The 57,671-nt window shown below is 65.4% G+C and carries 49 protein-coding genes, 2 pseudogenes and 1 riboswitch (2 of these 52 cut by a window edge); of the genes and pseudogenes, 25 read left to right on the top strand and 26 right to left on the bottom strand.

All coding sequences use genetic code 11. The annotated features are described in order from the left end of the window. Positions 1-35, bottom strand: partial view of a hypothetical protein gene (locus tag OHB26_RS17185; RefSeq protein ID WP_330185160.1) — the 5' end (the start) only. It extends 199 nt beyond the left edge of the window; the window shows 35 of its 234 coding nt (coding positions 1-35); its start codon is at positions 33-35; its stop codon lies off the left edge, out of view. Between the two features lie 189 nt (positions 36-224). Between OHB26_RS17185 and OHB26_RS17180 the strand changes: the two are divergent. Next, positions 225-1,010, top strand: a pseudogene (locus tag OHB26_RS17180) (alpha/beta fold hydrolase); the annotation flags it as partial. Between the two features lie 5 nt (positions 1,011-1,015). Continuing rightward, a complete protein-coding gene (locus tag OHB26_RS17175) occupies positions 1,016-1,795 on the top strand; it encodes a hypothetical protein (RefSeq protein ID WP_330185159.1) in 780 nt (259 codons plus the stop codon). Positions 1,796-1,872: 77 nt separating this feature from the next. Here the strand turns inward: OHB26_RS17175 and OHB26_RS17170 are convergent, their stop codons facing one another. The 3 genes from OHB26_RS17170 to OHB26_RS17160 are packed head-to-tail and all read right to left on the bottom strand — an operon-like array spanning position 1,873 to position 5,878. Next, entirely contained in the window at positions 1,873-2,325 is a 453-nt protein-coding gene (locus OHB26_RS17170; RefSeq protein ID WP_330185158.1) for a TY-Chap domain-containing protein, read from the bottom strand. Then, complete coding sequence (locus OHB26_RS17165; RefSeq protein WP_330185157.1) at positions 2,322-2,870, bottom strand: DUF6301 family protein; 549 nt, start codon at positions 2,868-2,870, stop codon at positions 2,322-2,324. The genes OHB26_RS17170 and OHB26_RS17165 overlap by 4 nt, the downstream gene beginning before the upstream one ends. Positions 2,871-2,878: 8 nt before the next feature. Beyond that, the gene (locus OHB26_RS17160) at positions 2,879-5,878 is read right to left on the bottom strand and encodes a hypothetical protein (RefSeq protein ID WP_330185156.1); all 3,000 of its coding nucleotides are present in this window, start codon (positions 5,876-5,878) and stop codon (positions 2,879-2,881) included. Between the two features lie 321 nt (positions 5,879-6,199). Between OHB26_RS17160 and OHB26_RS17155 the strand changes: the two genes are divergently transcribed. The 3 genes from OHB26_RS17155 (at position 6,200) to OHB26_RS17145 (ending at position 10,859) form a co-directional block, all read left to right on the top strand. Further along, positions 6,200-6,862, top strand: a complete 663-nt coding sequence (locus OHB26_RS17155; protein ID WP_330185155.1) for a DUF6301 family protein — start codon at positions 6,200-6,202, stop codon at positions 6,860-6,862. A gap of 1,563 nt (positions 6,863-8,425) precedes the next feature. Then, on the top strand, positions 8,426-10,360 hold the full coding sequence (locus tag OHB26_RS17150; protein WP_330185154.1) for a DddA-like double-stranded DNA deaminase toxin: 1,935 nt from the start codon (positions 8,426-8,428) through the stop codon (positions 10,358-10,360). Further along, entirely contained in the window at positions 10,338-10,859 is a 522-nt protein-coding gene (locus OHB26_RS17145; protein ID WP_330185153.1) for an Imm1 family immunity protein, read from the top strand. Before OHB26_RS17150 ends, OHB26_RS17145 begins: the two co-directional genes overlap by 23 nt. 306 nt (positions 10,860-11,165) lie before the next feature. On the opposite strand, the gene ychF is transcribed toward OHB26_RS17145, so the two are convergent. From ychF to OHB26_RS17130, 3 genes are all read right to left on the bottom strand, one after another. Next, the gene (gene ychF, locus OHB26_RS17140) at positions 11,166-12,266 is read right to left on the bottom strand and encodes a redox-regulated ATPase YchF (RefSeq protein WP_330185152.1); all 1,101 of its coding nucleotides are present in this window, start codon (positions 12,264-12,266) and stop codon (positions 11,166-11,168) included. A 55-nt stretch (positions 12,267-12,321) separates the two neighbouring features. Next, positions 12,322-13,569 (bottom strand): GDSL-type esterase/lipase family protein, encoded by a 1,248-nt coding sequence (locus OHB26_RS17135; protein WP_330185151.1) that lies wholly within the window; start codon positions 13,567-13,569, stop codon positions 12,322-12,324. A 98-nt stretch (positions 13,570-13,667) separates the two neighbouring features. Beyond that, positions 13,668-14,297, bottom strand: a complete 630-nt coding sequence (locus OHB26_RS17130; protein WP_330185150.1) for a TIGR03086 family metal-binding protein — start codon at positions 14,295-14,297, stop codon at positions 13,668-13,670. Between the two features lie 101 nt (positions 14,298-14,398). Here OHB26_RS17130 and OHB26_RS17125 point away from each other — a divergent pair, with 101 nt between their 5' ends. Then, entirely contained in the window at positions 14,399-15,361 is a 963-nt protein-coding gene (locus OHB26_RS17125) for a helix-turn-helix transcriptional regulator (protein WP_330185149.1), read from the top strand. A gap of 58 nt (positions 15,362-15,419) precedes the next feature. Here the strand turns inward: OHB26_RS17125 and OHB26_RS17120 are convergent, their stop codons facing one another. From OHB26_RS17120 to OHB26_RS17105, 4 genes are all read right to left on the bottom strand, one after another. Continuing rightward, the gene (locus OHB26_RS17120; protein WP_330185148.1) at positions 15,420-16,037 is read right to left on the bottom strand and encodes an HAD domain-containing protein; all 618 of its coding nucleotides are present in this window, start codon (positions 16,035-16,037) and stop codon (positions 15,420-15,422) included. Between the two features lie 95 nt (positions 16,038-16,132). Continuing rightward, positions 16,133-16,966, bottom strand: coding sequence for a carbohydrate ABC transporter permease (locus OHB26_RS17115; RefSeq protein WP_330185147.1), 834 nt, complete (start codon positions 16,964-16,966; stop codon positions 16,133-16,135). Next, positions 16,963-17,841, bottom strand: coding sequence for a carbohydrate ABC transporter permease (locus OHB26_RS17110; RefSeq protein WP_330185679.1), 879 nt, complete (start codon positions 17,839-17,841; stop codon positions 16,963-16,965). Before OHB26_RS17110 ends, OHB26_RS17115 begins: the two co-directional genes overlap by 4 nt. An 8-nt stretch (positions 17,842-17,849) precedes the next feature. Next, a complete protein-coding gene (locus OHB26_RS17105; RefSeq protein WP_442942962.1) occupies positions 17,850-19,169 on the bottom strand; it encodes an ABC transporter substrate-binding protein in 1,320 nt (439 codons plus the stop codon). 417 nt (positions 19,170-19,586) lie between these two features. On the opposite strand from OHB26_RS17105, the gene OHB26_RS17100 reads away from it, so the two are divergent. The 4 genes from OHB26_RS17100 to OHB26_RS17085 all read left to right on the top strand — a co-directional run bounded on the left by OHB26_RS17100 (position 19,587) and on the right by OHB26_RS17085 (position 24,387). Next, entirely contained in the window at positions 19,587-21,923 is a 2,337-nt protein-coding gene (locus OHB26_RS17100; protein ID WP_330185146.1) for a carbon starvation CstA family protein, read from the top strand. Positions 21,924-21,939: 16 nt separating this feature from the next. Next, positions 21,940-22,179: a YbdD/YjiX family protein gene (locus OHB26_RS17095; RefSeq protein ID WP_330185145.1), complete on the top strand. Its 240-nt coding sequence runs from the start codon at positions 21,940-21,942 to the stop codon at positions 22,177-22,179. A 208-nt stretch (positions 22,180-22,387) separates the two neighbouring features. Next, entirely contained in the window at positions 22,388-23,875 is a 1,488-nt protein-coding gene (locus OHB26_RS17090) for a DNA-3-methyladenine glycosylase 2 family protein (RefSeq protein WP_330185144.1), read from the top strand. Then, the gene (locus tag OHB26_RS17085) at positions 23,872-24,387 is read left to right on the top strand and encodes a methylated-DNA--[protein]-cysteine S-methyltransferase (protein ID WP_330185143.1); all 516 of its coding nucleotides are present in this window, start codon (positions 23,872-23,874) and stop codon (positions 24,385-24,387) included. The genes OHB26_RS17090 and OHB26_RS17085 overlap by 4 nt, the downstream gene beginning before the upstream one ends. 207 nt (positions 24,388-24,594) lie before the next feature. Here the strand turns inward: OHB26_RS17085 and OHB26_RS17080 are convergent, their stop codons facing one another. Beyond that, positions 24,595-27,759: an SMC family ATPase gene (locus OHB26_RS17080; RefSeq protein ID WP_330185142.1), complete on the bottom strand. Its 3,165-nt coding sequence runs from the start codon at positions 27,757-27,759 to the stop codon at positions 24,595-24,597. A gap of 361 nt (positions 27,760-28,120) precedes the next feature. Further along, positions 28,121-29,251: pseudogene (locus tag OHB26_RS17075) on the bottom strand (exonuclease SbcCD subunit D); the annotation flags it as partial. A gap of 364 nt (positions 29,252-29,615) precedes the next feature. Between OHB26_RS17075 and OHB26_RS17070 the strand changes: the two are divergent. Together OHB26_RS17070 and OHB26_RS17065 are read left to right on the top strand one after the other, a co-directional pair. After that, a complete protein-coding gene (locus OHB26_RS17070; RefSeq protein WP_330185141.1) occupies positions 29,616-30,764 on the top strand; it encodes a DNA recombination protein RmuC in 1,149 nt (382 codons plus the stop codon). Positions 30,765-30,841: 77 nt separating this feature from the next. Beyond that, positions 30,842-31,801 (top strand): DUF6542 domain-containing protein, encoded by a 960-nt coding sequence (locus OHB26_RS17065; protein WP_330185140.1) that lies wholly within the window; start codon positions 30,842-30,844, stop codon positions 31,799-31,801. Positions 31,802-31,868: 67 nt separating this feature from the next. On the opposite strand, the gene OHB26_RS17060 is transcribed toward OHB26_RS17065, so the two are convergent. Next, complete coding sequence (locus OHB26_RS17060) at positions 31,869-32,870, bottom strand: 4-hydroxy-3-methylbut-2-enyl diphosphate reductase (RefSeq protein ID WP_330185139.1); 1,002 nt, start codon at positions 32,868-32,870, stop codon at positions 31,869-31,871. 324 nt (positions 32,871-33,194) lie between these two features. On the opposite strand from OHB26_RS17060, the gene OHB26_RS17055 reads away from it, so the two are divergent. From OHB26_RS17055 to OHB26_RS17045, 3 genes are all read left to right on the top strand, one after another. Then, positions 33,195-33,869, top strand: coding sequence for a lipid droplet-associated protein (locus OHB26_RS17055; RefSeq protein WP_330185138.1), 675 nt, complete (start codon positions 33,195-33,197; stop codon positions 33,867-33,869). Between the two features lie 188 nt (positions 33,870-34,057). Beyond that, on the top strand, positions 34,058-35,284 hold the full coding sequence (gene xseA / locus OHB26_RS17050) for an exodeoxyribonuclease VII large subunit (RefSeq protein WP_330185677.1): 1,227 nt from the start codon (positions 34,058-34,060) through the stop codon (positions 35,282-35,284). Continuing rightward, positions 35,281-35,505 carry an exodeoxyribonuclease VII small subunit gene (locus OHB26_RS17045; protein WP_330185137.1) on the top strand — a complete coding sequence of 75 codons (225 nt, stop codon included), beginning with the start codon at positions 35,281-35,283 and terminating at the stop codon, positions 35,503-35,505. Before xseA ends, OHB26_RS17045 begins: the two co-directional genes overlap by 4 nt. A 3-nt stretch (positions 35,506-35,508) precedes the next feature. On the opposite strand, the gene OHB26_RS17040 is transcribed toward OHB26_RS17045, so the two are convergent. Next, on the bottom strand, positions 35,509-36,060 hold the full coding sequence (locus OHB26_RS17040; RefSeq protein WP_330185136.1) for a DUF4245 domain-containing protein: 552 nt from the start codon (positions 36,058-36,060) through the stop codon (positions 35,509-35,511). Between the two features lie 186 nt (positions 36,061-36,246). On the opposite strand from OHB26_RS17040, the gene glpX reads away from it, so the two are divergent. Together glpX and OHB26_RS17030 are read left to right on the top strand one after the other, a co-directional pair. Further along, the gene (gene glpX, locus OHB26_RS17035) at positions 36,247-37,290 is read left to right on the top strand and encodes a class II fructose-bisphosphatase (protein WP_330185135.1); all 1,044 of its coding nucleotides are present in this window, start codon (positions 36,247-36,249) and stop codon (positions 37,288-37,290) included. A gap of 284 nt (positions 37,291-37,574) precedes the next feature. Further along, positions 37,575-38,981, top strand: coding sequence for a class II fumarate hydratase (locus OHB26_RS17030; protein WP_330185134.1), 1,407 nt, complete (start codon positions 37,575-37,577; stop codon positions 38,979-38,981). A gap of 57 nt (positions 38,982-39,038) precedes the next feature. Here OHB26_RS17030 and OHB26_RS17025 read toward each other — a convergent pair whose 3' ends face one another. Continuing rightward, positions 39,039-40,223 (bottom strand): FAD-dependent monooxygenase, encoded by a 1,185-nt coding sequence (locus OHB26_RS17025; RefSeq protein WP_330185133.1) that lies wholly within the window; start codon positions 40,221-40,223, stop codon positions 39,039-39,041. 105 nt (positions 40,224-40,328) lie between these two features. On the opposite strand from OHB26_RS17025, the gene OHB26_RS17020 reads away from it, so the two are divergent. Beyond that, the gene (locus tag OHB26_RS17020) at positions 40,329-41,048 is read left to right on the top strand and encodes a TetR/AcrR family transcriptional regulator (protein WP_330185132.1); all 720 of its coding nucleotides are present in this window, start codon (positions 40,329-40,331) and stop codon (positions 41,046-41,048) included. Between the two features lie 149 nt (positions 41,049-41,197). Next, entirely contained in the window at positions 41,198-41,620 is a 423-nt protein-coding gene (locus OHB26_RS17015; RefSeq protein WP_330185131.1) for a limonene-1,2-epoxide hydrolase family protein, read from the top strand. Between the two features lie 93 nt (positions 41,621-41,713). On the opposite strand, the gene OHB26_RS17010 is transcribed toward OHB26_RS17015, so the two are convergent. The 4 genes from OHB26_RS17010 to OHB26_RS16995 form a co-directional block, all read right to left on the bottom strand. Then, a complete protein-coding gene (locus OHB26_RS17010; RefSeq protein WP_330185130.1) occupies positions 41,714-42,568 on the bottom strand; it encodes an acyl-ACP desaturase in 855 nt (284 codons plus the stop codon). Positions 42,569-42,729: 161 nt separating this feature from the next. Further along, entirely contained in the window at positions 42,730-43,254 is a 525-nt protein-coding gene (locus tag OHB26_RS17005; RefSeq protein ID WP_330185129.1) for an LGFP repeat-containing protein, read from the bottom strand. A gap of 201 nt (positions 43,255-43,455) precedes the next feature. Then, positions 43,456-44,856: a PhoH family protein gene (locus tag OHB26_RS17000; RefSeq protein ID WP_330185128.1), complete on the bottom strand. Its 1,401-nt coding sequence runs from the start codon at positions 44,854-44,856 to the stop codon at positions 43,456-43,458. Between the two features lie 229 nt (positions 44,857-45,085). Next, the gene (locus OHB26_RS16995; protein WP_330185127.1) at positions 45,086-45,472 is read right to left on the bottom strand and encodes a DUF488 domain-containing protein; all 387 of its coding nucleotides are present in this window, start codon (positions 45,470-45,472) and stop codon (positions 45,086-45,088) included. A 21-nt stretch (positions 45,473-45,493) separates the two neighbouring features. Between OHB26_RS16995 and OHB26_RS16990 the strand changes: the two genes are divergently transcribed. After that, entirely contained in the window at positions 45,494-45,769 is a 276-nt protein-coding gene (locus OHB26_RS16990) for a hypothetical protein (protein WP_330185126.1), read from the top strand. Positions 45,770-45,775: 6 nt separating this feature from the next. Here the strand turns inward: OHB26_RS16990 and OHB26_RS16985 are convergent, their stop codons facing one another. Beyond that, positions 45,776-46,090 (bottom strand): hypothetical protein, encoded by a 315-nt coding sequence (locus OHB26_RS16985; RefSeq protein WP_330185125.1) that lies wholly within the window; start codon positions 46,088-46,090, stop codon positions 45,776-45,778. Between the two features lie 80 nt (positions 46,091-46,170). On the opposite strand from OHB26_RS16985, the gene OHB26_RS16980 reads away from it, so the two are divergent. Beyond that, positions 46,171-46,521: a glutaredoxin domain-containing protein gene (locus OHB26_RS16980; protein WP_330185124.1), complete on the top strand. Its 351-nt coding sequence runs from the start codon at positions 46,171-46,173 to the stop codon at positions 46,519-46,521. A gap of 178 nt (positions 46,522-46,699) precedes the next feature. Here the strand turns inward: OHB26_RS16980 and glyA are convergent, their stop codons facing one another. Then, complete coding sequence (glyA, locus tag OHB26_RS16975; protein ID WP_330185123.1) at positions 46,700-47,995, bottom strand: serine hydroxymethyltransferase; 1,296 nt, start codon at positions 47,993-47,995, stop codon at positions 46,700-46,702. A 126-nt stretch (positions 47,996-48,121) separates the two neighbouring features. After that, positions 48,122-48,206: riboswitch (ZMP/ZTP riboswitch) on the bottom strand. A 374-nt stretch (positions 48,207-48,580) separates the two neighbouring features. Further along, entirely contained in the window at positions 48,581-49,777 is a 1,197-nt protein-coding gene (locus OHB26_RS16970; RefSeq protein ID WP_330185122.1) for a DUF885 domain-containing protein, read from the bottom strand. Positions 49,778-49,946: 169 nt separating this feature from the next. Here OHB26_RS16970 and coaA point away from each other — a divergent pair, with 169 nt between their 5' ends. Continuing rightward, positions 49,947-50,879, top strand: a complete 933-nt coding sequence (gene coaA / locus OHB26_RS16965; protein WP_330185121.1) for a type I pantothenate kinase — start codon at positions 49,947-49,949, stop codon at positions 50,877-50,879. Positions 50,880-50,883: 4 nt separating this feature from the next. Here coaA and OHB26_RS16960 read toward each other — a convergent pair whose 3' ends face one another. Next, complete coding sequence (locus OHB26_RS16960; protein WP_330185120.1) at positions 50,884-51,477, bottom strand: hypothetical protein; 594 nt, start codon at positions 51,475-51,477, stop codon at positions 50,884-50,886. Between the two features lie 246 nt (positions 51,478-51,723). Beyond that, complete coding sequence (locus tag OHB26_RS16955) at positions 51,724-52,503, bottom strand: isoprenyl transferase (protein WP_330185119.1); 780 nt, start codon at positions 52,501-52,503, stop codon at positions 51,724-51,726. Positions 52,504-52,789: 286 nt separating this feature from the next. On the opposite strand from OHB26_RS16955, the gene trhA reads away from it, so the two are divergent. From trhA to OHB26_RS16940, 3 genes are all read left to right on the top strand, one after another. Then, the gene (gene trhA, locus OHB26_RS16950; protein ID WP_330185676.1) at positions 52,790-53,446 is read left to right on the top strand and encodes a PAQR family membrane homeostasis protein TrhA; all 657 of its coding nucleotides are present in this window, start codon (positions 52,790-52,792) and stop codon (positions 53,444-53,446) included. Between the two features lie 149 nt (positions 53,447-53,595). Further along, positions 53,596-55,185 carry an adenylate/guanylate cyclase domain-containing protein gene (locus tag OHB26_RS16945; protein ID WP_330185118.1) on the top strand — a complete coding sequence of 530 codons (1,590 nt, stop codon included), beginning with the start codon at positions 53,596-53,598 and terminating at the stop codon, positions 55,183-55,185. Between the two features lie 175 nt (positions 55,186-55,360). Further along, positions 55,361-55,828: a hypothetical protein gene (locus OHB26_RS16940; RefSeq protein ID WP_330185117.1), complete on the top strand. Its 468-nt coding sequence runs from the start codon at positions 55,361-55,363 to the stop codon at positions 55,826-55,828. A gap of 161 nt (positions 55,829-55,989) precedes the next feature. Here the strand turns inward: OHB26_RS16940 and OHB26_RS16935 are convergent, their stop codons facing one another. Then, positions 55,990-57,671 carry the 3' portion of a thioredoxin domain-containing protein gene (locus OHB26_RS16935; protein ID WP_330185116.1) on the bottom strand. The gene runs 415 nt beyond the window's last position, so the window shows 1,682 of its 2,097 coding nt (coding positions 416-2,097); its start codon lies off the right edge, out of view — the gene reads right to left on this strand; it ends in the stop codon at positions 55,990-55,992.

The following is a 57,671-nucleotide window of genomic DNA, read 5'->3' as shown; positions in this document are numbered from 1 at the left end:
ACCTGGCCGAGCACGCGTTGTGCCTCGTCGCGCACCTCCAGGTACCGAGCTCGAGCCTGCGGCTCGACGGGGCGGCGTTCCAACGCCAACATCAGCCCCAGCCGCACGAAGTCCGGAAATTCCAGCACGGCCTTCGCGGTCTGCGCGGCCAATATCTCGACACGCTCGATCGAGGAGCCGTCAGCGGGGAACTCCCACGCATCGAGCCACGTCCGAAAGCTGCGCTCGATGACGGCGGCGAGCAGGGCGTCCTTATTTCGAATTACTCGCGCGATATCGACGCTCTGGCCAAGCGATTTCGGGTCATCGTGCCCGACCTGCCCGGCTACGGGCAGTCCACGAAGAAGCCCGATCACGCCGATCCCGTTCGCTACCTCGCCGACATGATCCGCGGCTTGCTCGATCAGTTGGGCATCGACACCGCTCACCTCGTCGGAAACTCCCTGGGCTGCGCGGCCGCACTGCGGCTGGCGCTGGACACTCCCGACCGGGTGGGCAAGCTGGTGTTGATGGGCCCCGCTGGCATCGGTACCACGTGCGGCCTGCCCACGGCCGGAATGAACAGCCTGCTGAACTACCACACCGGCAGCGGGCCCAGCCGCGACAAGCTTGCCACATTCATCCGCACTTACCTTGTCTACGAAGGTGATTCGGTTCCCGACGAGCTCATCGAGCGGCGCTACCAAGCCTCGATCGACCCCGAAGTCGTCGCCGATCCCATCCTGCGCCGACCCACGTCGCCGCGGACTTTGTGGCGCGCGGACCTCACCCGAGACGGCGGCCTCAAAAATCTGCGGACCCCGACGCTGGTGTTGTGGGGCAAGAACGACAAGGTCAACAAGCCCTCGGGCGGGCCAGCCCTGCTCAATATCCTGCCCAATGCCGAACTGGTGATGACCGCGGAGACCGGGCATTGGATGCAGTGGGAACGCGCCGAACTCTTCAACCAGCTCGTGCGGGACTTCCTCACCCCTACCGCCGCCTGGGCCCGCTCCCAGCCGGGGAGGTAAACGTCATGACACCCAACACAATTGGCCACTCGGTGTTCGGCAACGTACACATCGGCTACATCGTGATCGAAACCAATCGGTTCGCCGACTGGCGGCGCTTCGGACACGACGCGATCGGCATGCACCTGGATGAGACCCTCACCGACGTCATGCGATTTCGGCTGGACGACAACCGATGTCGCTTCCTGCTACAACGCGGGCCCGCGGAAGATGTGACAGCCCTGGGTTGGCATATCGACGATCACGCGACATTCGACGAGATCTTGTCGCGGGTGACCCGCCATGGGGTCCCGATCGTCGAGGGCAGCTCGGAAGAAGCGGCGTTGCGCGGTGTGGAGCGACTGGTCCGCTTCCCCGGCCCGAATGGGCTGGCACAGGAAGTGTTCGCCCGTGCCACCGTCAGCGACACACCGTTGCGGATGGCGAATCGGGGCGGGTTCGTCACCGGCGACGCCGGGCTGGGCCACGTCGCGATCATCACCAAGAAGCCGCATCAGATGCGCGTCGGCCAGCACACCAACGACAAGGAGCTGTCGTTCTACGCGGTGGCACCATCGGGATTCGATTGGGAGGTCGGCTGGAACCCCATCGTCGTGAACGAAATCACTTGGGAACCAACCACATACCAGGGCATCAGCATCTGGGGACACACCCCCGAGGGCCGAACCATCATCGACAAACTCGATCAATTCAGGCTCGGCATCAAATCCCTACTGCGCGACGAGGATTCCGTTCCCGCCCTGGCGGGCTCCGGCATACCCGACAACCAGCGGGACCTGTTGTAACTCACTCGATCCCCTGGCGCCGTCCCGCATGCAACATCAGGCTGTCCCGCGGTGCTGCGCTCAGGCGATGTATCAGTTCAGCTCATCGGGGGCACGACCTTGACACCGAGCTTGGTGGCATCGGGCGCATTATCTGGATTGGCAGGCCAACCTTTCAACGTCAACCGGTCAGGCTGCTCAACGCCTAGAACATCTCTGAGCGCGGTCACTACGCGATCCGTGAGGTCCCGGTAGGCGGCTCTCGGAGCAGGCCAAGCCAGGAAGCGGATCCAATTGTGCCCCCGCTCGGGATCACCCCAGCCATCCAATCGCATCCGCACCTCATCGTCCGGCGTCATGCGATAGTCCGGTTCCAAATACCGGTTGCACACCACCTCGCAAGCCAGTACTCGATCGGACATCAGGAACGCGACGAACCGGTTCCCCTCCGCTTCGAAAACGAGGTTGCTCCACGCGGGCAGCCGCGCCACGAAAGACGCCAGCGCAATCGAAAACTCCTGCCACACTTCATCATTCACCGCAGCAGTCATTGATCCTCGCCCGCCGCTTTCTCTTCCGCATCCAGCCACGGCCGAACCTCGCTGTCGTAGTGGTCCTCCTTCTCCTGATACGCGGGATTGATCAACCGCAGGCGAACCTGCGTGCCCAGCGTGGACAGGGAGACAACCAGATTCGGCAGATCCCATCGGATGGAAGACTCCGCACCGGGAGTCCGTCGGGCCGGTCGCCCCAGTTCCGTCATCATCCAGACACCGAGCGCCGCGAAATCATCGACAACACCTTCGGGATCGCTGGGCGGCTCGCCGAAATTCGTGTCAGTCACCGCGATACTGAAGTATTTGAGCTGGTCACCACTGGTGTATACAGATGCCTTTGGGAGTGGAACCATCAGATCCGTCTGCATGGTCGCCCCATAGGTCGAACGACGTAGCACAGCCCAGCCGGTCGCCGAAGAAAACCGGTCGATGTCCGCTATCGTCCATGTCCAATCAAGCCGTGCCGCAATGCGGACAATCTCCTCGGCACGGTCCATACCTGAGCGCATGGCCCGATAGTACAGCTGGCGGTTCGTCATTCTATTGCCTATCTGAGAAAACGGGCGCCGTAGCCCAACGCTTTTCGAGCTTCGATCTGCCCGATGCTCATCGGTGCAGGAATCGCAATCTGCAAACTATATGCCGCCGACTGAGTCACAGGCTGACCGTCCGGCCGATTTTGAGGCAAGTTGATCGGAAGAGAACGAGGAATCAACATTGATAGCGACGCCATCGTTGCCGCCAAGGTTTGGGACAGTATGTTGTCACCAGATGAGCTAATACTGTCCGCATGGGGATTGTTCTCCGGAGGTACAGGTTCTTGATAGTCGGGATGCGCTGGATTCGCCTTACCGGGCTTGGATTTGAAGTCCCAAAACTGGATCTTCCCGTTTTTATCGGTCTGGATGGCCTGGTAATCGATTCCGGACGTATCGCCATTTATCGCGCGCTCCAGGTCACCCTTCAGATTCCATCCTTTCTCTGCGTCAAGTTGCTCAATTCTCTCTAGTAGCCCAGGATCCTTCTCCAGCTGCTTTTTGAGATACGCAGATAGATATTCAGGACTTCCCTCCCGCGCCCGGACCCGAGGGCCTCCTCGCGGGTTGTCGATCATTGCACCGTCGCCCAGATTGGGAGGACCACCACCCTTGGCATCCCAGACTACGAGTTTTCCGTCCTTAGAGGCGAATACCAAATCCAGAACGCCCGGTCCACTTTCCTCAGACAGTGGATGCCCGCCTTCTGCGTCCCTTTCCGCTCGAGCCCCTGCCATACCAAGGTCTTCACCGGCTTTGCGGTAACCTCCCTCCAAGCCGTGGAGTTTCTCTACCGCCTCGCGAATTGCTTCAACTTTGCCTTCTTGCCCAGGGTTGGCGAGCTCCAATTGGTCGAAAGCATCGTGACGTTTACTGCCATTGAGCTTGGCGAAGTCAGCATCTTTCAGCTCGGCAAGCTCACCCTTTATCCTCGCCCGCTCATCTTCGACTTTTTTTGCTTCATCCAAGTATTTTTGTACGTCCGCACCCTCTTTTGGAAGCGAAGTAAGAGCGGTCTTGGTCTGACCTTCGACCCTCAGTGCATTGGCATCGAAGTAAATATCTTTTGTCGACCATGGGTCTTCCGCAACCTGCCCGCCGATTGGTTTCCCATCAGGTGATTGGGCCCCTTCCTTCCATCGGGGTTGCCCACGTCTGGTATCCCAGTTGGTGTTGTCCCAGAAGTAGTCCGGGTAACTCGGCGGACGCTTGAAATTTGGAGGAGGCCAATCTGGAGAAGCCCAGTCCGGAAGATCCGCCGGCGGGTCCGTGAGACCACCATCACCGGGTTTCGGAGGTTGTTTGCCACCACGGTTTTGTTGCGCTCTGGGGCCACGTGGCTCCCATGGGAGCCCGTCTACCGTCAATCCTCCCCCAGGAGTCGCCGGGCCATGATCGCCCAATTGCTCGAGCACTTTCGCCAGTTCGCTGTCGGGTGCGAGGGAGTGGACGATCGCCGCCAAGTCGGCGGGCACAGCAAGGTGTGCCTCCGGACCGAGGACAACCGTGGCTGCCAGGAGCAGTCGGGCCAGCATGGAATTGAGAGGCGACTGTGCCTGGGGGCCAACGCCTTCCGGAGAGCTGGGCACAAGCCCCGGGGGCCGCTGTTCGAGGCCCGCGCCGGGTGATCCGGCACCTGGAGCAATACTTGCCGAGTTCGGTTTGGGGATGCCGTCCTCGCCGAGATTAAGTCCGCGCATGGTGTCGTTCAGCGCGTCTTGTGCCGCGGCGGCGCGGAGTGCGTCGCCGAATCCGATCAGACCGGGGACCTGGTCTGCGGCTTGGATCAGCTGCCGGAGGGTTGCGTCGCCGACCGTGGTGAGATGTGCACCTTCGGTCAGGCCCTTGATCCCTTTGAACAGGGGGACTGCGATCCGATCCCACGGCATGATCATGGCGGCGTCGATCGCGGCGTCCGACATGCTGGGCTTGCTGTCGTTGTAGTTGTGGCCGAGGTCGGCCAGGCTCTGCACGCCGGGATCACCAGGTGCGATCGCCGCGGGAATTGACGCCAGCCCTTGCACGACGGGTCCGGTCAGGAAGTGTGCGACGTCGACGTACGGTGCCAGGATGAGCTGGTAGTCGAGTTTCAGGGCGCTGGTGAGGATGCCACGGAATTCGTTGAAATAGGGGTCGGTGTGTACTTGCTCGTTGTTCAAAACAGCGGCTGGATTGCTCAGATGCAGTAGACCGGTCTCGAGACTGTCGCCGAGGTCATTTATCTTCCGGTCCAACCATCCGGGCTTCGGTGGCTCGTTGATGAAGGATGACGTCGGCGCGCTGAACGAGGTCGGAAATCCATTACTGTCGGGAGTAATGGTGATCTGGTACTTGCGATTGTTCTGTGGATCGGTACTGATGAAGTGATTCGGGATGGGATTGTTCTTGTCGTCGTATTCCTGAACGAATGCCTGCGGGGCGCTTTTATCGTTCTTGTTCGCGACCGTGAAACTCAGCAAGTGATGGTCCGAGCCGAGGTTCAAGTCCAGGATCGAGCCGTTGGGATTCTCCTGGTGGACCTCCATTCCGGTCAGCAAGCCTTGTCCGACAGGGCCGGAGTAGTGGGAGGTGACCGTATTGCCGGGTGACACGGTCAGTGTTTCGTTCCGCATGATGATCGGCTGGTCCAGGCCGGGACCGGTGATCGTCCGGACCTCCCGAAGGAGACCTTCTTCAGTGCTGACGTCGACTTGGACCTGTGTACCGGTCGCCATATGCTGCGGTGCGAGAGCAGGGACCAGTTGCTGCTGTTCTGGAGTCAGGCCAACCGCGTCGCCGATCGTGGGACCGGCGTTCTTGAGTGACCCATCAGGGTTGTACATCGCCTGCAGGATCGGGTTTTGCTGTACAAGTCCGGGGTCTATGTGTTGTGGCGGTTGGGAATTCGCGGGCTTCTGTTGAGGCTGCGGCCCGGTGACGGGGTTGGTCTGGAACTCCGTGGTGGTCCACGGGCGACCGGCGCCGTCGCTGCCACCATGCTGGGTGTCAATCCGCGTTGTTCCGTCGGGCATAGGAGTACTGACAATTCGTTGGCCCCATTGGTCTGTGCCGGTAGTCGGGGGACCTATCGGATCCGCCATCGCAAGCTCCAGTTCGTGATATGGAAAATCGAAGGAACCCGGCTTACGCTGGGCACCTTTGGTTTTGGGATTCCGAATACGACGCGCAGTTCCTCGCGAGTGCGTTTTCGCAGCAGGCGGCGGGTCGAAGATGGAGGGTTTCTCGAACACCGAGCGAGCGCCGCCCCGAGTCCACACAGGGTGATGAGCGACTGATGCCGACTCTTATTGCGGCACAACCATTTCTGCTGCACCAAGCGTAGCGCCTAAGGTGTGACAGCCTGGCTGACCGACCAACATTCTCATTCTCGGTACGGCCTGAAACGACAGAGCTCCGCCCGGATCACCGAACGGGGCCCCGAGTCCTGTCCCACCAGGAAAGAGCAGAGTGCACCGATGCGAGTAGATTTCGACCGAGCCATTCGGGTCATACAGGCCGCTATGGTCTTCGACTGGACCTGGACAGCCGATGACCTGCATGCCTTCACCTCGCGGGTCGGCTGGCAACTCGAAGACCTCGACAAGCGCCCTCCAACAATCAACACCGATCTCGATATCAACCGCACCGACGTCATGGTCTTCCTCGACAACACGGTCCTGCCCGGGAGACCGCGCCCGATCAAGCAGATCTGGTTCTACTACGCCGATGTCGTCGATGACCCGGCCGTAAAACCACTGCTGCTCAACGCATTCGACGACCTTGTCCAACGGGCATTCGATCTGGTGGGGCAGCGACCGACAGAGTGGTGGAGCGTACCCGGCTTCGGAGTGCGATGGGACCTGCCAAACCTTGTACTGACGCTGACCGTCGGTGATGGATCGGGCAATGTGGCGCTGGTCAGTCCTGCATACCAAGCCTGGCGGGATGAGATCGATGCCCAACTCGATCCCGAGGAAACACCCGACGTGGACCATTACTGGCCGTGGAACCGATGAACATCTGGGCGCGAAAACGACTGAGCCCCATCCGCGTTCGGACGGGGCTCAGGTGACTACGGGTTGTGCCGCAGCAAATTAGACGTTGAAACGGAATTCGACCACGTCGACGTCCAATATCTGCACGTCAAACGCGCTGCTCATACATCGAGTCACGTTCCGAACCGAAATAACCTCTGCATCCTGAGATCCGCCGCTCCTGCCGTGCAGATTCGATGAATGTCGACGGTGGCGCACCAGGTAACCACATCGATGTCGTTGGTACGCAATACATCCCGACGGCAAAACCGGCCGTCACCTGGAGATTCGGGCTACCCGATCACCCGCTCTTGACAAGTCATGTTCGCTTCGGTGATGCTAGGTACAGCGCCACGGTTGTGCCTCCACCCAAATTCCAGGGTGCTGAGACCTGACAGTTCGGAGCGCTTCCACTCAAAAACCAGCGCTACCACAGCTTTCGGCTGTGGTAGCGCTGTGCTCATGTCCAGTGGAGGAATAGCCCAACGCGAATCACGATAAGGCTGCTGCACTCGGACTTCGGCCATAAGTGGTTGCAGCACAACGGTTTTCATGATCCTCTCCCGATCGCCGGTCCCGCCCGCACTTCTGTTCACTGAGAGTGCGCGAGCCGCGCCTTTGTAGAGCCAGGGTCTTGACCTCACGATCGTCGTGCATGTGTCCGCGTCGCAGGTCCCAGTGACAGCACCCATCGATCTCCGACGCAATCCCTCACATCGGCCCCACCCCCTGGGGCTTGGTGACCCCCCTGCGACCCCGTTCCCCTGTGTGGGCCGGGGTCGTTGTTGTTTCCGCCCTCGGAAGGCCCTGATACCTGATGACCGACACCCAATCCATCGGACCGGTGCGCCACGGCACCCACCGTCTTGGCCAATCACCTGGCGGGAAAGGTCGGTCATGACTGCCCCAGCCTTGGACTTTCGTCGGCGCTCGGACTGGCTCAGTTCCATGACCCCGGCCAACCCGGACGGCTTTGCCGAACAAGGCTCGCGGGGAAACCAAAGCCCCCGCGTCGTCAACGTGAACGTGCGCGACGCAGCTGGCGCCGCGCGTGCCCTCGGACGAGTCCTCGCCGCGCAGGACCTGGTGCCCGAGACGACCGCATCGCCGTCGGTGGTGCGTGAGATCGCTGCACCGATCATGCCGGTGCGACCGAACCCGCATCGGATCGACAAACTCGAAGAACAGATCAACGGGGTTGGCACACAACCCAATACCACTTCGCCCGCCGCCACTCAGCCCGCACCGGTGACTCCCCCGCATCCCCACCGACCACGCCACCGAACCCTCTGCTGTTCCCGAACCTCTACAACCCCGATGGCACCCGCATCACCCCTGGACAGTCCGTGCCAACGGTTCCCACCGTGCCCAAGTCGATCGATCCCGGTCTGGCGGTCCTCTTTCCCGCCTCCTACAACCCGGACGGCACCCCGGTCACTCCCGAAACAACCACCCGTAGTGCCAGTACAGCCCCCAGTCACGACTCTGCTACCCACGATCAGCCTCGCACCCCAACCCCCGGTATCGCACGAGGACACCCTCACTATGCCCGACGGGACCACCTATCCCGTCACGGTCGTCGCGACCGCGAAGCTCGTCGCATTCCCCGGCATGGCACCGGTTCTGGTCTCCACCAGCACAGCCACGGTCAACCAGCCCCATCCCCTCTACGGCGGAACGAGTTGGACAGCCACATTCGACAACGACGAGCGTCTGACTCGTATCGATATCACCAGCCCGACAACAGGAATCGCCTCAGTCGCCGCCAGCAGCACCGGATTGCGGATCACCAACACCGCCGGCACGACCTTGACCGTCAACGACAAAGGCGTGCCCTCGGGCCCGTACGAGAACCCCGCCACCGGAGAGAAAGGAATCGCCGAAGCACTACCCGGCGGCGGCTACCGCACCCTCTCCGCCGACGGCGCCATCACCGAATACAACGCCGCCGGCGGCATCGTCAACCACCTACCCGCCCCCGACACCAGCGATGACGGATGGTGGGCCAAGACCGGCAACTTCGTCAAAAACGGGATCGCCACCACCCTGGGCACCGTCCAACACTCGATCGCCAATATCGGTGCAGGTTTGGGCGCGGCCGCCAGCGGCGGATCACTCACGCCACAAGGCCAAGCCTTCATACAAGCCGCCGCAGTGGACCCGGACCACGACCCCGCCAAAGCATGGCGGCAATGGCTCGACAACCTCACCGTCAAAGGCACTCTCAGCGCCGCGGGCAACGTCGTCAGCGGCTTCGTCGGATGGAGCGGCATCGGCCAGAACATCAACGCCGCCGCAGGAGTCTTCGACCTCCACCCCAACCTGCCCACCCCCGACGACGTCGGGAAAGCCATGGGCGACAACGCCAAAGCCGCGAAGGTCGAATACGACAAAGGAAACATCCCCGGAGCCCTGAACCACCTCGGCATGGCAACCGGACTATTTCCCAACTTCGGCAACATCAACGACGTTGTGGTCTGGCTCGCTCTATTCGGGCTCGGTAAAGCCGCGGCGGGGCGTTCGGGCCCTCCCGAAGCGCTACCGCCCACACCGGTCGAACCCCTGCCGACACCAAAAACCCTCGGACCCGGCGCATCTCATCCCGCCACCGTGTCTCCTGTCGGGTCGATAAAACCTGTGTTGGATTCCCACCCCCAGCTCACCGCGTCCGAATTCGCGCAACTGCACGAACACCTCACAGAGCTCCGAGCCGCCGAAAGAGTATTCGCCGACCAAGTCGTTGGTTTCGTCGAATCCCTGACCCAGGCCGAAATCGCACAATTAACCACCACCCGGGCCATGGCACACACCGGCCCAGGCGGCACACCGCCCCATCCCCAAGGCCCCACAACACGCGGCACCGACCCGCATCTCGCCGCAGGCCGAGACAGCTCGGGTACCGGACACCAGCCACCACCAAGCAACAGCGGATCGAGTAATAACGGTCGCCCCACTCTGGACCATGGGTCTAAGAGTAGAGCTCTCGGTCCCGACCGTGACGGTCGCTTCCCCGACGACATCGATACGCCGGGCGTACGACAAGCGTTCGACGATCTTCCAGATCGTACTGCGGGTCCTACTAGCGGCTTTGCGCTGGACGCCGCAACCGACCGGCAGATCCCCTACCCTTACGGGAAGGATCCGGCCGCTGCCATCACCAGCGACCAGAAAGCGCCGTGGAAACGAGCAATGGCACTGATCAAGCAAATGCCCTTCACCCCGGTTCTGTACCGCAATGCAGATCCTAAATTCGCGGCGGATGTAGAGATGAAAGCCGCCATCGTCGCCAGAGACCTCGGGATCAAGAACCTCAAGATTGTCATCAATAATTCAAGTGGCCCTTGCCTCCGAGGTTGCGACCTCGCCTTGCCCTATCTCGTGGATCCCGAGGGATCAATTACCGTGATTTACCCTGGCGGGTATAGGATTTATAAAGGATCGAAATTTAAGGAAATTGATGGGAACAGTGGAAGTTTATAAATTCGATGCCGGATATCTTCCTCGGCATGTCGACGATCCGATAGTCCCGTCCTCCGGCAAGGACCTCGCCGCGATCATCGATGAGATGTACTCCTCTACCAACGAGGAGTGCAGCCTCCTGTCAATAGCAGTGCGCAACTCCGAAGGAATCTATGTCGTTCAAATGGATATAGGCGTTCGAGCGGCCGAGCCTCTAGGATGCCTCCGCTACATTGCTGCCGAAGGTGACGTCTACAGCAAAGGGAAATACCTTAGCAATGAACCTGTCGCATATTATGACTTCGGCAACGAGAGACTTTTCGCACCGGGTTCACAAATCCCCCTTGATGCCGTGAAAGCCGCTGTAATTCAACTGTTTGACAGTAATGGCGGGAAACCAGATTGTGTGGAATGGCAGGAGTGGCACGGCTGGATCCTCGACGACGATGATGACGACGACAAGTATTTGAACTCCGAATCTCAAGCGCCCAGTCCCGATTACTCGGATCCGCCATTCTGACGCAATGTGCGGCTTTCTCACTGCAGAAGCATCGAATATGCCGGCCTGACGTCGTGACTACAGAGGTGCTGCGCACAACTTCTTGCGAGGAATCTACGTAGTTTACTTCTAGACCTGGCGTGTCTCAGTCGCATGTTTCTGATCAACGCTCCCCGAGCGAGAACGACAACGCCTACATATCGAGGTGCTACTGCGCCTTGATACGGAGCACCTCCGTACACGGCCAACAGCACTGAACCGAACGACAGAACCCTACCCAGATGGGCAGGGTTCAACCAGTCTGTGCAGGTAGCGGTTTCGCGCGACCTACTTGTTCTTCGACGGTGATGCTACTCCGCTTCGGAATTCGACGACGTCGCCGTCGGCCATGACGTAGTCCTTGCCTTCCATGCGGACCTTGCCCGCGGCCTTGGCTGCCGCCATGGAACCGGCTGCCACCAGGTCGTCGAAGGCGACGATTTCGGCCTTGATGAAGCCGCGTTCGAAGTCGGTGTGGATGACGCCGGCGGCCTTGGGGGCGGTGTCGCCCTGGTGGATGGTCCAGGCTCGGGATTCCTTGGGGCCTGCGGTGAGGTAGGTCTGCAGGCCCAGGGTGTGGAAGCCGGCGCGGGCCAGGGCGTGCAGGCCGGGTTCGGATTGGCCGATGGACTCGAGGAGCTCCAGGGCGGACTCGTCGTCGAGTTCGATGAGTTCGGATTCGATCTTGGCGTCGAGGAAGACGGCGTCGGCGGGGGCGACGGCGGCCTTCAGTTCGGCCTTCTTGGCCTCGTCGGTGAGGACGGCTTCGTCGGCGTTGAAGACGTAGAGGAAGGGCTTGATGGTCAGGAGCGAAAGTTCCTTCAGCAGCTCGACATCGAGCTCCTTCTGGGCGGCGAAGAGGGTGCGGCCGCTGTTGAGGATGGCCTGCGCCTGGGCGGCGGCATCGGCGACCGGCTTGCGGTCCTTCTTGATGCGGGCTTCCTTTTCGAGGCGGACGACCGCCTTCTCCAGGGTCTGCATATCGGCGAGGATGAGCTCGGTTTCGATGACCTCGATATCGGCGAGGGGATCGACCTTGCCGTCGACGTGCACCACATCGCTGTCGGCGAAGACGCGCACGACCTGGCAGATGGCGTCGGCCTCACGGATATTGGCGAGGAACTTATTGCCCAGACCCTCGCCCTCGGAGGCGCCCTTGACGATGCCGGCGATATCGACGAACGTCACCACAGCGGGGAGTTGGCGCTCGGAACCGAAGATTTCGGCGAGCTTGGCCAGCCTCGGATCGGGCAGCGGCACGACGCCGGTATTCGGCTCGATGGTGGCGAACGGGTAGTTCGCCGCCAGCACGTCGTTGCGGGTCAGCGCATTGAAGAGCGTCGACTTTCCGACGTTGGGCAGGCCGACGATTCCGAGGGTGAGACTCACGAGAACGAGAGTTTACCTGCGCACTTACGACCGAACGGACCCGGGCCGCGCCGCATCAATTCAGCACGGCGGCGACGGCGGCCGCCAGCGCCGCGTATCCGGCGTCGTTCGGGTGCAGGTGGTCACCGCTGTCGAAGGCGGGGGCGAGTCGATTCGGATCCGCCGGATCGGCGAGCGCGGCGGCCGTATCCACCGCGGCGTCGTACTCGCCCGAGGTGAGAATCCAGTCGTTCACCGCCCGGCGGACGCGATCGCGTGCGGTGTAGAGCGCGCGGTCGCCATTGCCGAAAGCCGAGCCCGCGGCGGGCAGCATTGTCGCGCCGAGCACTCGCAGCCCGGCGGTGTGCGCCTGCGCGATGAGTGTGCGATATCCGGCTATCAGCTGTTCGGCGGAGGCTCCCGGGACAGGAGCGCTCTGCGCCATGACCCGGCTGTCGAGCCAGATGTCATTGATCCCCTCCAGGATCACCACGGTCCCGACGCCCGGTTGCTCGAGCACCTCACTACGGAAGCGGGAGAGCCCGCTGTCCCCGAGCCATCGGGAATCGACGGTCAGACAGTTGCCACCGATGCCGAGATTGAGAACCGGACGCGGATTACCCTGTGCGGCAAAGTATTCGGCCAGTCGATCCGGATAGTTGCGATGCGTGTCATAGGTGGAGCCGACGCCCTCGGTGAACGAATCCCCGAACAGTGCCACCGCCGGCCTGCGCGGTAACCCGATCTCGGACTCCACACCCGCCAGGTAGTACCAGGACGACGAATTCACCGTGAAGGCGTTACCGGAGGCATCGGCGCGATGATCATCCCAGGCGAGATATGAAGTGTTCTGCGCCTGAGCGTGATACGTCGCCGGACCGGTGGCGTCGGCGAAGTAGAGGGTCACCGTCAACCGTTCCAGTGCCCGCACCGGCAGTGGGATCGGATCGGTGACGGCGTCCTCGCCGGGCTCGATCCGAAACGCGGTGGCGGAGTCGATTGTCAACGGCCGCAAGCTGTCCGGATACACGGCCGCACCGCCCGCACTGCGCGCGATGGTCGCACCCCGCACCCGCAGCGGCTGGGTGCCGAACCGGTTCGACAACCGCAGTCGCAGTATCGATCCCGCATCGCTGACCCGAATCGCCTGGCGCACAGTCTGATTCCCGAATCCGACACCGGACCAGTTGGGTGCGAAGCTTTCACCGGGGCGTTGCAGGGCGCTGACCCAGATCGGCTGCCACCCCGGCGCGACGACCGGCGCCGAGGCGGTGGCGGCAGCGAAGACCAGAAACAGACCGAGGACGGCGGCGATGACACGCACGGCGGCATTCCGCTTCATCGGCCCCGGGCCGTTCCAGCGAAATGAACACCGCGCATGTACACCAGCCTCGCATCGAGCCGCCGAATTCTCGTGGCGATTCAGGCGCGGGGCTCGCGGCCGAGGTATCCGAGCAGCTCATCGACTACGGGAGTGGCGCTCGCGGAGTCGGATTCGATGACGGCCGCGTACGCGCCCCACTGTCGCAGCGGCTCCACCAATCCGCGCGAGGCGGTGAGCAGGTGCCCCGCCAGCTCCTCGGTGAGCGGGGAGGGCTGTCCGGTGGCGATCGCGATATCCCAGGCGTGCACGGCGGCGTCGAGGGCGCACATGACGGCCGCGACCGGGGTGGGGAGTTCGCCGTGCGGCAGCGGGGTGGGGACGGTTTCGGCATCGTCGGCGACGGTGGCCCAGGCGGCGGCGGTCTCCTCGATCGCGGCGGCGACCAATGCGGCCGGGGTGCCGTCGACGGTGCCGGACGGGGAGAAGGGGTCGTAGGCCGGGCCGTCGCCGATGCCGAGGAATTTGGCGTAGGCGAGCTGATCACCGGCGGCGTGCTGGACGACCTGGGTGACGGTCCAGTCCGAGCAGGGGGTGGCGAGCTGCCACTGGTCGTCGGCGACACCGGCGACGGCGTCGGTAAGGGCGCGGTAGGAGGTGGCGAGCACATCCCGCCAGACCGGGGCGAGGATGGCGGCGGGGGTGGCGGTGGTCTGCGAATCGGCGCTCATTGTTCTTGCCTCTCAGGTTGTTTCAATCCGTTGAGATAAAGGTATGAGGCAATTAGGCTAATTTCGTTCCTAATAGTTCGGCCGATTCCGAAGAGGTGGATGTGACCTCGACCACAACCCGGCTGCTGCGGCTGCTTTCGCTCCTGCAGGACCGCACCCATACCGGTCGTGAGCTGGCCGAACGTCTCGCGGTCACCGATCGAACCCTGCGGCAGGACATCGCCCGGCTACGCGAACTCGGCTATCCGGTACATGCCGAACGCGGGCCGATCGGCGGCTATCGGCTCGGACAGGGCGCGAATATGCCGCCGCTGCTGCTCGATGACGAGGAGGCGGTGGCGGTCGCGGTCGCCATGGGGCTCACCGAGAACGGGAGTACAGGGGTCGCGGATATCGACGCGACCATTACGCGGGCACTCGCCAAATTGCAGCGCATTATGCCGAAACGGTTGCAGCACAAAGTGAATGCGCTGCGCAGCAGTACCGAGGTGGGTCCGTCCGTCACCGGCTCACAAGAACCGGACGCGCCGGTACCCGCGGAGACCCTGACCACCATCGCCACCGCCATTCGCGGCACCACGACCCTGCGCACCGGCGGGCACGAAAGCGAGCTCGAGCCGTACCGGCTGATCAGCTGGCAGCGCCGCTGGTTCCTGGTCGCCTACAGCCTCGAAACCCACTCCTGGCGTGCGCTTCCCGTCGCCGATCTGCCGCAGGTGGAGCGGACGAGTCGGGTATTCGCCGCCCGCGCGCTCCCCGAAGCGGATCTGGTCGCCTTCGTCCTGCGCGAAATCGCCTCCGCCGGTTGGAAAGTGCATGCCCGCGTCACCGTGCTGGAGTCCGCCGAAACGGTGATCGCCCGGGTCAATCCGACGGTCGGCGTGGTGGAGCCCATCGACGAGCACTCCTGTGTACTCCTCACCGGCGCGGACCGATTGGAGACCATCGCCATTTATCTGAGCATGCTCATGATGGATTTCCGCGTCGACGATCCGCCCGAGTTGGTGGCGCACCTGCGGACACTGGCTCGCCGCTACGCCGCCGCCACTCCCCCGGAGCGCTGAACCCCGCATTCCGTGACATGGAACGCGATGCCGTACACCGCCGAGCTGCGGGCCAGGGCTATTCGGCTCTGGGCCCGGTGAGGTATTCGTCGAACTCACCTCGATCCGCCATCTCACCCAGCCGAGTGAGAGCCTGCGCGCGTTGATGACGTAGGAGGAAATCCCGGGCGTTGTCGAGGTCTGCGGCCGCGAGGCCGATGGACGGATCGATCGGGACTATGCGCGTGGGGGCGGTGTCTCGGGATCGGTCGACAGCCCAGTCCTCGTCGCCGGGCTGGAATTGGTCGTCGAACCAGACAAGGGGGCGGGTTCCGGCCCAGGCGGTAATACCGGGGAGTTTCGCGTGGTGGCCGTTGGCGTGCCGGAAGGCAGTGCCGTCGAAGGCGATCACCTCGAGGTGCGGTAAGCCCAGCGGCACGGTGAGCAGGCGGTTGGCCTCGTGTTCCCACAGGGTGGCCCAGACCAGATCGGCCTGAGTTTCGGCGGCCAGCTCCAGGAGTTGACGGCCGTGCGCCGGATCCAGCCAGACGGTGCGGTTCTCGGCAGGGCGGCCGGGAAAGATCTCGGGGCGCAACAGGTGTGCCCGATACCCCGGGGCGCGAGGTGTTTCGCTATCTGCGAATGGGTTCAGCGGCCCATCCACGTCGAGCAGAATCGCGGGTCTCGTCTCGGCCATATGTCTCCCCCTCGGCCCGGGCGTGAAACGCTTCGGCCCGCCCAGCATGGACCAGCGGCCGCGCCGGTGCCAGCGGATTTCGCGAAGCCGACCGCTCAACGACCGCCCAGGCCGGACATGGCAATGCCGCGGATGAAGGCGCGTTGGGCTACGGCGTAGATGAGGAGCAGGGGCAGCAGGATGAGGGTGGCGGCGGCCATCAGTAGTGGCCAGTTGGTGGTGTACTGGCCTTGGAGGCGGACCAAGCCGAGGGTCGCGGTGGCGTATTCGTTGCGCTGGATCATGATCAGCGGCCAGAGGAAGTCGTTCCAGACTGTGATCCAGGTCAGCACAGCCAGGACCATGACGGCAGGGCGGGCGTGTGGGAGCAGGACGCGCCAGTAGATCTGCCAGGGAGTGCAACCGTCGAGGGTGGCGGCCTCCTCCAATTCGGTTGGGAGCGTGGCGAAGAACTGCCGCATGAGATAGGTGCCGAAGGCGCTGCCGAAGAGGCCGGGGACGATCATGGCCCAGGGGGTGTCCATCCAGCCGAAGGCGCGCATGAGCAGGAATTGCGGGATCACGGTGACGGTGAGCGGAACCATCAGGGTGGCCAGGTAGGCCAGGAACAGCGCCTCGCGTCCGGGAAAACGCAAGCGCGCGAAGGCATATCCGGCGAGGGAGCAGAAGAAGACCTGACCGGCGGTGACGCAGAGGGCGTAGACGGCGGTATTGAGCAGCATGCGGCCGAGCGGAATGGCATCGAAAACGTCTGTGTAATTGGACCATTGGGGGTGCGCGGGCAGAGCCGACGGATCGATGAGCTCACCCTCGGATTTCAGCGAGGCCGAGACCGCCCACAGGATGGGAGCCAAGGCACACCAGGCGACTGCGATCAATGCGACGTAGATGAGCAGGACGCGGATGACTCGCTTCGCGGACCGATTCACAGCTCCGCCTCCGCACGCCGCGACAGACGCAGCTGAATCAGCGTGAGCGCCAGCAGGATTGCGAAGATCACCCAGGCGAGCGCCGAGGCGTAGCCGATTTCATAGAAGCGAAAAGCGTTCTGGAACAGCATGATCCCAAGAACATAGGTGCCGGTCTCGGGTCCGCCATTGCCACCGGTGAGCGCATACGCCTGATCGAACGCCTGCACCGAATTGATGATGGTGATGACGAAGACGAAGGACAGCGCTCCGCGAATCAACGGCACGGTGATCGACCAGAACCGCCGCAGCGGTCCCGCGCCATCGATCTCCGCTGCCTCATAGAGGTTTTCGGGCACGCCCTGCATGGCTGCCAGCAGAATGACGGTGGCGAACGGCACGCTCTTCCACACCGTCACCAGACCGAGCGAGACCAGCGCCCAATCCGGATCGGTCAGCCACGGCACCGGGGAGATGCCGAACCAGCCGAGGAAGAGATTGGCCAGCCCGTCATCGCTGGCGAAGACGAAGCGGAAGACCACCGCCATGGCGACCGTCGAGGCCACCAGCGGCAGGAAGGCGATGGTGCGAAAGATGCCCATCCCCCGGAGTTTTCGATTCAGCAGTCCGGCCACGGCCAGGCTCACCACCACGGTCGGTACCAGGGTCAGCAGGGTGAAGACGGCTGTATTGCGCAGCGCGATGAAGAACAGCGGATCCTCGGAGAACAGCCTGCGATAGTTATCCACACCCACGAACAGGGGTGGACTGAACAGATCCCACGAGTGGAAGCTCAGATACAGCGAGAACCCGAGCGGGAAGAGCAGAAACACCGCCACCGCGGCCAGATTGGGGGCGATGAACCGTACTCCGGCGCGGGCCCGTCGCCGTGCCAGGGCATTGGTCATATCGCCGCCCGCAGGACGGCGTCGATATCGTCGGCGGTCTGCCCGCTCAGTGAATCCGCCGTCGCCGCACCGCGCAGTACCCGATTGCAACCGCGTTCGAGCAGCGATTCGACCTTGCCCCACTGGGGTGTGACCGCCATTTGACGGGAGTTGGCCGGGCCGTCGGTGAAGACCTCCAAGTTGCGGATACCGCGATGTGCCGCGGCGAAACCCGTTGCGTGCATGGCTGATTCGAGCACCGGAACGAAGAGTCCGGAGGCCGCGATGAGTGCCTGCCCCTCCGGTCCGGTCGCGAATTTCACGAATTCCCAAGCCTGTTCGCGGCGCGGGCTGGCGGCGGCGATGGCGAGTCCGGTGCTGCCGACATCGGTGATCGCGCCCGGACCTCCATGCGGTCCGACCGGCAGTACGGTCACATCGAAGTCGAGATCATCGCGCCCGGTGAACTCCGAGTACAGCCAGTGTCCGCCCATGAGCATGGCCGCACGACCACTCCGGAACAGGTCCTGCGCCGAAACCGATTGCCGGTCACCGACACTCGGGGCGACGCGGTGCCGGACCGCCAGATCGGCGTAGAACTGCAGCCCCTCCGCGAACCGCGGATCGCCGATATTGGTGCGCTCGGGCCGCACCGGCGGGGTGAACCATTGCGCGCCATTGTTCATACCGAAGCAGGCGGCCGAGAAGTACGGCACCCAGGCATCGACGAAACCCCATTGCCCGGTGTGGCCGTCGGCATCACGGTGGGTGAGCGTCTGTGCGGCGGTGAGGAATTCAGCGAAGGACCAGGCGTCGGACCAGCGCGCGGGCGGCTGAATTCCCGCCTGTTCGAACAGCTTCCGGTTGTAGTACAGGAAAACCCCGGACCACTGCTCGGGCAGCGCGTACTGCCCGCCCCGCCAGCGGAAGGTTTCGCGCAGCGGTGCGTACCCGTCCGCCGCCAACTCGGCGGCGTATCGCGGATCGCGGTCGAGGAATTCGCGCAGATCCACCAGCACCCCGCGCTCGGCCAACTCGGCGTAGAGCAGCTCCCACGACATCAATACATCGGGGCACTTCCCGCCCGCGCAGTAGGTGAGCATCTGCTGGAGCGGATCCGGCCCGGACATGATCGTCCGAATCTTGATATCGGGCCGCCGCTTCCGGAATTCGTCGATGAGCAACAGCCGGGAGCGCGCTTCCTCCGGCCGCGCCTGGAAGAAGAAGGTGACCGCATCGTCGTCGCCCCCGCCGCAGCCGCCGACCGCACCGGCGAGGGCCGCAGCCGCCGCGCCGCCGAGCAGCGTGCGACGCGAGACGACGGGATCAATACGCACGGCGCGCTGCCCGGTCACCGTTCATCGTGGATTTCCTACCGTTTGCCGCAGCGAATCCACCGTTCGTCGCATATCGGTCGGCGGCACCAGTCCAGCGCCGAAAGTACGGGCATGAATGAAACGACCTCCCGGTCAAGAGGGTCTCCTCCGGTCTCGGACCCTGTGGCCCAGGTCTCAGATCAGCATGGCAGCATACGGAGAGCAACCTGCGACACGCGGAGAACACGCGGACTCGCGGGAGCCCGAGCCGGATTGCGTCACCTCGTCTCCCGGCACACAGCGTCCACCGGGTCACCCATACCCGTCGGTCCGACACTTGATGAACGGCTGCCGAAAGCCGCATTTCAGGCGTGTCGATTCCGCTACGTTGGGCTCGAAATCAGTTAGATCCGCTGTACCGCACGGGAGAGTTGTCGCATGGCGACCATCGAATACCTCCGGACGGACCCCGACCTGCCTCCGGTCGGTGTCGTGGACCGGACGCCCCTCACGCCCGCCAAAAAGGGCATCTTCCTCGCCATCGCCGTACTCGGCGCGATCGCCTGGGCGATTCTCGCGTTCATGCGCGGCGAAGATGTCAATGCCGTCTGGATCGTGATCGCCGCGGTCTGTACGTATGTGCTGGCGTACCAGTTCTATTCGCGGCTGATCGAATGGAAGATCACCAAACCGCGGGATGACGTCGCCACTCCGGCCGAAGAGCTGGAGAACGGCCGCGACTACATGCCGATGGACCGCCGCGTGCTGTTCGGGCATCACTTCGCCGCCATCGCCGGCGCGGGCCCGCTGGTCGGACCGGTGCTGGCCGCGCAGATGGGATATCTGCCGGGCACCATCTGGATCATTGTCGGCGTCGTGTTCGCCGGTGCGGTGCAGGACTATCTGGTGCTGTGGGCTTCGGTGAAGCGCCGCGGCCGCAGCCTCGGGCAGATGGCGCGTGACGAACTCGGTGTGGTCGGCGGTGTCGCCGCCATCGTGGCCGTGCTGGTCATCATGATGATCCTGCTCGCCGTGCTCGGCATCGTGGTGGTGAATGCCCTTGCGGCGACACCGAATGCGAAGACCGGCGTACTCGAGGGTGGCAGCCCGTGGGGCGTGTTCTCCATTGCCATGACCATTCCGATCGCCCTGTTCATGGGCGTCTACCTGCGCTTCGTGCGCCCGGGCAAGGTCGGCGAGATCTCGCTGGTCGGCTTCGCACTGTTGTTGCTGGCCATCATCTCCGGCAACTGGGTCGCCGGGTCCGGTTGGGGCCGTGACCTTTTCACACTGTCGGGCACCAGCATCGCCTGGATGTTGATCATCTACGGTTTCATCGCCTCGGTGCTGCCGGTGTGGCTGCTGCTCGCCCCGCGCGACTACCTCTCGACCTTCATGAAGATCGGCACCATCGGTCTATTGGCGATCGGAGTACTGGTCACCATGCCGGTGTTGCACGCGCCCGCCATCTCGCAGTTCGCGAGCAACAGCAGCGGTCCGGCGTTCGCGGGCAACCTGTTCCCGTTCCTGTTCATCACCATCGCCTGTGGCGCGCTCTCGGGATTCCACGCGCTGGTCTCCTCCGGCACCACGCCGAAGCTGCTGGCCAAGCAGTCGCAGGCGCGCATGATCGGCTACGGCGGCATGCTGATGGAGTCGTTCGTCGCGGTCATGGCGATCATCACCGCCAGCATTATCGATCAGCACCTGTACTTCGCCATGAACGCCAGTCCGGCGGTCACCGGGGGCACTGCGGAGAAAGCCGCCACCTATGTGAACAGCCTTGGACTGCAGGGTGATCCGATCACCCCGGATTATCTGAATCAGGCCGCTGCCGATATCGGCGAGAGCAAGATCGTCTCGCGCACCGGTGGTGCGCCGACGCTGGCCATCGGCATGTCCGAGGTGCTGCACAAGCTGTTCGGCGGCTCGGGGCTGAAGGCGTTCTGGTACCACTTCGCGATCATGTTCGAGGCGCTGTTCATCCTCACCACCATCGACGCGGGAACCCGCGTGGCGCGGTTCATGCTCTCGGATTCGCTCGGCAATCTCGGTGGCGCGGCCAAGAAGTTCAAGGATCCGTCCTGGCTGCCCGGCGCGTGGCTGTGTTCGGCGATCGTGGTCGCGGCCTGGGGCTCGGTGCTGCTCATGGGTGTCACCGATCCGCTGGGCGGCATCAATACGCTGTACCCGCTGTTCGGTATCTCCAACCAGCTGCTGGCGGCGGTGGCGTTGACCGTGGTGCTGGCCATCGTGGTGAAGAAGGGCCTGGTCAAGTGGGCCTGGATTCCGGCGCTACCGCTGGTCTGGGATCTGATCGTCACCATGACGGCCTCGTTCCAGAAGATCTTCTCGGGTGATCCGAAGATCGGCTACTGGACGCTGCACCACAACACCATCGTGAAGCGGGACGCCTACCTCGCCGCGCAGGACTCCGGGCAGCTGCCCAAGGGAGTGGCGGACGCGGCGGCGCTGCAGACGCAGATCGACAACCTGGAGAAGACGATTCGCAATACCTTCATCCAGGGCACGCTGTCGATCGTGTTCGCGGTGCTGGTGCTGATCGTCGCCGTCGTAGGCGTGTGGGTGTGCCTGCGCGCCATTCGCAAGGGGGTCGCGGAAACCACCGAATCGCCCGAGGAACCGTCGAAGATCTTCGGGCCGAGCTCCTTCCTGGCCACGAAGGCGGAGAAGGAAGTCCAGCAGGAGTGGGACACCCTCGTCGCCGAAGGCAAGATCAAACCCACCGGTGCGGCCACGGCACACGCGCACTGAGTCACACTTGTCCTCGATGAACGAATCCACCGCCCCGTCGCCCGCAGCCCCGCTGCGGACGGCGGGGCGCGCGGTTCTCCGTGCCCTGCGCGCCGTGATCTGGTGGTTCAACTCGATCCTCGGCGGCAACGACTACCAGCGCTACGTCGACCACCTGCGGTTCCAGCATCCGGACGCCCCGGTCCCCAGCGAACGCGACTACTGGCGCGACCGCCACGACGCGGCGGCCCGCAACCCCGCCAACCGCTGCTGCTGAAGGTTGTCCGTACGTCAACGCAACAACTGATTTCGCGACGGTCGGGGTAACTCCCCGGGTACGCCCATAATCGGGCCGGCTCCCCAGGTAGGTGCGCGTGCCCAACGATCGACGGCTCCAAGCCTGGCGCTGAAGGTTCGGGGAGGCGGGCGTGCTCGTGTCCATTTTCCGCTAGCGCGCGGTCTCCCGGGCTGCGATTGTGGTTCTTGTGAGTGCGAACGAGCTGGACTTCGAACGGTGCTACCGCGCCGTGGCCACCCGGGATGCCCGCTTCGACGGGCAGTTCGTGACCGCGGTGCGCACCACCGGAATCTATTGCCGCCCTTCCTGTCCGGCGATCACCCCGAAACCCGCCAACGTCACCTTTCTACCTACCGCCGCGGCGGCACAACAGTCCGGCTTCCGGGCCTGCCGTCGCTGCCTGCCCGATGCGGCACCCGGCTCACCGCTCTGGAATACCCGCGCCGACCTGGCCTCCCGGGCCATGCGACTGATCGCCGATGGCGTGATCGAACGGGGCGGGGTGCCCGCCCTGGCCGATACGCTCGGCTATTCACAGCGCCAGCTGACCCGGGTGCTCACCTCCGAACTCGGGGCCGGACCGCTGGCCCTGGCGCGGGCGCATCGGGCGCATACCGCCCGGCTGCTCATCCAGACCACACACCTGTCCATGTCGGATATCGCGTTCGCGGCGGGCTTCGCGAGCATCCGGCAGTTCAACGACACGGTGCGCGAGGTATTCGCGGTCAGCCCGACCACCCTGCGGGATGAATCGCGACGCCGCAATGGCGACACCCTGCCCGCCACGAATGGCCTACTGACACTGCGACTTCCGTATCGCGAACCGCTGGACAAGCCCTGGCTGGAGTGGTTCCTGTCCTCGCACGCCGTGCCCGGAATCGAACTCTGGGAGGACGGCCACTACAGCCGCAGCCTGCGAACCCCGCACGGCCACACCACTATTCGCATGTCCATCCAACCCGGGCACGTGCGTGCTTCACTGGCCCTGCACGATATGCGTGACCTGGCCCCCACCGTCGCCCGGCTCCGACACTTCCTCGACCTGGATGCCGACCCCATCGGCATCGACGAGGCACTCATGGCGGGAATTACCGGGAAACCGCGTGCGCTGTCACCGGGCATTCGGGTTCCCGGATGTCTCGACGGTCCGGAACTGCTGCTGCGCACCATGATCGGGCAGCAGATCTCGGTGGCGGCGGCGAATACGCATACCGCTCGGCTGGTGCAGACGCTCGGGGAATCCATTCCCGGCGCGATCTCACACCTGTTCCCGACTCCCGCCGCCATTGCCGCCCACGGCGCGGAGGTCCTGACCGGACCGGCGCGACGAGTCGAGGCGATCGCGGCCGCGGCACGGGCGATCGCGGACGGTGAGCTGATTCTGCATGCCGGGCGCACCGCCTCCGAATTGCGTCGCGACCTGCTCACCCTGGATGGGGTGGGGCCGTGGACCGCCGACTACGTCACCATGCGACTACTCGCGGATCCGGATGTCCTACTGCCCTCCGATCTGATCGTGCGCCGGGGTGCGGCCCTGCTCGATATCGACCTGGCCGATACCGCCCGCTTCGCGCCCTGGCGCTCCTACCTGACCATGCACATGTGGAAGCACGCGCTGGCCGCGCCCACCCCCGATGGCGCTCCTGTCGCCCGGAAAGTGAGAACAGCACCGTGAATACCCAAACCGTCACCGCGACCGCAGATTTCGCCACCGTCACCACTCCGGCGGGGCCCTTCACCGCCCTGGTCGATCCCGACGGCGCGGTACTGGCCTCCGGCTGGACTGCCGACGCCGAGAACCTCCGCGGCCTCATCCACGCGACCCTGCGCCCCGGCGCTCTGCATGAGCGGACCGAACTGGGACAGGTCACCAAGGCCGTCGAGGCATACCACTCGGGTGATCTGACCATCATCGATTCGATTACGGTGCGCCAGCTTTCGGGCCCCTTCCTGGTCCACGCCTGGGAGGTGCTGCGCAAGATTCCCGCCGGCGACCCGGTCACCTACACCGATTTCGCCGCCGCCTCCGGTCGCCCCGCCGCCACCCGCGCCGCCGCGAATGCCTGCGCCCGCAATGCCGCGGCCCTGTTCGTCCCCTGCCACCGGGTCATCCGCACCGACGGCAGCCTCGGCGGCTTCCGCTGGGGCCTGGACATCAAGCGCTGGCTCCTGAACCACGAAGCCTGACGCCCCCAAGGCATTTGAACGAATGCTCAGCAGGAACTGATGGCGGCAATCGCGGTACCCCGTCGCCGCCAGTTCCTGGTGAGCAACCGTCCAGGCGCATTGGGAATACCGGACGGGTGATCACGGGTACCGACGGTGCGGGTTTCGGGTGGTTCGATGCCACATCGGTACCGCTGGGCGCACAGGCAGCTGGGTGCGGGCGACGGATCAGGCGCTCAGGGAGGTTTCCAGGTGGGAGCCGGTGCGGCCGCGGATTACGTGGAGGCGGCTCGGGATTCGCTGGCGCATTTCGTCGACGTGGCTGACCACGCCTACGACTCGACCGCCCGAGCGGAGTTCGTCCAGGACGCCCATGACGGCGTCGAGGGTGTCGGCGTCGAGGCTGCCGAAACCCTCGTCGATGAAGAGGGTGTCCAGGACCAGGCCACCGGATTCAGCTGCCACCACATCGGCGAGGCCGAGGGCCAGAGCCAATGAAGCCATGAAGGTTTCGCCGCCGGAGAGGGTCTTCGCCGGACGGATGGCTCCGGTGTAGTCGTCTCGGATATCGAGGCCGAGGCCGCCGCGCCGACCGCGCGGTCCCGCGGCGTCGGTGTGCACGAATTCGTAACGGCCACCGGACATTCGGCGCAGACGTACCGAACCGGCCACGGCCACCTCTTCGAGGCGGGCCGCGAGAACGTAGGACCGCAGCGACATTCGGCGATTGTTCTCACCGCGGCCCGCGACCACCTCCGCGAGGCGTGCGAGTTCGTCGTGAGCGCGCTGGATGGGGGCCAAGCGGTCGACGGCCGCCCAGAGCTGGGAGCAGAGCTCTTCGAGTTGCTCCACGCGCCGGGTCGCCACCGTATGCGCGGAGACGGCACGTTCGAGGGCCGATTGTGCTTCGGCGACAGCGGTTTCCAGGGATTCCAGATCGCCGAGGGCGACCTCCGCCACGGCCTGGATCTCAGGTTCGGCGAGGACGGCTTCGGCGTGCGCGCGGGCGCGGTCCGCGGCGATCAGTTCGGCTTCGATATCGGCCTGGCGCTGCGCGGGCCGGGAGGCGGCGTCGACCGCGCGGGCGTACTCGGCCAGGACGGTGTAGTCGGGGCCGGTCTCGCCCATGACCGGTGGCGCGGTCTCGACCAAACCGGCGTCGTAGGAAAGCTTTTCGACGCGTACCGCGAGCGAGGCGACCTGTTCGCGCGCCAGCGCCGCTTCGGTTCGCGCCTCACGAACCGCCGTGGCTCCCGCGACCAGGGCGTCGAGGCGAGCTCGGCGACGCTCCACCGTGCCATCGGCACCGGCGGCGGTGGTGAGCCGCTCGGTGAGTTCCGCGAGCCTGCGATCGGTGGCGACCACGCGTTCCATCGTCGCGCTGGAACGGCTTTCACAGTCGCGCAGTTCGTCCTGCAGGCGAGTGTCCTCGGTCCGCAAGCGCTCCAACTCGGCGGTCAGGCCATTGGCGAGCTCGGCACGGTCGCGCGCTGCGGCCCAGCGCGTTTCGGCCTCGGCCAAACCACCGGCGAGCTCGGCTTTGTCGGCGTCGCCGCCCCGCTCAACCAGCACCTCGATGGCGCGCTCCAGCTCCGCGACCTGCTGCCCGGCGCGATCACGAGCGGCTTCGGCGGCCCGTTCCGCGGCGAGCGCGGTCTCCTCTGCCTGCTTGGATACAGCCTGCGTGGTGGGCCGCGCGGGCGCGGGATGCTCGGCCGACCCGCACACCGCACAGGGCTCCGAATCCACCAGCGCCCCGGCCAATTCCGCGGCCATACCCGCCAGCCGCTGCTCCCGCAGCGAGAGCGTGTGTTCCCGCGCATCCAGATGCCGCACCCGCGCCGACTCGAAACCCGTTGCCGCACGCGTCAACTCACCACGCCGCTGCTCCAACTCCAGCGCGGCCTTGGCAGCCGACTTCAACCGCTCCCGCTCGGCCTCCAGTACCGGCAGTCCGGCCGCCGCATCGGTGGCCTCCCGCAGCCGAACCTCCACCCCCGCAATAGCTTGCGGCACCTGACGACGTCGCTCAGCCAGTTTCGTCAGCCGTCCCGACAGCTCCCGCTGCTCCCCGCGCAGCCGCTTCAACTCCCCCATGAGCCGCTTGGCCGAATCCGCATCGGCCAGCACCTCATCGAGCGCACCCATCTGCGCACTCCACCGCTGCACGGCGGCCTCCAACCCGCGCCCCCGCCCACCGGGCGAACTCACCTCCGGCTCCCTCTCGCGATCGGCCGGGACGGGCTGCTCGATCGCTTCGAGGTCGGCCGCGTAGTCGCTGTTCGACAGTTCGGATGCGGCAAGATCTGTTGCGGCCCAGGTGGTTCCGTCGAGTTCGGCGGAGGCGGGTTCGAGCAGGCGGGTGGCGAGGTGTTCGGCGGTGCGGGTGGCCTCCTCTTCGCGGCGGCGCAGGGTTACCGCGGCGGTACGGGCTTCGGTGAGGGCGGTGGCGACCGGTTCGGCGCGGCGGGCGCGGTCGAGTTCGGACTGGAGGTTTTCGCGGTGGGGGGCGGATTCCGCGTGGGCGGCGAGGTGGGTGGTGGCCTCGGTGCGGCGGCGGTGCAGCGTATGCAGGCGGCGCTGCTCCTCGGCGGCGGCGCGGGCGCGGGCCGAGATCTGCTGGCGCCGTTCGCGTTCGGCGGCGGTGGCGGTGAGGTCGGCGCGGGCGGCGGTCAGCAGGGTGCGGGACCATTCGCCGGATTCGAGCAGGCCCGCGGTTTCGGTGGCGGGGAGGCCGGCGGCCGTGACGACCTGGCCGATGAGGCGGTCGATGGTGCTTTTGCGGGTGTCGAGGTCGGCCCCGCTGGCGCGGCGCTTATCGATCAACCACTGTTCCGCGGTACCGAAACGTTCGGTGTCGAAGAGCTTTTCGAGGAGCTTCTCGCGATCCTCGTTATCGGCGCGGAGGAAGCGTGCGAAATCGCCCTGCGGCAGCAGTACGACCTGGAAGAACTGATCGGCGCTCATACCGAGCAGGCGGAGCACCTCATCACCGATATCGGGAATTCGGGACAGGTGCTGGCCGCGGCCGTCCAACCACTCCAGGGTCGCGGACGCGTTCTCTTTGACCCAACCGCTCTTCGCGCGCGTGCTCGGGCGCTGAAACTCCGGTGAACGCGTCAAACGCAGGCGGCGACCGCCGAGCGTGGCCTCCAATTGCACACGCGGCGGGGTCTGTTCATCGGCGTGATCGGAGTGCAGCCGTTTCTCACCGCGCGCCCCGGGCACGCTCCCGTAGAGCGCGAAGGCGACCGCGTCCAGCACGGTCGTCTTGCCCGCACCGGTCTGGCCATGCAGCAGGAAGAGCCCGTCGGCCCCCAATTCGTCGAAATCCACCACGGCGGTCTCCGCGAACGGCCCGAAAGCCGTCAGCTCCAAACGATGCAGCCGCACGCTCGATCCCCTTCCGCCGCCACACACCATCCAACATCCCGGCGCATACGACTGCCCTCGGGACACGCCGTCGCGCCTCCGCGATAACCCGTCATGCACTCAACTCGGCTGCGCCACCATCGGATTCGGGCGGCGTGAGACCGAAAAGTCCTAGATCGCCATCCAATTCGCCGTCACCCGATAGCCGCGTGCCGCCATCGTCCGCGACCGGCCGCCGCTCCGGCGACTGCTCCGACCGCACGTTTTCGCCGAGGGGGGCGGCGGCTGCCGGAGCCGCTTGCGTGCCGGAGCTCGGCTCGCTCACGTCCGGGCGGTCGACGCGAACATCCGGCCCCGCCGCGGGGGCCCGCACCGGACCATCCTTCTCGCGCGCGGCCGCGCCGAGGGCCCGTTCGAGCCACGTCATCTCGCCCGAGGTGGGTGCGCCGCGCACATCGGTGAGGAAGCTCTGGGCGATCTCGGTGTCACGGCGACCGTGTACGCGTTCGCGGTAGTGCAGCTCCGGATTGCCTTCCGGGCGTGCCCATTCCACATGGACCGCGTGCGGGAAACGCTCCCGCAGTTTGCGCAGCGCGTCGACCGGCCGGGCCTGATCGGTGAGGGTGGCCGAGACGTAATCCGCTTCGGCGGCAGCGTGTTCCGGCGCTTGGAGCAGCTCTTCCATAGTGCCGCTGAGCTGGCTCAGCCCGCGCACCACCGGCAGCTCATGCCGGGTCACCTCCGACAAACCGTCGGCGTCGAGATCGACGATCCACACCGATTTGCGATGCGAACGCTCACCGAACGAATAGGGCAGCGGCGATCCGGAGTACCGCACCGACTCCGACAACGTCTGCGGCGAGTGCAAATGGCCCAGCGCCACATAGTCGATATCCGCGAATGCGCCGAGCGGCACCGTCTCCACCCCGCCCACCGAAATCGAACGCTCGGATCCGGTCGCCTCCCCGCCGACCACGAAGGCGTGCGCCAGCACCACCGAGCGCACCCCGGCGCGGGCCGCGAGATCCACGCGAATCAATCCCATGGCCGCGTCCAGAATCTCCGCGTGCGAACGCGCCTGTGGCACGCCCAGTTCCGCGCGGGTGATTTCCGGCTCCAGATACGGGATTCCATAGAAAGCCACCTCTCCGTGCGAATCGGACACCATTACCGGCCGTGCCACTTCGGCTATGCCGCATCGAAGATGCAATCCGCCCGCCGCGGCGAAGGTGCCCAGCGCCCCGAGCCGAGTCGGCGAATCGTGATTGCCCGAAGTCGCCACAATGGTCGCCCCCGCGGCGCGAATCGCCTCGAATCCCCGATTACACACCGCGATCGCATCGGCGCTCGGAATGGAGCGGTCGTACACATCCCCCGGCAGCACCACCACATCCACCCGCTCCGCGGCCACGAGTTCGGCAATGGCGCGCAGCGAACACTCCTGATCGGACAGCAGATCGACACCGTGGAAGGTGCGTCCGATATGCCAGTCGGAGGTGTGCAGGATTCGCATGCCGCCGACGGTAGGCGATCCCCCCGACAGTTTCATCGGCACCCAGGCGCGCCGCCACGAACTCGCCGATGTATTGCCGGGCACGTGCACAATGGCCGGTTCAGCAAGCCTCTCGCCATCCGGCCCATCCTCTACGCCTTCCCAGCCCCTCCGTCAGCCCGGCGCGAGCCCTTCGTCACCCCGGCGCGCTTTTGGCCGGGATCCATACGATTCGAATGCGTACTCCCGGTGTTGATCCCGGCCAAAAGCATGCCGGGATGACGGCATCTTTCCCGCCCCAGTCGCCGTTGGCAAAAGGTGCCGAGCGGCGGGTTTGCCGCCGCTTTCACGGAATTGTCGGTGGCATGCGGCAAACTCGCCTCCCATGACCGCACCGATGCTGTTCGCGCTGCTGTTGGTCTTCATCGCCGGGCTCGGCGTGGGATGGCTGGGCCATTCCGCGCGCGCGGGGCAACGGGCCGCGGTCGCCGAAGCGCGCTTGAATTCGATGCATGACAACGAACGGTTGTTACGACAGTCACTGGGTGCGGCGAGTGAGGATGCGGCACGGCGGCATTCGCATCAACTCGGGGCGATGATGGAGCCGCTGCGCGAGGCGGTCGGCACGCTCAATCGCCATATCCAGGAGGTCGAGCACAATCGCATCAACGCGTATTCCGGTCTGCGCGAACAGGTTGCGGGAATGCAGCACATCTCCCATCAGCTCTCCACGCAGACCTCACAATTGGTGGCCGCGTTACGCGCCCCGCAGGTGCGCGGGCGCTGGGGTGAGATCCAATTGGAGCGGGTGGTGGAGCTCGCGGGTATGACCCGGCACTGCGATTTCGACACCCAGGTCACCCGGCGCGCGGGCACCACCGGCAGCACCGAGGGGGTGGTGCGCCCGGACATGGTGGTGCGGCTGGCGGGCGGTCGGCAGATCGTGGTCGATGCCAAGGTGCCGTGCACCGCGTATCTCGAGGCCGCCTCCACCGAGGATCCGCGCGAGCGCGATAACCAGCTGAGCCGGCATGCCAAACATCTGCGCAACCATGTGGATCAGCTGGCGGCCAAAGAGTACTGGGCCGCCTTCGACCCCTCCCCCGAATTCGTCATCCTGTTCGTCCCCGGTGATCCGTTCCTGGATGCCGCACTGGGCGCCGATCCGGGACTGCTCGAATACGCCTTCGGTCGCAATGTGGTCCTGGCGACCCCGACCACCTTGATGGCGCTGCTGCGCACGGTCGCACTCGGTTGGCGACAGGAGGCCATGTCGCAGGATATGGCGCTGATCCAGCAGCTCGGCCGTGAGCTCTACGCACGGTTGGGCACGACCGGCCGCCATCTGGACCGGCTCGGCGCGCAATTGGGCAAGGCGGTGGATTCGTTCAATTTCACCGTCGCCTCCATGGAGACGCGCGTGATGGTGACCGCCCGCAAACTTCACGATCTAGAGATTTCGGACACTCCGGTCGAGGAAATCCAGCGCGTGGAAACCTGGCCCAGGGCGGTGGGATTCGCCGATTCCGAGTAATGCCCTTGACTCGCTCGGGGATCTCGGCATGATGTCGCCTACCTCGCGGAACGGCCACATGCTTTAGTGTGCTTGACGTGGCAGTTACCCAGCGCGAGCGAGCAGAGGTGCCCCCGTCGCACCGTTCGATCCTGCCGACGGTCCCCGGCGTCTCCGCCGGGATCGCGGTGCTCACTGCCGTGACCTGCACCTTCATCGGATTCTTGATCGACGCCATGGGTGGCGACGAGCTGACCGGTACCTTCGCCTCGCTGTATGTGATCGGCTGTGTCCTGGCCGTGCTCATCGTGCGGTACCGCGGACTCTTCACCACCGTGGTGCTGCCGCCACTGCTGCTCTTCCTGGCCGTACCGCTGGCGTATCAGCAGATGCTCGGCAACTCCGGCGGATTCAAGATCAAGGAAATCCTGCTGAATCTGGCCATCCCCCTGGTGAATCGCTTCCCCACCATGGCGCTGGCAACCGTACTGGTGCTGATCATCGCCGCGGGTCGGGTATTCCTGCACCGCCGTGAGCAGAGCGGCGAATCCGGCAGTCCGTTCGGCACACCGCGCGCCCGGTCCACCCGGCCCGTGCGCACCCCGCGTGCCGCGACCGATACCAAGGATTCCGCCAAACGACGCTTTCGATCCTCCCCGGCGGATCAGGGTGGCGCGGACGCATCCGAATCGACTTCGGGCAATCGCCGTCCCGCCGGTCGCGTGGCGGCCCGCCCGCCGCGGGTGGGTGCGGATCGCTCGGCCGCGGCGGGGCAGACCGGCAATCGGCAGTCGGGCGGTCGCCAGCCCGGCACCGATCGCAAGCGCACCCCGCCCGCCGACCGCAAGGCGAATCCGGACCGTAAGCCGAATCCGGATCGCAAGCCCACCGGTGAGCGCAAGCCCCCGCCTGAGCGCCGCGCCAATCCGGCCGAGCGCGCCAATCCGGCGGGCGCCGCCGAACCGCGCCGCCGCCGCGCGCAGAACCCCGAGGTGCCGCCGCATCCGCGCCCGAATGTGCGCTACCGCGAACGCGATTCGGGCCGCATCGAGCGCTGAGAACACCCCCCATGAGCAAAAAGAATCCCCGTACCTCGCAGGTACGGGGATTTTCGTATAACCCGAATCAGCTACGCGCGGAACGCAATTCGCGCGGCAGCGAGAAGACCAGCGTCTCATTTGCGGTGGTGACCGGCTGCACATCGCCGAAGCCGTGCTGGGCGAGCATCTCCAGCACACCCTCGACCAGGATCTCCGGCACCGAGGCCCCGGAGGTGAGACCGATGGTCCGCACCCCGTCGAACCACGCCGGATCGACCTCGCGCGCATAGTCGACCAGATGCGCGGCACCCGCGCCCGCGGTCAGCGCCACCTCGACCAGGCGCACCGAATTGGAGGAGTTGCGCGAGCCGACCACGATCACCAGATCGCAGGCGGGGGCCATGGCCTTCACCGCGGTCTGCCGATTGGAGGTGGCGTAGCAGATGTCATCGCTCGGCGGATCCTGCAGATTCGGGAACTTGGCCCGCAGCCGATGCACCGTCTCCATGGTCTCGTCCACCGAGAGCGTGGTCTGCGAGAGCCAGATCACCTTGTTCTCATCGCGCACGGTGATCGCGTCGACCGCATCCGGACCATCCACCAACTGGACGTGATCGGGGGCCTCTCCGGCGGTGCCCTCGACCTCCTCATGCCCCTCGTGGCCGATGAGCAGAATGTCGAAATCATCGCGCGCGAAGCGCTTGGCCTCCTGGTGCACCTTGGTGACCAGCGGGCAGGTGGCGTCGATGGTGTGCAGATTCCGTTCGGCGGCCGATTCGTGCACCGCCGGGGAGACACCGTGCGCGGAGAACACCACGAGCGCGCCCTCGGGCACCTCGTCGGTCTCGTCCACGAAGATCACCCCGCGGTCCCGCAGGGTCTCCACCACGTGCCGGTTGTGCACGATTTCCTTGCGCACATAAATAGGCGCACCGTGCTTTTCGAGAGCCTTCTCCACCGTCACCACCGCCCGATCGACACCGGCGCAATAGCCGCGAGGCTCAGCGAGCAGAACCCGCTTCGGGGCGTCGGCATCCACACCAGCGGACCGGACGATTCCGACATTCAAAGGGATAGCCGAGGACATGCACCTCAGAATACTGGCCCCGACGGCGGCCTGCCCCCCGGCTATAGGCGACACCACACCCGCCTACCCCTTGTCCAAACAACCAACGTTCGCAGATCCAAAGCACTCAAGGTTCGCGGGTCCAAAGCATTCAAGGTTCGCGGCCGTCCCGGTTCTGGACTGAGTGGAGCGGGGGAGCGCAGCGGAGGAGCGGAGGGAGGGAAGAACCGGGACTTCAGGGCCGCGAACCCGCCCGGAGCGGAGCGGAGGGCAGAAAATACAGCGGAGGGCCAAAGATACCGCTCTCACCTTTGCATCACACGGCGTTTCGGGCAGGCTAGGGGCATGTTCCGACCTCCGTTCCTGGCCCGGGTCGCCGCCGGGGCTGCTGTATATGCCCTAGAGGAAACTCGGCGGCTACCTGCCAGTGCAATCAATTTCCCGATCACCGCGATCAGTCAGATGCTGCAGACCACCATGCATCTGCAGCAGTTCGTGACCAGCCTCGCTCTCAAGGGTGACGCCGTTTTCGACCGTTTGGTCAATCAGCCGGAAGAACAACCGGCCTGGGCCACGTTCGATGAGGACGAGGTATTCGAGCAAACCCCCAGCGCCGCCCCGGAATCGGTGCGCAAGAGCAGTTTCGATCTGTTCGAACCGGTCGATTCGGTCGATTCGGTCGAAGAAACTCCGGTCGCCGCGGCGGCCGAGGCCGTATTCGACGAGCCGGAACCGGTTGCGGCCGAACCGGAACCGGTTGCCGAGCCGGAGATCACCACGCCCGCAACGGCTTCCACGGCGTCCACCAATGGCCACAACGGCAGCGCGCCGGTGCTCGAGCCCGAGGTGGCCGTCCGCTACGACTACGCCAATATGACCCTGGCTCAGCTGCGTGCCCGGCTGCGCATGCTCACCGTCGAGGATCTGTCCTCGCTGCTCGATTACGAACAGCACACCCGCGACCGCGCGCCGTTCGTCACCATGTTGACGAATCGGATCGCAACCGTTCAGGCCAAGTGATTCCAACCCCCTGAGCGCCGACTGCCCGTGGCCGGGTACGCCCGGATGGTCGGCGCTCTCTCATGTCCGGAGCAGTGCGCGAGCAGGCTTTCGGCGGGTGTGAACGCATCCGGTCGGTGGGTGCTGCCACAATCGGTGCGGTGACCACCGACCAACCGGCGAAGCCGACCAGTACCGCGGATAATCCGATGCCGGTGCGCACCATCGCCGTGAAGGTGGCGCAGTGGATCGACCGGTTGGGTGCGGTCTGGGTCGACGGCCAGATCACCCAGATCAATCTGCGGCCCGGTACCCGCACCGCGTTTCTGGTGCTGCGCGATACCGCCGCCGATATGTCGCTCACCGTCACCTGTGATCCGGATCTGCTGCGCAATTCCCCGGTGCCGCTGCAGGAGGGCAGCCGCGTCGTGGTCTACGGCAAACTGTCGTTCTTCACCGCACGCGGCACGGTGTCCTTGCGTGTCACCGAGATTCGGCCGGTGGGCATCGGCGAACTGCTCGCGCGTATCGCCCGGTTGAAGGCGCTGCTGGATGCCGAGGGATTGTTCGATCCGCGACTCAAACGCCCGATTCCGTTCCTGCCCAATCGCATCGGGCTCATTACCGGCCGCGCGAGTGCCGCCGAACACGATGTGGTGACGGTGGCGACACAGCGCTGGCCCGCCGTGCGATTCGATATTCGCAATACCGCCGTACAGGGACCGACCGCCGTACCGCAGATTCTCCAGGCCCTGGCGGCGCTGGACGCCGATCCGCAGATCGATGTGATCGTGCTGGCGCGCGGCGGTGGCAGTGTCGAGGATCTGCTGCCGTTCTCCGATGAAACTCTCTGCCGGGCAATAGTTTCCGCCAAGACGCCGATTGTCAGCGCGATCGGTCACGAGCCGGATAATCCGCTCAGCGATTATGTCGCGGACCTGCGCGCGGCCACCCCGACCGATGCCGCCAAGCGCATCGTTCCCGATGCCGCCGCCGAGGCCGCGCTGCTGCGTGAACTCCAGGCGCGTGCCGCCGCCGCATTGCGCGGTTGGGTGGATCGCGAATCCCGTGCGCTGCAACAACTTCGATCGCGCCCGGTACTCGCCGACCCGCTGCGGCTGCTGGATCAGCGACACGATGAGGTGGAGCGGTTCCGCACCGCGACCCGTCGCGCCATCAATCAGTCGCTGAGCACCGAGTCCACCGCCACCCGGCATCTGCGGGAGAAGCTCTCCGCACTCGGCCCCGCCGCCACGCTCGCGCGCGGTTATGCGGTGGTACAGAAGGTGATCGGTAAGGAACGCGAGGTGGTGCGCTCCATCGACGATGCCCCCGCGGGCAGTCAGCTTCGTATCCGAGTGGCGGACGGTGCGCTCACCGCCGCCGCGCTCGGCTCCCAGTCCCTGCGTCCCCGAAAGGAATCCACCCCCGAATGACTGATACCGACCTCGCCGAGATCGCCACCTTCGGCTATGAACGCGCCCGTGACGAACTCGTCAATGTGGTGAAGATGCTCGAACAGGGCGGCCTGGACCTGGACGATTCGCTCACGCTCTGGGAGCGCGGCGAGGCGCTCGCCAACCGGTGCGAAGAGCATCTCGCGGGAGCCCGTAAGCGCGTGGAAGACGCACTCGCGCATCGGTCCGAGAAGGACTGACTGCTAAGAGCGCGGGAGCGCCGGGGCGTTGCCGATCGCCGTGGCGAGGGTGTTGAAGGATCCGGCATTGCCCGCGCCCTTGATCAGAACCCTGGTGCCGCCGAAGTCGGTGATCCAGGCGGATTCGGTGCCGGGCTCGGCGTAGACGACCCATTTGCGGTCGCCGATCTGCTGCACCCCGGTGGCGTAGCGGGTGCCGGTGATCTTCTTGGCCAGCACCTCTTCGGCGGCATTGGATTGGGTCAGCTGCATATAGCTGCCCTGCGGGGTGATGTAGCCGACGGTGCTGGAGACGCCGGGATCGCGACTGCCGGAGTTGGGCTTCCAGTCGGCGGGCAGCGCGGGCTCGCGAATGTCGAACGGCAGCTGATGCGCGTCCTCGGCGAGGGCGGTGTGCGCGTCGAAGTTCGGAACCTGCCCCGCGGTCGGGCCATTGGCGCTGAAGGTGCACTGGCTGGCAATGCCAGCGATGACCAGGCAGATCAGGACCAGAGGCAGGAGGGACCAGAACAGGTCCTTCCAGTCGTTCATGATCCGCGGCTTCGTGTTCGGCACGCCCCCCAGTATCCACGGCGGGTGAATGCGACCCTCCTCACAGGGCGGGTGCCGGTCGGCGCGCGTCAAGCGGCGGATCCGTAAAGGTCCAGCACCGGCGCGGAAGTGAAACGTCAGTACTTGGTTAGGGCCGCGAAGCGCAATGAGACAATTCACGCAGCAGTAGACAACCAAGGAGGCACCGTAATGACGGCACCCACGCCCGCACCCAGCCGCCGCGAGGCCCCGGATCGCAATCTCGCGCTGGAGTTGGTCCGGGTCACCGAGGCCGGCGCCATGGCCGCGGGACGCTGGGTCGGACGCGGCGACAAGGAGGGCGGCGACGGCGCCGCCGTCGACGCCATGCGCCAGCTGGTGTCGACCGTGTCGATGCGCGGCATCGTGGTCATCGGTGAGGGCGAGAAGGACGAAGCGCCCATGCTGTACAACGGCGAACTCGTCGGCAATGGCGAGGGCGCGGAGCTCGACTTCGCGGTCGATCCGATCGACGGCACCACGCTGATGTCCAAGGGCTCGCCCGGCGCGATCTCGGTCCTGGCGGTCGCCGAGCGCGGCGCCATGTTCGATCCCTCGGCCGTGTTCTACATGGAGAAGATCGCCGTCGGCCCGGACGCCGCCGATGTCATCGACCTATCGGCGCCGATCGCGGAGAACCTGCGCCGGGTCGCCAAGGCCAAGAACTCCTTCGTCTCGGATCTGACCGTCTGCATCCTCGATCGCCCCCGGCACGAGCCGCATATGCGCGAGGTCCGCGAGGCCGGCGCCCGCATCCGCCTGATCTCCGACGGTGACGTCGCGGGCGCTATCGCCTGTGCCCGTCCGGAATCCGGCGTCGACCTGCTCATCGGTATCGGCGGCACCCCCGAGGGCATTATCGCCGCGGCGGCCATGCGCTGTATGGGTGGTGCGCTGCAAGCCAAGCTGGCCCCGAAGGATGAGGCCGAGCGGCAGAAGGCCATCGACGCCGGCCACGATCTGGATCGCGTGCTCGGCACCGAGGATCTGGTCTCCGGTGAGGACGTCTTCTTCAGCGCCACCGGCGTCACCGACGGTGATCTGCTGCGCGGCGTGCGCTACTACGGCGGCGGCGCGTACACCCAGTCGATCGTCATGCGCGCCAAGTCCGGCACCGTGCGCATGGTGGACGCCTACCACCGCCTGACCAAGCTGCGCGAGTACGCCTCGGTCGACTTCGTCGGCGACGACGATGCCAGCCCGCCGATGTTCTGAGCGAATCCCATACCGGGGCAATGACTTCGGACGTCCCTCGTCATCCCGGCATGTTTCGGCCGGGATCTACATGATCGATGTGGATCCCGGCCGAGAAGCGCGCCGGGACGACGGGGGGATGGCGCCGGGACGACTGGGACGCGGGTGCACGCCAGTATGGGCGCGGGTGCACGCCAGGACGACGGGTCCAGCTTCGGCTGCTGTCGTATTCCCGGCATCGCGTGTGCGGATTCTCCCAAGCGTGGCACCCCCACGCACTCTCGTCCCGGCCTAGGGTCGAACCCATGACCGACGACACCCGGTACCGCATCGAACACGACACGATGGGCGAAGTCCGCGTCCCCGCACAGGCGTTGTGGCGAGCCCAGACTCAGCGCGCGGTGGAGAACTTCCCCATCAGCGGCCGCGGTCTGGAGCGCGCGCAGATTCGCGCGCTCGGCCTGCTGAAAGCCGCCTGCGCCACCGTCAATCGCGATCTGGGCCTGCTCGACCCGATCAAGGCCGATGCCATCGTCGCCGCCGCCACCGAGATCGCCGACGGCAAGCATGACGATCAGTTCCCCATCGACGTCTTCCAGACCGGCTCGGGCACCAGCTCGAATATGAACGCCAATGAGGTGATCGCGAGTATCGCCGCGAACAATGGCGTCACCGTGCACCCCAACGACGATGTGAACATGTCCCAGTCCTCGAACGACACCTTCCCCACCGCAACGCATGTCGCCGCCACCGAGGCCGTGGTGAAGGATCTCGTTCCGGCGCTGGATCATCTGCGGCTGGCGCTGCTGGACAAGTCGGTGCAGTGGCGCGAGGTGGTGAAGTCCGGGCGCACACATCTGATGGACGCGGTGCCGATCACCCTGGGCCAGGAGTTCAGCGGCTACACCCGGCAGGTGAGCGCCGGTATCGAACGACTGCTGACCACACTGCCGCGCCTGGGCGAGCTGGCCATCGGCGGTACCGCCGTGGGCACCGGCCTGAACGCGCCGGACGGATTCGGTGCGAAAGTCGTTGTGGAGCTGAAGAAGTCGACGGATCTCGATGCGCTCTCCGAGGCGCGCAATCACTTCGAGGCGCAGGCCGCCCGCGATGGACTGGTCGAGCTCTCCGGTGCGCTGCGCACGGTCGCCATCAGCCTGACCAAGATCGCCAATGATGTGCGCTGGATGGGCTCCGGCCCGCTCACCGGACTCGCCGAGATTCAGCTGCCCGATCTACAGCCCGGATCCTCGATCATGCCCGGCAAGGTGAATCCGGTTCTGCCGGAGGCGGTTACACAGGTCGCCGCACAGGTCATCGGCAATGACGCGGCCATCGCCTGGGGCGGCGGCAATGGCGCGTTCGAGCTGAACGTCTACATCCCGGTCATGGCGCGCAATGTGCTGGAGTCGATTCGCCTGCTGGCCAATGTGTCTCGACTCTTCGCCGATAAGTGCATCACCGGATTGACCGCGAACGAGGAGCGGCTGCGCCGCCTCGCGGAATCCTCGCCGTCGATCGTGACGCCGCTGAATTCGGCCATCGGGTACGAGGAGGCCGCCGCTGTCGCCAAGGAGGCGGTCAAGGCGCACAAGACGATTCGGCAGACCGTGATCGATCGCGGGCTCATCGGTGACAATCTCTCGGTCGAGGAGCTCGATCGCCGCCTCGATGTGCTGTCCATGTCCAAGGTCGACGACACGAAGGAATAGCACGACCGAACGAACAGGCCCGGTGGCTACCGGCCACCGGGCCCGACTTCTCGAATATCACCGCGCCGCAATGATTTCCAGGTAGTTCTTCAGCTCGATATCGTTCTTCGACTTCTCGGTGGACTTCATCATCATGTCGAAGGCCCACGAGGTCAGGAACCAGTTGCGGAAGCGCAGGCCCAGGGCGGTTTTGGGGGCGAGGAACGGTCCCGCGTTCGCGCCGCCCGCCAATTTGCTGTAGCGCTTCATCATCTCCTGGTAGCGCGGGAAGGCGACGGTGTAATCACCGTCCGCGACGGCCAATTCACCGGCCAGCACATACGCGCCGACCACCGCCAGCCCGGTGCCGAATCCGGCCATGGTGTTGCCGTAACCGGAGTCGCCGAGCAGTGCGACGCGACCCTTGACGAAGTTCTTCATGCTCACCTTCGCGATGGAGTCCAGGAAGAAGCCGTTCAGACGGGGCAGGTCGGCCAGCATCTTGGGCACCTGCCAGCCGAGTCCGGCGAACTTCTCGGCGACGATGCGACGCTGGGCGTCGAGATCGTCCCGGTCGAAATCCAGCTTGGGCGAGGCGAACAGGTACATCTGTCCGGCCTTGGAGCTGCCCAGCGACGCCAGCCGTCCCGGGGTGTTCAAGGCATAGGACACCGCCCGCACCCGCGGTGCGTCCGGCTGCGCCTCCCAGTTCGAGGCTCCCGCGATGCTGTAGTAATGGCCCTGGTGCTTGACGAACTTCTCCTCCGGGCCGAAGGCCAGCTTGCGCACCCGGGAGTGGATGCCGTCCGCGCCGAAGACCAGATCGAAGGTGCGGGCCGGGGCGTGCCGGAACTCCACGCGCACACCGGTTTCGGTCTCGTCGAGCGCGGTGATGGTGTCGCCGAACAGGTATTCGCAGCTGTCCGCGGTGCGCTCATACATGACCTCGGACAGGTCGCCGCGCAGGATTTCGATATCGCCGCCGGTGAAGTCGCCCGAGATGAGCGCCTGCTGATTGCCCGCCTCGTCGACGATGACCATATCGGTCTTACCGGTCTGACGAGCCTTGATGTCCTCCAGGATGCCCATGCGCTCGAGCACCGCCATATGGGTTTCGCCGGTGAAGTCGACGGCCTGGCCGCCCTGGCGCAGGGCCGGGGCCTTCTCCACGACGGTGACCTGGAAGCCGTAGCGGTTGAGCCAGTAGGCCAGGGCCGGTCCCGCGATGGAAGCGCCGGAGATGAGAACCGTGGTGTTTCGCATGATGTTCTTCCTTCGAGTTATTGCGTCCGTCGGCCGCTGTTGTTGATTAGCGTATGCTGGACGCAGAAGAACGTCAAGAGAGAATTTTCCGGAAGGATGGCGACGATGCCGACCGCGTTCGAACTGCTCTGGCCCGCACCCGCGCGACCCAAACGCGGGCCCAAACCCTCCCTCACCCTGGAGGGCATCGTGAGCGAGGCGATCGCACTCGCCGACGCCGAGGGCTTGGCGAATCTGTCCATGCAGCGCCTGGCCGAACGGCTGGGCTGCGCGAAGATGGCGCTCTACCGGTATGTCCCGGGCAAATCCGAACTGACGGCGCTCATGCTCGACACCGCCTTCGGCGAACCCCCGGAAATGACCGCGGCACAGGCTGATTCAGCCGAACCATGGCGGGCCTACCTGCGCGTCTGGACCGAGACCATCTACGACCGCTTCGGCGAACACCCGTGGGCGCTGGAGCTGACGCCCGGTATCCGCCCCCTCGGACCCAATGAGATGAGCTGGCTGGAGAACGGACTCGCCGCCCTCGAAGACTGCGCACTGACCGCGGCCGAACGCTTCGACACCGTGGTCCTGCTGCTCGGACACGCACGCAGCCTGCTGCAGCAGGTGGGCGGGGCCGATGACGACGCGGAGGCTGAACTGGCAAAGGAGATGGGTGCGGTGCTGATCCAGCACGCCGACCGCTTCCCCCAGGTCGCCGCCGCCCTGACCGAACAGGCGACGCGACCGGAGGACGATTCGGGTCGGGGTAACGCGCTCCACTTCGGCATCGAACGGATCCTGGACGGACTCGGGGCATACATCGGCAGCCGGAAATAGATTCGGCCGGTGGGGATCCGGCCGAACACGTGCCGGAATGACGGGCGTGCTCTCGACCTACGAGGGCGCCCTCCCATACGGGGGTGCGAAGTTGGCAGCGATGCGCCGAACTCGTATGAGTGGGACCGAAGTCGGCCTAGAGTCGAGACATGTCGGAGTTACCTGAGTTGCAGCAGGACGCGGTTACGACCGTGCGGGAATTCTTCGCCGCCATGGAGGTGAAGGCCGTCACCGAGGCGCTCGAGCTCGCCGATCCCGGCATCGTCTGGAAGAACACCTCGCTACCGGATGTGCGCGGTATCGACCGGGTGCGCTGGGTGCTCGACAAGCTCAGCAACCCCCGCTACGGATTCCGAGTGGATATGCACCATATCGCCGCCGATGCGGATGGCGTGGTGCTCACCGAGCGCACCGACTACCTGCGCTTCGGGCCCGTGGAGATCTCGTTCTGGGTATGCGGGACATTCGAGCTCGTCGACGGTCGAATCACGCTGTGGCACGACCACTTCAGCTGGGAGAACTTCCTGCGCGGCACCGTGATGGGACTATTGCGCGCCGCACTCCCCCGTTGACGGCCACCCAGTCGTCGCGGCCCCACCCCGTCATCCCGGCGCGTTTTTGGCCGGGATGACGAGGGGGGCTACCCCCGGGATGACGCTGGGGGCTTACTTCAGGTGGGCGAGTTCGGCGCGGGCCTTCTCGCCGGTTTCGCTGAAGTCGGTGCGGGTGAAGATATTCCAGCGCTCCAGCAGCGGACCGAAGACCAGGGCGGGCTCCTGCGCCTTGTCGTAGATACCGGCCTCGGCGAGCACCTCGTCACTGCTCTTACCGCTGGCGAGTTCGACCACCGGCACATGGAAGTCGGCGACCCGGTCGGCAATGGCGCGCACGGCCTGATCGGGAACCAGGTCGAGGGCCGCCGAGACCAGGTTGGCGAAGAAGACAGCCTGCAGTTCGTCATCGGCGGCCAGCCGCTCGGCGATGCTCGCGACAATCGGGCTGTCGGCGGTGGCGGCGGTATTGCGGTGGCGCACAGCCGCTGCCGCCTCTTCGAAGGCACAGGTGGCCAGCACATCGATCAGATGCATGGCGGGCCGGCGGAAACTGGCGGTCATATGCGCCATGCGCATGCGCTCGAGCTCGATGGGGTCGACCGCACGCGTCACCATGAGGTAGTTGCGGATCAGGATTTCGTGCCGGTTCTCCTCGGCGGTCCAGCGACCGACCCAGCGCCACCACGGCCCGGTACGCAGGTACTTGCCGATCTCCCGGTGATAGGAGGGCAGATTGTCGGCAATCAGCACACTCACCGTCAGCGCGAGCCTGGAGACCTCGCTGAGCTCGGATTGCCCAGGCTCCCAATCGGTTCCACCGAGGAACTCGAAGTTTCGACCGTCATCCCACGGCACGTAGTCGTGGGGCTGCCATTCCGCCGCCAGGGCGATATGGCGAACCAGGTTTGCTTCCACCTCTGCCGCCAGCTGTTCCAGCAGTTCGTGGTCGGCCAAATCGTTCTGCACGGAGACAACCTAGCGGCTTCGGAGCAAACGCGGGTATCTTCCCAGCGCATTCACAATCGCTATCGGCGATCACGGGGGTGAACCACAACGGTGAACCGGGCCGTGTGGTCCGAAGCGGGGAAGGCTCCGGACCACACGGTCCCCCTACCCGTTGGGATGGTTCACTTCTCGGTGACGGTGGTCTGGTTGTCCACCCAGGTGATGGTGCCGCCGGTGAATTCGCTCTGTTTACCGCCGGTGATATCGGTTTCGTCCGAGGTCGGGTAGCCGAGTTTGCCGCCCGGACCGCCGTGCTCCTCCCACGCCTTGCGAATCTCGCCCCACACCACGTGAATTCCGGTGGCCGGACTGCTCACGATGGCGCCGCCCGCGAACTCCTGGATCTTGCCGCCGCCTGGGGCGTCCTGCTGTGCGCCGGTGGGCAATCCGAGCGGTCCGGTCACCCCGCCCATCTCGGTGTACTTGGCGAGGAAGTCACCGGCGACGGTGACCTCGGCGCCATCGCGAGTGGCGATCTTGGTTTCGGTGGCGTGCTCGGTGGTGGTCTCCGCCGCCATGGCGCTGGTGGTGGCCGCCGCGGTATCGGATTTCGAATCCTTGTCGTCCTTGTCGCAGCCCGCGGTGAAGGCGGTCACGACAGCGAGGGCCGCGATGAATCCGGCCGAACGTCGAGCGAAGGTGCGCATTTCATCCCTCTCGATAACTGGCCAGGCACTCAGCAATCATTCGGCAAAACAGTTGGAGTTCACCGAATTAACAGCCGAGCAGCTATTTGAGCGGAATATACCCTGCCAACTATGAGATGAAACACAGGCCAAAGATTTGCCCGACCGAGTCGACGAATCGACCCGATCGGGCAAAGGTGTGCGAAGGGTTTCTACGGCCGCTTACGCGTTCGGCCCGAACTCCTCCAGCATCTCGGTGACCAGCGCCGCGATCGGCGAACGCTCACTGCGGGTCAGGGTGATGTGCGCGAAGAGCGGATGCCCCTTGAGCTTCTCGATCACCGCGGCGACACCGTCGTGTCGCCCGACTCGCAGATTGTCGCGCTGGGCCACATCGTGGGTGAGCACCACCCGCGAACCGCTGCCCAACCGGCTCAGCACCGTGAGCAGCACATTGCGTTCGAGGGACTGCGCCTCGTCCACGATCACGAAGGAGTCGTGTAGCGACCGCCCGCGAATGTGGGTGAGCGGCAACACCTCCAGCATGCCGCGCGCCTGCACCTCCTCCATCACCTCCGGGCTGGCGAGCCCGTCCAGGGTGTCGAAGACGGCCTGCGCCCAGGGCCCCATCTTCTCGCTCTCGGAGCCGGGCAGGTAGCCCAGATCCTGGCCGCCGACCGCGTACAGCGGACGGAAGACCACCACCTTGCGATGAGTTCGCCGTTCCAGCACCGCTTCCAGGCCCGCGGTCAGCGCGAGCGCGGACTTGCCGGTACCGGCGCGGCCACCCATCGACACGATGCCGATGCTCTCGTCCAGCAGCAGATCCAGGGCGATGCGCTGTTCGGCGGAGCGGCCGTGCAGGCCGAACGCCTCCCGGTCACCGCGCACCAGCTGCACCCGCTTGTCCGGCGAGACGCGGGCCAGTGCGCTGCCCCGGGCGCTCAACAGTCGAATACCGGTGTGGCACGGCATATCCCGGGCCTCGTCCAGATCGATGACCGAATCGCTGTAGAGCTTGTCGACGATTTCGGAGCCGACCTCCATCTCCACCATTCCGGTCCAGCCGGAGGTGACGACATCCTGCGCGTGATACTCCTCGGCCCGCAGGCCGACCGCGCTCGCCTTGACGCGCATCGGAATGTCCTTGGACACCAGCACGACTCGTTGCCCCTCGGCCGCGAAGTTGAGCGCGCAGGCGAGAATCCTGGAATCGTTGCTGTCGGTGCGGAATCCGACGGGCAGCACATTCGGATCGGTGTGGTTCAACTCCACCTGGAGTGTCCCGCCACCGGTTCCGACCGGTATCCGCTGATCGAGCCGACCGTGGGCCAGACGAAGATCGTCCAGCATCCGAAGTGCCTCGCGGGCAAACCAGCCCAGTTCGTGGTGGTGGCGTTTGGCCTCGAGTTCACTGATCACCACGAGTGGCAATACGACGTGATGCTCGCCGAAGCGAGTCAAGGCCCAAGGGTCGGAGAGCAGTACCGACGTATCCACGACGAAGGTTTTCAGTCCTGATTCGGACGACTGCGAGGCGCGAACTCCCGGACCTGTGGTGCGCGTGCCCCGGTTCGAGGCGGCGTTCCCGGTGGGAGCGTTGACGGAGCGTGCATCAGTCACGGTGGGCTCCTTTGCCACTCGCGCGGTACCGCGCAAGCGTTCTCGCTGGGCCGGTCGGGCTCTAGGGTCGTACGACCCGAGGGCCGGGTACCGGCCCCCTCGCACTGAGTTGCTCAGTCACGATCAGGACCTCCCGTACGAACCACACCTACGCGGCCCGCACTCCCGACGCTACCGCCGAAATCGCGATCCGGCTTCCCGACTGGCAGGCACATTGGTGAAGAACTCGTTAACGCGTACCCCCTGTGGGCGTTTCGTCCAATTCGCCCAGGAGTACCGGGACATGGCTTCGCTCCGGGTCTTTCACCGCTGTTACCAGCGTCAATGGCTCCGCGGCGGCCGCACGGCGCAATCGCGCCAAAGCTTGCTGCGGCGCGTCGGCGGCGAGTTCAAGTCGATACCGTGTCTCGAACTCGGCGCGTCGTGCCTGCGGGTCGGCGTGATACCACCTCCGCAGCTCATTCGAGGGCGTCACATCCCTGGCCCATTCGTCGATGGCCGCCTGCTGTTTGCTGATGCCGCGCGGCCAGAGTCGATCCACCAGCACCCGGCGGCCGTCGTCGGCCGCGGGCGCGTCGTACACGCGCTTGACCCGGTACCTCGGTTGCTGTGCCATCGGTCCATTACAGTCTTTTTCATGGCCGATACCCAGGATCTCGAGGCACTCTCCACCAAGGATTTGCATGACAAAGCCGTGAAGCTGGCGGTTCGCCACGGTGATGTGAAGTTCCTCTGGGAGCTGCTCAAGTCGATTCCGGCCGCCGAGGCCGCCGCGGGCGATATCGGCGAGAGCGAGGCCGATATCAAGTACGTCCTGCCCATGCTGGACGACTACGTGCACGCCGGCGAGGGTGAGATCGGCGAGGTGCTGCGGCCGATGTACATCGACTACCTGAGCAAACGCTCCTCGTAGTCGAAGCTACGAGATGCCGTGCAGGCCGGTGAGAACGGCCTGCACGAAGGGGCCGAAGCCTTCCGACCCGGACCCTTTGTCCTTCATATGCACGGTCGTCGTATCGCTCATCTCGAAGACGGCGCGGACGATGCCGAGGCGTAGCTCGAGCTCCAGTCCCGCGCCCATCAGGACATGATCGACCTTCGTCTCGGCGAAGACCGCCTTCATATCCTCGAGGCCGAGGCCCGAGCGTATCTCGATATCGGGAATATCCAGCCGCTCGCGCACATCGTCCACGACGGTCGCCTTCAAGCCCAGTATCAGCACTGTGGTCGCCATATCGACCTCCGATCCGCCTCGAATCATAGAAGACGGCGATGGTGTTCGCGGGCAATCCCTTTCGCCTCTAAACTCCGGACATGACCGCTGAGACCACGCCGGAACTGGTCGTCTACCGCCGCCCGGGCTGCCCGTTCTGCGCACGCCTGCGCCGGGTGCTCAATCGCAATGGGATCATCTACCGCGAGGTCGATATCTGGGATGACCCGGAGGCGGCCGCATTCGTCCGCACGGTCGCCGACGGCAATGAGACGGTGCCGACGGTGAAGCTGAAAGCCGGTGCCAAGGAACGCTATTGGGTGAACCCGCGCCCGCAATGGCTGCTCACGGTGATCAATACCGACGCGCCGGCGTTGACCGGCGGCCCGAAGAGCTATTGGCCGATCAGGCGCGACGACCTCCCCCGCCCGCGCCCACCGCAGACCAACTGAGCCACCTCCCCCGCCCGCGCCCACCGCAGGCCAACTGAGCCACCTCCCTCGTTACCCGCCCACCATGAGGGTGCCGTCCACCGGAGGGATGCGCCGCCCGCCAGATCCGGCGGCCTCAAAGCGAAAGGCCCGCCGCGACTTTCGTTCGCAGCGGGCCCTATTCGTTTGTGGCTGAGTATCAGCCGAGCAGGCGCCAGTCCTCCAGGCCCTCGTAGAGGGGGAAGTCCTGGGCCAGCTTGGAGACGCGCTGGCGCAGCGAATCCAGGTCGGCGGAGCCGGTGAGGGCGGCGGCGATGATCTCGGCGACCTCGGCGAATTCGGTGTCACCGAAGCCGCGGGTGGCCAGCGCCGGGGTGCCGATACGCAGGCCGGAGGTGACCATCGGCGGGCGCGGGTCGAACGGAACGGCATTGCGGTTCACGGTGATTCCGATTTCGTGCAGCAGATCCTCGCCCTGCTGACCGTCGAGCTGCGAGTTGCGCAGATCGACCAGGACCAGGTGCACATCGGTGCCGCCGGTGAGCACATTGATGCCCTTGGCGGTGCAGTCGGCGGCGGTGAGGCGCTCGGCGAGAATCTTGGCGCCGGACAGGGTGCGCTCCTGGCGCTCCTTGAACTCCGGGGTGCCGGCGATCTTGAACGAAACCGCCTTGGCCGCAATGGCATGCATGAGCGGTCCGCCCTGCTGACCCGGGAACACCGCCGAGTTCAGTTTCTTGGCGAACTCCTGCTTGGCCAGGATCAGACCCGAGCGCGGACCACCGAGGGTCTTGTGCACGGTGGAGGACACGACATCGGCGTGCGGGACCGGCGACGGGTGCAGACCCGCGGCGACCAGACCGGCGAAGTGCGCCATATCGACCCACAGGTACGCGCCGACCTCATCGGCGATCTCGCGGAAGGCCGCGAAATCCAGCTGCCGCGGGTACGCCGACCATCCGGCGACGATCACCTTCGGTCGGGTCTCCCGGGCGATCTTGCGCACCTCGTCCATATCGACGCGGTGATCTTCCTTGGAGACGCCGTAGGCGTGCACCTCGTACAGCTTGCCCGAGAAGTTCAGGCGCATACCGTGCGTGAGGTGACCGCCGTGCGCGAGATCCAGGCCGAGCAGCTTCTCGCCCGGGCTCATCAGCGCCATCAGCACCGCGGCATTGGCCTGCGCACCCGAGTGCGGCTGCACGTTCGCATACTCCGCCCCGAAGAGTTCGGTGACGCGGGCGCGGGCGAGATCCTCGACGATGTCGACGTTCTCGCAGCCGCCGTAGTAGCGGCGGCCCGGGTAGCCCTCGGCGTACTTGTTGGTGAGCACGCTGCCCTGCGCCTGCAGGACCGCGCGCGGCACGAAGTTCTCCGAGGCGATCATCTCGAGGGTGTCGCGCTGGCGGGCGAGTTCGCCGCCCATCGCGGCAGCGACCTCGGGATCGAGCTCAGCGAGGGACTGGGAATTGACAGAGGAGGTCGTCTGCGTCACGGCGCCGAGTCTATTGGCCGTGGTCGGAGTGTCGGCCAGGGGGTTCTGTGGTGTGTCGATAACCGGGTGCTGATCCATCGCAACCTCCGTGCTCGGAGAGCTCTCGGGGGTACCGAAAGTCCTCTCGCCCAGCACCCAGGCGCGCGGTGCGGGACTTCGGTGCTTCCCGGTGGTTACTTCCACCTCGAGTGCGCCAGTCGCGGTGCGCCCAGCTTATCCCGCACGCGAAATCTCCGAGCACACGCATCACGAGCGCATCATGTCCGATGCCCCGAAAAATAGGGGCGGGACGTGATCTGTCCAGGGAAAGCGGGCGGTTTGCCCGGAACTGTAGACAGCGTCACAAATTCACGCTATGGCGGAGCGATAAATCTCGGTATTGTTGCGCATCGCTGGCCGAACTGCGCCAGTGTCATTGGCCCAACAGAATTTTCGAGGTTCAGAATGCTGTACAACATCGCAGGCGGCGGTATCCAGGACATGCTCTTCGCACTGCTGAAGTCCATGTGCACCATGTCCAGCGGCGGCGCCGCTTGTGCAGGGTGGGGCGCGTAAGCACCCCCGGAACACTGGCGGGGAGTCCCCTCACATTCGGCGAATCGCGCCGGGTGTGAGGGGTTCGTCCAATAGGCGGCGGAAACGCTCGGATCGCTCCGCCGCATCGGCCGCCTGTTCCAGCCAGCCGCCGAGTAGGCGATACCCCTCCACATAGGTGGAGATGTAGGCCCGCCACAGCGGCGAAGACAGAAAACGCAGCGACTGCCGTGCCCGATCCGGCGTCACCAGACTCCAGCGCCGCAGGAACTCCGCGACCTCATCGACACCGCGCCCTCGATCGTGCAGCAGTAGCGCCGCATCCTGGCGCACGCCCAGCAGTTTCGCCGAGGCGGTCGAAATCCGTTCCGCGCGTTCACCATCGAAGCGCAGTCCCAGATCGGCGTAGATGTCCTGCGCCCAGCGACCCCAGCCCGGACCGACGATCGACTTCAGCGCCAGATCCGCCAGGCCCTCGGCCATCAGGCACTGCGGGGTGTTCACCACGAAGAGCGTCTGCTCGTCCTGCCCGGCCGCGACGAGTCCGGCCTCCTTGCGGCAGTGCTCGGTGTGATGCCCCGGATACGACTCGTGCGCGATCAGATGCGGCAGCTGCGAGAGATGCTGTTTGAGATCGGAGTTGATGGCCACCCGGGACTGATAGTTCCCCAGGTAGTAATTGAAGCCGGACCACGGCTTATCGCCCACCACTTCGTACTCCACCCGTTCGTGATCGGGCAGCGGATAGCGTTCGCGGACCAGTTCGCGCAGTGCGCTGGAGAAGGCGTCCACGCATTCCTGGAGTCGTTCGGGCGGAATCTCATCGCCGCGGCGGTGCGCGGTGATGCGATCGAAGAGCGCACCCTCGCCGGGCAGGGCCTCGTCCAACCGCCGGTGCGCCTCGCGGTAGTCGTCCTCATCCCCGGGCGCGATATCGACATCGAAGTAGGCGCGCACCTCATCGATGAAGGAGATGTCGTCGCCCGCGAATTTGCGGCCGGAGCACTCCAGTGCGCGCAGGTGCGCGTCCAGGAATTCGGTGCGCTCGGGCGTGAGCCCCGCCTCGGGCAGCTCCTTCAACAGTGCGGCGGCCTTGTTGGCGAGCTCGCGCGGCTGCGGTGCGGGCGCGTTCTCGATCTCCCGGCGCAGCGCCGGATCACCGGTGTAGGCATCGACGAAACCGTCCTCCAACCGGTCGAAAGCCAGGCCGAGGCGGAGGTATTCGGTGACGAGTGGATGCGCTGCCATAACAGGCGACTGTATTGGATTGCGCGGCTTCCGGTGTCGCGGACGGGACGCTCGCTATGGCATATCTCACTGGGGTTACCGGCCAGTAGCAACACCTGGTGTTCACCGGCTTGTTGGACCCGAGCACAATTCGGCTATGCGTTGTCGGCCGATCCTGGGACGTGGATAAATGGCACGGATGAGCGAGCCGAGTCCCTATGTGGAATTCGACCGGAAGCAGTGGCGCACACTGCGTAAGTCGACTCCCCTGGTGCTCACCGAGGAAGAGCTGACCGGCCTGCGCGGCCTGGGCGAGCAGATCGACCTCGAGGAGGTCGCCGAGGTCTACCTGCCGCTCGCCCGTCTGATCCATCTCCAGGTCGCCGCCAAACAGCGGTTGTTCGCCGCGACCGCGACCTTCCTCGGCGAGACCCATCCCGATCGCCAGGTGCCGTATGTGATCGGCGTGGCGGGCTCGGTGGCGGTCGGCAAATCCACCACCGCCCGCGTACTGCAGGCGCTGCTGGCGCGCTGGGATCACCATCCGCGGGTGGATCTGGTCACCACCGACGGATTCCTGTACCCGACAGCCGAACTCACCCGGCGCGGCATCATGCATCGCAAGGGCTTCCCGGAGTCGTACGACCGCCGCAAGCTGCTGCGCTTCGTCACCGAGGTGAAATCCGGTGCGACCGAGGTGTGCGCGCCGGTCTACTCGCATATCGCCTACGACATCGTGCCGGGCGAATTCCACTGTGTGCGCCAGCCCGACATCCTGATCGTCGAGGGCCTGAACGTACTGCAGACCGGACCGCGGCTGATGGTCTCGGATCTGTTCGACTTCTCCGTCTACGTGGACGCGCGGATCGAGGATATCGAGAACTGGTACGTGCAACGCTTCCTGTCGCTGCGCGAAACCGCCTTCGCCAACCCGAATTCGCACTTCCACCACTACGCACGCTTCAACGACTCCGAGGCCACCAGTGCGGCCAAGGAGATCTGGAACAACACCAACCGCCCGAATCTGGTGGACAACATCCTGCCGACCCGCCCGCGCGCGACGCTGGTGCTGCGCAAGGACGCCGACCACGCCATCAACAGATTGCGACTGCGCAAGCTCTAGAGGTTCATAGTCGCCAGGCCGCGTCCAGCCGTGCCGCCACATCGATATCGGTGGCGGCCTGGATATTCGGCTTGCAGATCTCGGCGGCGATATAGCGCGAGACGAAGCGCCGGATCTCATGATCGACGCTGGCCAGAATGCGCAGCAGCTCCCCGCGCCGGGACGCGCTCGCCACATTGATGCGCACATTGCTCGGTTGCGGCTCGTCGATTTCGATCAGGACCCGCAGCGGTTCGGCGGTGCGCACGGTGAGGTGCAGGTGGATGGTGCCGTCCACATGGAACGGATAGCGATCCACCGACAGGTCGATGAGCAGATCGACATCGAGCGGAATCACCAGATCGTACGAAATGTAGTCCTGCGGTTCACGATTCAACCGTGGCTGGCCCAGGCGCACGGCCGCCGAGAGTTTCGCGATACGCCCCGGCCCCACCCCGATCGGACCGAATTCGAAGGCTTCACCGGTGAGTTTCTCGAAAGCCCCCGCTATGCGCTCCGGCGAGGCCGCGTACTCCAGGAACCGGCGACCGAACTCCTCATAGCTGAGGTAGGACTGGACATCCGCCGGGCCGCTCCGCTCTTCGTTCAGCTCACTCATGCCCTCCGACGGTACGGCAGCGACGAGCTCGCGAACCACGGAAGCCATTGCACTGCAATGTAACTGTGCCGAGTTCGAGTCGAAGTCCAGCCCCACCCCCAAGTTCGCGGCCCGCCCCCGGTTCTGGACTGAGTGGAGCGGGGGAGCGCAGCGGAGGAGCGGAAGGAGGGAAGAACCGGGGTCACAGGGCCACGAACCGCCGCAGCGCAGCGGAGGCAATCAAACACAGCAGCGCAGCGGAGGCAATCAAACACCGAAGCGGCGGTGCCGGGCGGCGAAATCGCGCAGGGCGCGCAGGAAGTCGACGCGGCGGAACTCCGGCCAGTACGCCTCGGTGAACCAGATCTCCGAATAGGCGCTCTGCCACAACAGGAATCCGGAGAGCCGCTGCTCACCGGAGGTGCGGATGACCAGATCCGGATCGGGCTGTCCGGAGGTGTACAGGTGCTGCCCGATGGCGTCGACGGTGATCGATTGCACCAGATCCTCGCCGGTCTCCCCCGCCTCGATCTCCTGACGCACCAGGGAGCGCACCGCATCGGTGATCTCCTGGCGGCCGCCGTAGCCGATGGCCACATTCACATGTACGCCGCTGCGGCCACTGGTGCGTTTGGCGGCCTCCCGCAATCGCCCGGCCACCTCCTCGGGCAACTGATCGAGCGCGCCGACGATGCGGACGCTGGAATTCTGTTCCGGCGCGGAGAGTTCGTCGACCACATCGGTGATGACCTCGAAGAGGGTGTCCAACTCGTCTTGATCGCGGCGCAGGTTCTCGGTGGAGAGCAGGTAGACGGTGACCATCTCGATCCCGGACTCACCGCACCAGCCGACCAGCTCGGCGATTTTGAGCGCACCCACCCGATGCCCGTGACTCACATCGGTGAAGCCGTTCTCGCGCGCCCAGCGCCGATTACCATCGCACATCACCGCAACGTGGCGCGGATGCTGCTTACCTGCCAACTGCTTGGTCAGCCGGGCCTCGTAAATGCGATACGGCAGTCCGCGCACCTGACTCGCAAGCTTCACGCCGAGGAACACTACGCTAGCCCGCCTCCCCGCGATTTAAGCCGACCGGTTATGTGCCCCACCATTCTCGTACCGGACCGGCGGCCCCAAGGACCCCGGGTTGGCCCGTCCCCGACGAGTTACCCCGAACGCACCAAATCAGTTGGCGCCTTGGCATCAGAACCGCGAACCTACGGTACCGTAGGTTACCGAGGAGGAACTTGTGTCCGACACCGTGCGACCCTCCGCCCCCGCGGCGGACGCCCCGCTCCACGAGCCCGGCCTCGTCGAGAAGGGGCTCACGACCATTCACGACGAACTCGCGCTGATCAAACCGCGCATGCGGGGATGGATTCACGCCTGGGCCGTGGGCATCGCCGCCATCGCGGTGATCGTCCTGGTCAGCGTGGCATCGACCGTCTCCGCCACCGCCGCCTGGTCGACCGCGGTCTACGGGCTGACCGTCTGCGGCGTCTTCGGTATCAGCGCCACCTATCATCGGGTGAATTGGCGGACCGCCCGCGCCCGCATGTGGATGAAGCGGGCCGACCACTCGATGATCTTCCTTTTCATCGCGGGGTCGTACACGCCGTTCGCACTGCTCGGGGTGCGCGGCAGCGCCGGAACGATCTTGCTGATCACCGTTTGGGCGGGTGCGCTGGCGGGTGTCGCGCTGAAGATGTTGTGGCCCACCGCTCCTCGCTGGGTCGGGGTTCCGCTCTATCTGCTGTTGGGCTGGGCAATCGTGCCGGTCGCCGGGACGCTCATCTCGAATGTCGGCTGGACGCCGGTATTGCTGCTGCTCGCGGGCGGTATCGCCTATAGCGTCGGCGGGATTCTGTATGCCGCGCGCTGGCCCGATCCGTGGCCGGAGGTCTTCGGACATCACGAGTTCTTCCACGCCGCGACGGTGGTCGCCGCGCTTTGCCACTACATAGCTGTCTGGTTGGTACTGCTGCACTGAGCTCCGACACCGCACCGAGCAATTACTCACAAACGTGCACTGAGGGCCGAAAGGTCTCTAAAGTCCTGAGAAACACCCGGCCGGACGACCCCTAGGCATAACACCGCTATGACACCACCGACCGTCGCCTGCGCGACGCCCTTGGCGACGTGATCAGCAGACTCATTCTGTGGGCGCTGCGCGCGCGGTGGGGTTTGTCGGCCGTTGTCATGGCATGCAACCTCAGCGGTCTCGCGGTCATCACCATCGAACTCTGGCTCTCCGGATTCTTCGGCCGCCTCGGCTCGGAGTGGGTGAACACCTTCATCCAGGTCGCCATCTATCCGACCATCGGCGCGGCTATCGGCATCATGCTCGCGGTGCGGGACCGGCGTTTGAACTTCGGCTGGCTCGATCAGCGCCGGCCGCCGACCGAGGCCGAGGCGCGGCGACTGCTCCAGGTGCCACTCGCGGTCACCTTGCGCGCCTTGGCGATCTGGGTGCCCGGGGTGATCATCGCGGCGGCGGTCTTCGCCCATGCCACCCCGCAGCGGGATTTCGCGGTGGTGCTGTCGATGTTCACACTCGGCGGGCTGGAGTCGGCGGCGCTCACCTATCTGATCGTGGACCGGTTGATCCGGCCCACCATTCCGGTGGTGGCGGAGGTGCTGGACGACACCGCGCACTGGAGTTCGACCGTGCTGATGCGCGTGCTCGTCACCTTCGCGGTGGTGGGCGCGGTGCCGCTGTTCATGCTCATCACCGTGCTCGCCGACCCGTCCTCGGCCTACCCGGACCGGGTGCGTACCGCCATCTACCTTGCGGTGGTGGGGCTTTCGGCGGGCTCGGTCGCCACGGCGGCCCTGGCGCGCGCCATCGCCACCCCGCTGCACACCCTGCGGGACGCACTCGACCGGATCGCGCACGGTGATCTCGAGGTGCGGGTACCGATCGGCAGCACCAGTGAGATCGGGCGGCTGGAGCATTCGGTCAATGAGCTGGCCACGAATCTGCGTGAGCGCGAACGCATGCGGACCGTCTTCGGCAGACATGTCGGCGAGGAGGTGGCCGAGCGGGCGCTCTCCGGTCGGAACGATATCGCCGGTGTCACCAATCTGACCGGCGATACCCGGGTGGTGACGGCGCTCTTCGTGGATGTCACCGGATCGGTCGCGCTCGCCACCGAGCTCGCGCCGCACGACTTCGTCACCAAGCTGAATCGGCTGCTGTCGATCGTGGTGGCGGCCACCGAGGAGAACCACGGGCTGGTCAACAAGTTCGAGGGTGATGCGGCGCTGTGCATCTTCGGTGCGCCGCTCGCGCTGGATGACAATGCGACCCCGGCATTGCGGGCCGCCCGCCGTATTCGCGATGAGGTCGTCGCCGCCGGTGAACTCGATATCGGCATAGGTGTGGCGCGGGGCTTGGTCTTCGCCGGTGATGTCGGCGCGGACACCCGCCTGGAGTTCACCGTCATCGGTGACGCGGTCAATGAGGCGGCTCGCCTCACCACCGAGGCCAAACAGGTGCCGCGCCGCATTCTGGCGAGTCAGGCGGTCATCGACGCCGCCTCCGAGTTCGAGCGCAGTAAGTGGGAGCTGCGCGACACCCTCCACCTCCGCGGCCGCAGAGAGCCCACTCCATGCTGGACCGATACTCCGTCCCGCATGTCAGCCCGCCGCAACGGCAGCGGCCCGCAGGCCGAGCCGAAGTCGGTCGCACCCCCGGAGACCGCCGCCGACCTGGCAACCGATCACTAGTCATGCATGGCATTCGCGGCAGCGTAGGAACGGGACGAGAGCGAAAACGTACACATGCCCCGGACTGTAGGGACCTGGGCAGGGCTGGGCAAAGGGTTTTGTCCTCCTCGGGGACTAGGCGGGTTGGTACCTGCGGGGGATTCGGTGACGGGGTGGGAGAGGTCACGCTGGGAGCATGACCGAAGTCAGTGCTTCGCATCGATTCCCCGCCGCCCCGGAACCCGTTCGCGCACCGCTACTTTCGCTGGCCTACCGGGCGATTGTCGTCGCCCTGCTGGCCGGAGCGGGTGAGACGGTGCTGCGCGCCGGTATCGCCCTGGCCGATCCGGACACCAATGCCGGCGGGCTGGTGTACGGGCTGCTCATCCGCGCCGCCATCTACCTCACCGTATTGACGGTCGCCGTTCGCATGGCCGCCGGAATCGGCTGGGCGCGAATAGCTTTGATCCTCGGGCTGGGAACCGTCGGCCTGGCGTCGCTGCTCGTCGAGCCGATCGGCGCGGTGTTGTCCGGGGAATTGTCGGTGGATTGGAGCGTCGGATCGGTGGCGATCGGCGCGCTTCGGACAGTGCATATCGTCGCGGTGCTGGTCGCCGTCCCCGCGATGGTGCGCGCGGGCATGCAGGTTCGCCAGCGGGGCTGACACCATGCCCCGCATCCCGACAGCCAACCCCCGTCATCACAGCAGCCGACTCCCGCCATCGCGGCAGCGGACCCCGTCATCCCGGCGTGCTTGTGGCCGGGATCCACACCACCTGCGCTCCAACGACTTTCGATGAATCCGCGCCAGGGTGACGGTCTACGTCAGACCGGGGGTCGCAGCGCGGTCCGCACCTCCGCCACCGTGGTGACCGGCAGGTCGCAGACCGACCCTCGGCAGACGTAGGCGGCGGAGAGGTCGTGCACCGGCGGGCGGTCCGCGAGCAGGGGCTGGGAGTCCTGATCGCCGGAGACGATCACGGTGCCGCCCGGAGCGGCCACGCGCGCCGCGGTGAGCAGGCAGGCGGCCCAGCCGTCCAGGTCGGCGTCACCGGCGGAGACGGCCACCTGGAGCGGCCCGCGCAGGGCGGCTTCGGCCACCGCGAGCCAATGGCCCGCCGAGCGTGGGGCTTTGGCGAGCAGCACCGTACCGCGCCCGAGGGTCTGGTCGGCCAGATCCCGGTAGCGGATGGCCTGCTCCGGATCGCTCAGCGCGGACGCGGTGAGCAGGGCATCGGCCAACACCGAAGTGCCGGAGGGGGTTGCGCCGTCGATCGGGTCGCGGGGGCGGGTGACCAGCGTTTCGGCGTCATCGGCGGTATCGAACCAACTGCCCGGGGTCTCCGGGTCGGCGAAGTGTGTGATGGCGGCCTCGAGAATCCGGTGTGCCTGCGAAAGCCAATCCCCACTGCTGGTTTGGTGCAGTGCGAGCAGTCCCAGCGCCAACCAGGCATAGTCCTCCAGCACGCCCGGCGCGGTCCCGGCGACACCGCCGAGTGAGGCGCGGCAGGGCCGCCCGTCCCGCACATGGGTTTCCAGCAGGAAGCGCGCGCAACGCTCGGCGGCGGCGATCCACACCGGATTCAGATGTGCCGCACCGGCTTCGGCGAGCGCGGTGATCGCCATCCCGTTCCAGGCGGTGACCACCTTGTCATCGCGTTCGGGCTGCGGCCGACGTTCCCGGGCGTCGCTCAGCATGCCCCGAATACGTTCGAGGCGTTCATAATCCGCGGCCTCCGGATCGGAGTACCGGGTCAGCACCGAGGTGCCGTGCTCGAAGGTCCCCGCCGTGGTGACGCCGAAAACCTCTGCGGCCCAAGCCCCGTCGATCGCGCCGAGTACCCCGTTCAACTCCGCCGGAGTCCAGACGTAGGTGGCGCCCTCGACCCCCGGTTGTCCCGGCTCCAGGTGCGTATCGGCATCGAGCGCGGAGGCGAACCCGCCCTGTTCGGTGCCGAGATCATTCAACAGAAACTCGACGGTCTCCCTGGTAACCCTGAGCGCCAATGGTTCCGAAGCATCGGGTGCGGCCAGCGGATCCCGCCAAGGCGCGTCCTGCCCATCCTGTCCCCGCCGCGCCAGATGCGAATACACCCGCACCAGCTGCGCATTGTCATAGAGCATCTTCTCGAAATGCGGCACCACCCAGGCGGCGTCCACCGAATACCGCGCGAACCCACCCCGCAACTGGTCATAGATCCCACCCCGCGCCATCGCCTCGGCGGTGAACGAAACCGCCTGCAACACAGCGGAATCCCCCGTCCGCTCATAATCCCGCAGCAGCCCTTCGAGCAATGCCGAAGGCGGAAACTTGGGAGCCCCGCCGAACCCCCCGTGCCGCGAATCCACATCCTTCAACACCGAGGCCACCGCATGATCGAGCAGATTGGCACTCAACCGAGTAGCACTCTCCGGCAGCCCAGCGGTCTGCTGCCGCAAAGCCTCCCCCACCTGCCCCGCGGCCTGCTCGACCTCACCCCGCCGATTCACCCACGTATCGGTCACAG

The sequence above is a fragment of the Nocardia sp. NBC_01503 genome (genome assembly GCF_036327755.1).
Classification (GTDB): Bacteria; Actinomycetota; Actinomycetes; order Mycobacteriales; family Mycobacteriaceae; genus Nocardia.
This window is presented reverse-complemented; position numbering and strand designations above follow the sequence as displayed.

Bases quoted from the DNA above. Each gene is read 5' to 3' on its own strand.
- xseA (WP_330185677.1), top strand. From the start codon at position 34,058: ATGCCGGTGCGCACCATCGCCGTGAAGGTGGCGCAGTGGATCGACCGG.
- OHB26_RS17060 (WP_330185139.1), bottom strand. From the start codon at position 32,870: ATGTCCTCGGCTATCCCTTTGAATGTCGGAATCGTCCGGTCCGCTGGT.
- OHB26_RS17025 (WP_330185133.1), bottom strand. From the start codon at position 40,223: ATGCGAAACACCACGGTTCTCATCTCCGGCGCTTCCATCGCGGGACCG.
- OHB26_RS17175 (WP_330185159.1), top strand. From the start codon at position 1,016: ATGACACCCAACACAATTGGCCACTCGGTGTTCGGCAACGTACACATC.
- OHB26_RS17100 (WP_330185146.1), top strand. From the start codon at position 19,587: ATGGCGACCATCGAATACCTCCGGACGGACCCCGACCTGCCTCCGGTC.
- OHB26_RS17055 (WP_330185138.1), top strand. From the start codon at position 33,195: ATGTTCCGACCTCCGTTCCTGGCCCGGGTCGCCGCCGGGGCTGCTGTA.
- OHB26_RS17130 (WP_330185150.1), bottom strand. From the start codon at position 14,297: ATGAGCGCCGATTCGCAGACCACCGCCACCCCCGCCGCCATCCTCGCC.
- OHB26_RS16990 (WP_330185126.1), top strand. From the start codon at position 45,494: ATGGCCGATACCCAGGATCTCGAGGCACTCTCCACCAAGGATTTGCAT.
- OHB26_RS16970 (WP_330185122.1), bottom strand. From the start codon at position 49,777: ATGGCAGCGCATCCACTCGTCACCGAATACCTCCGCCTCGGCCTGGCT.
- OHB26_RS17070 (WP_330185141.1), top strand. From the start codon at position 29,616: ATGACCGCACCGATGCTGTTCGCGCTGCTGTTGGTCTTCATCGCCGGG.
- OHB26_RS16995 (WP_330185127.1), bottom strand. From the start codon at position 45,472: ATGGCACAGCAACCGAGGTACCGGGTCAAGCGCGTGTACGACGCGCCC.
- OHB26_RS17160 (WP_330185156.1), bottom strand. From the start codon at position 5,878: ATGCCCGACGGAACAACGCGGATTGACACCCAGCATGGTGGCAGCGAC.
- OHB26_RS17005 (WP_330185129.1), bottom strand. From the start codon at position 43,254: ATGCGCACCTTCGCTCGACGTTCGGCCGGATTCATCGCGGCCCTCGCT.
- OHB26_RS17030 (WP_330185134.1), top strand. From the start codon at position 37,575: ATGACCGACGACACCCGGTACCGCATCGAACACGACACGATGGGCGAA.
- OHB26_RS17120 (WP_330185148.1), bottom strand. From the start codon at position 16,037: ATGGCCGAGACGAGACCCGCGATTCTGCTCGACGTGGATGGGCCGCTG.
- OHB26_RS16980 (WP_330185124.1), top strand. From the start codon at position 46,171: ATGACCGCTGAGACCACGCCGGAACTGGTCGTCTACCGCCGCCCGGGC.
- OHB26_RS16940 (WP_330185117.1), top strand. From the start codon at position 55,361: ATGACCGAAGTCAGTGCTTCGCATCGATTCCCCGCCGCCCCGGAACCC.
- OHB26_RS17170 (WP_330185158.1), bottom strand. From the start codon at position 2,325: ATGACTGCTGCGGTGAATGATGAAGTGTGGCAGGAGTTTTCGATTGCG.
- coaA (WP_330185121.1), top strand. From the start codon at position 49,947: ATGGCACGGATGAGCGAGCCGAGTCCCTATGTGGAATTCGACCGGAAG.
- OHB26_RS17145 (WP_330185153.1), top strand. From the start codon at position 10,338: ATGGGAACAGTGGAAGTTTATAAATTCGATGCCGGATATCTTCCTCGG.
- OHB26_RS16985 (WP_330185125.1), bottom strand. From the start codon at position 46,090: ATGGCGACCACAGTGCTGATACTGGGCTTGAAGGCGACCGTCGTGGAC.
- OHB26_RS17165 (WP_330185157.1), bottom strand. From the start codon at position 2,870: ATGACGAACCGCCAGCTGTACTATCGGGCCATGCGCTCAGGTATGGAC.
- OHB26_RS17095 (WP_330185145.1), top strand. From the start codon at position 21,940: ATGAACGAATCCACCGCCCCGTCGCCCGCAGCCCCGCTGCGGACGGCG.
- OHB26_RS17015 (WP_330185131.1), top strand. From the start codon at position 41,198: ATGTCGGAGTTACCTGAGTTGCAGCAGGACGCGGTTACGACCGTGCGG.
- OHB26_RS17045 (WP_330185137.1), top strand. From the start codon at position 35,281: ATGACTGATACCGACCTCGCCGAGATCGCCACCTTCGGCTATGAACGC.
- glpX (WP_330185135.1), top strand. From the start codon at position 36,247: ATGACGGCACCCACGCCCGCACCCAGCCGCCGCGAGGCCCCGGATCGC.
- OHB26_RS17020 (WP_330185132.1), top strand. From the start codon at position 40,329: ATGCCGACCGCGTTCGAACTGCTCTGGCCCGCACCCGCGCGACCCAAA.
- OHB26_RS17150 (WP_330185154.1), top strand. From the start codon at position 8,426: ATGCCCGACGGGACCACCTATCCCGTCACGGTCGTCGCGACCGCGAAG.
- OHB26_RS16960 (WP_330185120.1), bottom strand. From the start codon at position 51,477: ATGAGTGAGCTGAACGAAGAGCGGAGCGGCCCGGCGGATGTCCAGTCC.